Raw genomic sequence first — 57671 nt, 5'->3', positions numbered from 1 at the left:
ATCCGTTCTTCCCAGTCAGTCACGGGCTCATTTTGGCAGACTGCAGGACCGCTTGAGCACTGCCCTTACGGGGAACCCCATACGAGACCATGACCGGCCGAGGTCAAAGTGCGACACTCACCTATGAAATCGAAGAAAAAACTTCGCCTCTCGAAAGGGGAACGCTGTGCGGGACGACCAGAGCAAACGTGAAAATAGGATGAGCATCACGGCAGCTTTTCGACTTTTATAGTTCGGAAATCTGGTCCTTAGTCGCGTCTCCCTCGCCCATATTCGCGGTGAGTTCTCGCAAGGCCTCAATATGGCCTCGGTAGGCTGTGCGGCCCTTCACGGTCAGAGTGAGAGATGTCCTGACATGGGAATTAATCACAGTCTTCAGGACGTCGACGTAACCTGCTTCACTGAATGGCTTGACGTGCTTGCTGAGCACGGAATCGCTAACGCTCAACAAGTCTCTGATTACGGAGAAGTCGGCGCTCACAACTGCCGAGAGGGCGGCCGTGATGCGAAGCCGGTTAGGCGCGTGAATTACTTCATCGAATGCGGCTTGCATGCTTATTTTCCTGCCACTGTGCCGGGTAGGTTTCTTTCCCACCACCATGGAATCACCAACATGATGGCAGGAAGTGCGAGGGCTAGCGCCACGACGGCCCAGACGTTATCCGTATAGGTCCCGATGAGAAGCCCGCCGATCGGAAACATGAACATAACTGCGACGAGAACCAGGCGTCCGGCTATGTGCTGACCAGGCTGAGCGATCAGCCGGCGAGGTCCAGAGCGCTGAAACAGCCAGACAGAGGTGACAATGGCGAGGAACGCGCCGACGCTAACGACGAATATCCAGGGTTCAGGCAGGAGAACGGCGGCCGTGAGAGCGCCACTCGCAAAACCGCCGGTGGCAATGAACGGTCTAATCAAACGGATGCGCCGGCCCCGACCGTCGACGCGGCCGACGTCGTTATCCCTGACGGTGTCATCGGCACGGCCGAGCTAACCACAGCCCCGGGAGACAACACCATCTCGGGAACCGTTGTGATCACTAAGTAACGGCGTTCGATGTCCGAGGTAGCTTGGCCCCACTCGCTGCTGGCGACTCGTTCCTGGTGAGTGTCACAGGCCGCTGCATCCTCGAAGCGCTCCTCGACCTGCCACATCAGCGGATCGATCGTCGCGGTGACCGCGAACGAACGGCATCCCGGTTCAGCGCGGGTCAGGGCAAGGTGAAGTGGTAAGTGATCCCGGACAGTTTTCGCTTGGTCCTGGGTGTGGCAGGCAAGCTGCCCGCTCAGGCACACCGCGCTGTCGAGGAGCTTCTTTTTCATCTTGTAATTGGTCAGCGGCATGCCGTCACTCACCGGGTGCTGTTCTGCCTCGACGGTGGATCCGTGGCGCTCGAAGAAAGGGCGGGCTGTGATGCTGACGTCGGCGGTCAGTTCTGTCAGCTGCACCGAGCGCGCGTGGGTCTCCACGCGTCCGATCAGTTGTCGTGCAACATTCGTGGTGCCCCCACTGGGACTTGAACCCAGACTGTGACGATTTTAAGTCGTCTGCCTCTGCCAATTGGGCTATGGGGGCATGCCCGGTGACGGGCGGCTGTAGCGCGGGTACCGTCGGGCGATGATCTCGCCCGACAGTACCCAGCGAAAAACCTACTTCGAAGCGGATGCCCGAGCGGCCGCCTTCTGCCCGACGGTTGCTTGCTTTGCGGGAGCAGCAGCGTCTGCTGCAGCAGCCTTGACCGTGGGCTTGCGCGGCGCACGGGGCGCGCGCGGAGCCGTCGGCGCCTTGGCGGCCGGCGCTTCGGCCGGTGCCGGCGGCTTCGGACGCGAAGCGAACTCTTCGAACACGGCGCGCGGGTTCTGGGTGGCGCGAAGCGAGACGACATCGCGACCGAGGAACACGTTGTTGCTCCAGCCCCAGACGACGCGAAGCTTGCGCTCCCAGCTCGGCATGGCCAGGCCGTGGTAGCCGCGGTGGGCGAACCAGGCCGGCAGGCCGGTGATGGCAAGGTTGCCGCTCTGGAACACGCCCACACCGACGCCGAGACCGGCGACGGCACCCAGGTTTTTGTGCAGGTACTGCACGGGCTCTTCGCCGCGCAGCACAGCAACCAGGTTCTTGGCGAGCAGCTTGCCCTGGCGCACAGCGTGCTGGGCGTTGGGTACGCAGTTGCCGCCCACACCGCCACCACTCAGGTCAGGAACGCAGCTCACGTCACCGGCGCCCCAGGCGTCAGCGATGATGTCGTCTTCGGTTCCGACGCGCAGGTCGGCGCGAACCCGCAGTCGACCGCGCTCCTCGATCGGCAGGTCGGTGTGACGCACGATCGTGGGGTTGGCCATGACGCCGGCAGTCCAGACGATGAGGTCGGTTTCGAAGGTCTCCCCGGTGGAGAGTTCGATCTTGCCGTCGACCGCGCTGGTCAGCTGGGTGTCGAGGTGAATCTCCGCGCCGCGGCCGGCCAGGTTGTCGATGACCCACAGGCTCGTCTTGAGCGAAACTTCGGGCATGATGCGGGCCATGGCTTCGATGAGGTGAAAGTTGGTCTCTTCGAAGCTGATCTCCGGGTACAGGGTGAGCAGCGAGGTGGCGAAGGAACGCAGCTCGGCAAACACCTCGATCCCGGCGAAACCGCCACCGACAACAACGAACGTCAACAGGCGTTCACGCTCGGGGCCGGCTGGCAGAGCGGCAGCACGGTCGAAGTTGGTCAGCACACGGTCGCGAATGGCGACGGCCTCTTCGACGGTCTTGAGGCCGATGGCCTGGTCGGCGATGCCGGGGATGGGGAAGGTACGCGACACCGCGCCGGCGGTGACCACAATGATGTCGTAGGCAAATTCGTACGGCTCGCCGATTGGCGGCGTGATCGTGGCGGTTTTCTCCGCGTGGTTGACGTAAGAAACCTTGGCAGAGACGACGTTGGTCTTTTTGAGGTGACGACGGTGAGACACGACCGCGTGGCGGGGCTCGATAGATCCGGCAGCGACCTCCGGAAGGAAGGGCTGGTACGTCATGTACGGCAGCGGGTCAACAATGGTGACCTCGGCTTCGCCGGATCGCAGCCATTTCTCGAGCTTCCACGCCGTGTAAAATCCGGCGTAGCCGCCACCAACAATGAGAATTTTGGGCACGATGAGAAAGCCTCCTACATGATTATTATTGTGCGAAATCTTTGGGGTTGCGCCGAATTCGCTTGATATGCCGAGTGGCCCCAATGCCTAACAGCGTTACTAGGATACCAAACACCACGAGTACAGCGAGCGGCAGACTGATATAAGTCAATGTCAGTTGAGTCGGCAGCCAGGCCGTGAGCACATTTTGCACGGGCAGGGGCGGGTCCTCGTCTGCGGCTGCCGGAGCCTCAGCGACCGGAACTTCGGTGGGAACCACCTCGATTTCGGCACGACGATGCAGTGTGATCCACTCGGTCAGAAGTGCGCTCGGGGTGGCCCCGGTCGCCGGAGCGACATACCGGGTCACCGCGGCGGCAGCGTCGATCAGGCCATTGCCGTAGATCGGGCTCGGAACGGACTGCCCGTTGGCGTTCGCGGTCGCGATGACACGGTTCATGACGCCCGCCGCATCCAGATTTGGGTAGGCCGCCCGCACGAGGGCAACCAGCCCGGACACGATCGGCGCGGCCGCGCTGGTTCCGTCCCACTGGACGTAGCTGGAATCGGGCATGACGCCGACCAGCTTTTCACTCGGGGCGGCGATAGCGATGGTGATGCCCTGCGAGGACGCATCGAAGCTCGCCGTTTTGTTGCGGTCGACACCCGCCACGGTCAGAACGCCGGGGATCGTCGCGGGAGCACCGACCTCGGTGGTGCCGCTCCCCCGGTTTCCGGCCGCGGCCACCACGACGACATCGTTCTCAAAGGCGTAAAGAAAGGCCTCATCCCAGCTCTCCGGCCAATACAGCGTGTTCCGGGTGAGCGACATGTTGATGACGTCGGCGCCGTTGTCCACAGCCCAGCGGATGCCCTGCGCGATCTGGTCATCGTTGCTCACTGCGGAACGGGTACTGCCGAACCCCACCGACACCGCCAGAATGGATGCTTCCGGCGCCACTCCGATGAGGCCCGTGCCGTCACCGGTGCCGCGACCGGCCAGCAGCGAGGCCACCAGGGTGCCGTGCTCGCCATCATCGTCGTCACCGGCGACCGGGGTTTGGCCGTTTGCGGAGCCGAGACCGGAGACATCCGTTCCCCCGGTCACAACGCCGTTCAACTCGGGGACGCTGCCGTTGACCCCGGAGTCGATTACGGCCACGGTGACGCCCGCGCCCCGCGTGGTATTCCAGGCTTCGGTGAACCCGTAATCGTTCAGCCAGTACTGCAGGTCACGAATCTGGTCGGCATGGGCGGCGGGTGCGTCGAGCACGACGGAACCCGCGACAGTGCCGCCGAAGAGCGCTGCGGTGAGGGCGACCGCGACGCCCGCCCTGACTCGACGCCCGCTGGCCCGTTGCCCACTGGCCCGACGCCCGCCGTCTCGACGCCCACTGACCCGTTGCGCAGTCGGAGTCACTCCGTAACCGTCCCGCCTGTCGCGGCTACGGCGGCGTAGTCCAGGCAGACACAGACCGTCGGCGACCAGGCCGCACGCGCCAGCGCAAGGTCACCGATCGGATTTACGCCGGGTCCGGCGGCCAGGGAGTGTGCGGCGAGGGCGTGCAGGCATTTGACCCGACTCGGCATGCCACCGGAGGAGATCCCTGCAATCTCGGGCACGGTGCCGAGCTGCTCGCGGTCGAACAGAAAACTCTCGTGAGCGGCTTGGTATGCGGCGCGCATATCGTCATCTTCGGCGAGCAGATCGTTGTATTCGTTCATGACCTGGGTCGCTTCGAGCGAGGAGATCGCTGCCGTCGCGGCCGGGTGGCACAGGTAGTACAGGGTAGGAAACGGAGTACCGTCGGCCAGCCGGGGAGCGGTGGCGACCACGGTCGGCGCGCCGCAGACGCAGCGCGCAGCGATGCCGACGACGTTGCGGGCAGGGCGACCGAGCTGGGCCGAAACGAGATCGATGTCGGCTGGAGAGAACGGATCGAACGGCGGCCGGGTCACGGAGCCACCGGCTGTGGGGCATCCGTCGCTGGTGGCGCTGGTGCTGCGGCTTGCGGTGCGAGGCCGGCAGTCATGGTGGAGGCGAACAAGGAACCCAGCCAATCAGTTGTAGTGCTTTGAATATTGGTGCTGACCGGGCTCGCATCCGCTTCGAGCGGAGCGACGACCGGCAGGTCGTTGATGACGAGAAAACTGATGTCGCCGGGCAGCACGTACGACAACCGCTCGCGTGCCTGCGTCGTGACGTAGGTGCGGTCGTTCCAGCGCTCTCGCTGGCTCGTGAGCTGATCGACCTCAGCTTTCTGGTCGGCGACAGCGGCACTGAGCTGGCTGATCTGCTGCCGCTGCTCGGCGTAGGTGCGCAGGCTCGGCGCGAGCACCACGACGGCGAGGATCAGCACGACCATCATCACGAGCGAAAATCCGGAGAAGCGGATGCTGCGCAGCCAGCCACCGGCGGGGGTTTCGGCCTCTGAAACAACGGGTTGCCGTGGGGCTGGTCGTTTCTGATCCATGACAACTCCTTACGCTGGCGATGAACGTGCTGGTGAAAACGGTAGCAAGTGTGGCTGTGGGCCCCCGACCAGCCGAAGAACGTTGGTCGGGGGCCCGTAGGCGAAGTCGAGCGCTGTTACGCGGTGAAGCGGGGGAACGCGGAGCGGCCCGCGTAGACAGCGGCCTCGCCGAGTTCTTCTTCGATGCGCAGCAGCTGGTTGTACTTGGCGACGCGCTCGCTACGTGCGGGCGCGCCGGTCTTGATCTGGCCGGCATCCGTTGCGACGGCGAGGTCGGCGATGAAGGTGTCTTCGGTCTCGCCTGAGCGGTGCGAGATGATCGCCGTGTAGCCGGCGCGCTGAGCCAGTGCCACGGCGTCCATCGTCTCGGTCAGGGTACCGATCTGGTTGACCTTGACCAGGATGGAGTTTGCAGCCTTGAGCGTAAGGCCCTTGGCCAGACGCACGGGATTGGTCACGAACAGGTCGTCGCCAACGATCTGCACCTTGTCGCCAAGAGATGCGGTGAGGTGCACGTAGCCGTCCCAATCGTCTTCTTCGAGCGGGTCTTCAAGGGAGACCAGCGGGTAGTCGGTGACGAGCTCGGCGTAGTATGCGCTCATTTCTTCGGCCGAGAACTTCTTGCCCTCGAAGTTGTAGCTGCCGTCCGTGAAGAATTCGCTCGCGGCGACGTCGAGGGCGAGGGCGATGTCCTTGCCGGGAACGTAACCGGCGATTGTGATCGCCTCGACGATGAGGTCGAGCGCGGCCCGGTTGCTCGGCAGGTTGGGGGCGAAGCCGCCCTCGTCGCCGAGGCCGGTGGACAGGCCCTTGGACTGCAGCAGCGCCTTGAGGCAGTGGTAGACCTCAACGCCCCAGCGCAGCGCCTCGCTGAACGATTCGGCACCGAGGGGAACGATCATGAATTCCTGGATGTCGACATCGTTGTCGGCGTGCGAGCCGCCGTTGATGATGTTCATCAGGGGCACCGGCAGGGTGTGTGCGTTCGGGCCGCCGAGGTAGCGGAACAACGGCAGGCCGGCTGAGCTGGCGGCGGCCTTGGCCACGGCCAGGCTGACGCCCAGGATGGCGTTGGCGCCGAGGCGCTCTTTATTATCAGTGCCATCGGCTTCGATGAGCACAAGGTCGACGATGCGCTGGTCGGTCGCGTCGATGTCTTCGACCGCGGGGCCGAGGTCGTCGATCACTGCTTCGACGGCCTTGAGCACGCCCTTGCCCTGGTAGCGGGCTTTGTCGCCGTCGCGCAGCTCATAAGCCTCGAATACCCCGGTGGATGCACCGGACGGTACTGCGGCGCGGCTGACGGTTCCGTCACCGAGCAAAACTTCGACCTCGATGGTCGGGTTGCCGCGGGAGTCGAGAATTTCGCGTGCGTCTACTGCCTCAATTAGGGCCACAACTGTCTCCTGATTTGTCGGGGGGTGAACGCCTGGGTAGACGCCGGGGTACTCGTCGAATGAAAGTAGGGTGTGCCGGGTGATCCAGGCGGTTTCAGTCTAACCAAACGCATCCGCCGATCCGCTGAAGCGGCGTCAGGCGTCAGGCGTCAGGCACCGAGCGGCTTGAAGTCGAGGTCGACAGCGGCCTGCGTGTCAGCGCTCACGAACGCGAAGCGTCCGTAACCGGCTTCTCCGGCCCGGTCGAGCAGCGCCTTGAGGTTCTTGGTGCGTCGTTCCAGGCGCACCCGCAATCCCCCGGCGATGAGGTCACGCTTGAGGGCGACCAGACGGGCCGAATCGGCGTCTTTCTCGTAAACAAGTACGACGGCATGCTGAGCGGATGCGGCATCCGCTTGCAGCAGGTCGACGATGCGTTCAAAACCGATCGAGAATCCGCAGGCGGGTACGTCGGTGCCGAGGAATCGGCCGATCATGCCGTCGTAGCGGCCGCCGCCACCGAGGGAATATGCCAGGTCAGGGTGGGAAATCTCGAAGATGGTGCCGGTGTAATATCCCATGCCACGCACCAGGGTCGGGTCGAAGACCAGGTCGACGCCGGGCAGGGCTGCGCGCAGGTCCGTGAGGTCAGCGAACGCCGCAGTATCGAGCCACTTCGGGGCGCTGTCGCCGAGGGACCAGCCACCGGATCCGAGTTCGGTGAGCAGCGTGGCCAGGTCGGGGGCGTCGATGCCGAGGGTGCCCAGTTCGCTGGCGACGCCATCGACGCCGATCTTGTCGAGCTTGTCGATCACGATCAAAGCCCGTTCGGTCAGCTCCGCACCGACATTCCAATAGGCGAGCAGGGCGCTGAGGATGCGCCGGTCATTGATGCGAATGGAGCACCCCTCGAGGCCGAGCTGGTCGAGCGTCGCAGCCGTGGCGGTGATCAGTTCGATCTCGGCAAGTGGGCCGGCCTCGCCGATGATGTCGATATCGCACTGCATGAACTGGCGGTAGCGCCCCTTCTGCGGGCGCTCGGCCCGCCAGACCGGGGCGATCTGGATCGACCTGAACACGGCGGGCAGTGCGGCGCGGTGGGTGGCATAAAACCGGGCGAGCGGAACAGTGAGGTCGAAGCGCAGTCCGAGGTCAGCCAGGGACAGCAGGTCATCCTGCTCGGCCGCAGCCGCGACATCCGCTGTGCTGAGGCCTCGCTTCAGCACCGCGAAGGCGAGCTTCTCGTTGTCGCCGCCGAGCCCTGCGTGCAGCCGGTCGGAATCTTCCATGACCGGGGTTTCAATCTCGTCGAAGCCATGCGCCCGAAAACTGTCGCGGATGATGCCGAGAGAACGCTCGCGCACGGCCTTATCGGCGGGGAGAAAATCGCGCATGCCGCGCGGCGGGGTTACTGCAATAGCCATGGGGTAATTCTCTCAGGTGCTGTCGACGCGATTCACCGTCCACCCCCGAACGGGAGTGCACCCTAGACTCGGGGGAAACAAGCGGGGGGTGTGTCGATGTCGGTGACGACAGTTTTCGGGTCTGGCGGGCCTGGCGGGTCTGGCGGGCCTGGCGGGCCTGGCGGGCATGGCGGGATCGTGCCGAGCGGCATCGCGGTGACCGGGGTCAGTCGATCGTTTGGCAGCGTGCTCGCAGTGCTCGATGCCACATTGACCGTTCCGGCCGGGTCGGTCACCGCCCTGATCGGGCCGAACGGCTCGGGCAAAACAACACTGCTGCTCATGCTCGCCACGCTGCTCACCCCCGACACGGGCAGCATTCGCATCAACGGTCACGATCCGGTCACCGAACCGGAACGGGTGCGCGCCGTCATGGGCTGGATGCCCGACACCCTCGGCTCCTGGCCGAGCCTGAGCGCCCGGGCGGCCCTGCAGACCACCGGCCGCATGTACCGCATGAGCGGCGAACAAGCCGCCGTGCGCGCCGACGCGCTGATCGCGCTAACCGATCTCGGTGACTTCGCCGACCGGCCATCGCGGGTGCTGTCGCGCGGCCAGAAACAACGCCTGAGTCTGGCCCGGGCGCTCGTGCACTCCCCCGGAGTCCTGCTGCTCGACGAGCCGGCCTCCGGCCTCGACCCTGCAGCCCGTGCTTCGCTGCGCCAGCTGCTGCGCCGCCTGGCCGGCGAGGGCGCCGCGATTCTCGTGTCCAGCCACGTTCTCGCCGAGCTCGACGAGATGGCGGATGCCGCGGTGTACCTCGCCGACGGGCGCACGGCCAGCCCGGAACAGGTCGCCGCTGCGGGAGCGAGCGCCAGAGCCTGGCGCATCCGCTCCCTCGATGAGTCAGCGTTGGAACGTGCGCTCGCTACGCCCGGCGTGGTCGGCGCCCTCGTGCAGGTTCTCGGTGTGGACCAGCTCGGCACCCTCGTGCAGGTGGAAAATGAAGCTTCCGCAGCCGCCCTCCTGCACAACTTGGTGCTGAGCGGGGTGCCGGTGTGCGATTTCGGGCCGGCCGTCGGCAACCTCGAACACACTTTTCTCGACCTCACGCGGGACAGACCGGCGCGACATAGTTCTGTCGTCGTCAACCCGGAGGTCACGCCATGAGCGACCGTAACCGCCTGTTCCTGACCGGACTCTGGTTGATCGTCACGCTGGAACTGCGCCAGCGGGTGCGCGGCGTCTCCTGGTATGTGCTGCTGGGTGTCTTCATGCTGCTCGTGGGCATCGTCACGTTTCTGCTCTGGCTGGCTACCTCGGCTTGGCTATCGGGCGGCGGCGGGGTGTTCTCGACCATCATTTTCTTCGTGCTGCTGCTGGCAACATTGGTGTCGCCGGCGCTATCGGGCAACGCCATCAACGGCGACCGGGATATCGGTACCCTCGCCACGACGCAGGTCACGCTCATCAGCACCGGGCAGCTCGTTCTCGGTAAGTTTCTGGCCGCCTGGATCACCGCGCTCGCCTTTCTGGCGGCGGCGCTGCCGTTTCTCATCTTCGCGGTCGTTCTCGGCGAAGTTTCGCTCGGCACGATCAGTGTGTCGATGCTGGTGCTCGCCGCCGAGTTGGGCGTGATCGCGGCGGCCGGTGTGGGGTTGTCGGGCATCCTGAACCGGCCACTGTTTTCGATCGTGCTGACCTACCTCCTGGTCGCGGCCCTCAGCCTCGGCACGCTTATCGCGTTCGCCCTGCTCGGCACCGCCACGCAGCAGGAGGCGACGAGCGTGAACTACCAGGTCGTGCAGTCGACCTACGACGAGCAGACCGGCAAGCAGTCGGACATCGTCTGCTCCACCGCCCAGACCTCGACCTATACCGTGCCGCGCTTCGACTATTTCTGGTGGATCCTCGCGGCGAACCCGTACGTGGTGGTGGCGGATGCCTCGCCCGGCAGCTTCGACGCGGGCGGCCGCCCCACCGACCTGTTCGGTCAGATCGCCGTGGGCGTGCGGAGCGCGCAGGCCGCGCCAGAGCTGTATACCGAGTACAACGGATGCGACGAGGCCGCCAACGGGTACGCCGACCAGCAATCCGGCATCGGTCCAGCGCCGCAGGAGACCTACGACGGCGCGGTGCCCAGCTGGTTCATCGGCCTCTTCATTCACGTACTGCTTGGCGCGGGCGCCCTGGCCTGGGCTTGGCGCCGCACCCGAACCCCCGCGACGCACCTCCCGGCAGGCAGTCGCATCGCCTAGCCAGCGGGAGGCTAGGTCGGCAGTGCGATGATGCCGGCATCAAAGGCATCGCCGGCTTCGGCGGCCGGATGCTCGGCGCCGCGAATCTCAGACTGCAGGTCGCGCACCGCGGTTCGCAGCGCTCGTTCGGCGTCGAGGCCCTGGGCCCGGGCAGATGCGACGATGGCCAAGAGCAGCGGTCCGAGATCAGCCTCGGACTCGATCGGAAGCGGGAAACCGGCATCCGCTTCGAGCAGGCCGATCTTCTCGGCCCGGCCGAGCACCTTGTCGGCCAGGGCGAGCGCCGGCATGCCGGCCGGAATGCCGTCAAGCACACTCGTGCGCCCCGGCTTCTCCTCGGCCTTAAAACCGTCCCAGGCAGCCGACACCTCCTCGGCCGTTTCGAGGGTGAGGTCACCAAACACGTGCGGGTGCCGCCCGATCATTTTCTCGGTCAGGCGGGCAGCGACATCCTGAATATCGAAGTTCTCCTCCGGGGCATGGGCAGCCAGGTCGGCGTGGAACAGCACCTGGTAGAGCACATCACCCAGCTCTTCGAGCAGGTCGTCCCGGCTGCCGTCTTCGATCGCCTCGATCAGTTCGTGAGTCTCCTCGACCAGGTGGCGCACGAGCGAAGCGTGCGTCTGGTCGGCGTCCCACGGGCATCCGCCGGGCGCGCGCAGCCGCGCAACGGTCGCGATGAGGGTCTCGAGGGCCGTTGCAGCCGGTTGCGTTGAGGATGCCGGAACAGCGGATGCCGGATCCGCGACGGCGTCTGCCGCCCGCGGCGCTGGCGGGTTCGATTCCGGCAGCGCGGATCCGGCTCGGGCTGATGAAAACAACGGATCTGTCATGGTTGTGCACTCCTCGATCGGTTCCATCGTAAACGGCCCCTTGGGGGCGGTCAGCTGCCTCGTGTATTCTGGATGACGGTGAGCCGGGAAGTCTGGTCGGCAATGTACAAGCGCGCCGGAAATACCAGAGGACTTATTATGACCAAACCATTCCGCCAGCCCACGCCCAAATCGACCCCGCCCACCGCCACCATCCTGCGCCGCGGCAGCCATGGCGAAGTCGTGCGCATCTCCAGTATTCTGCGCAAAGAAACCGTCGGCGGTGCCATTTTGCTGGCTGCGACCGTGGCCGCCCTGATCATGGCCAACTCTGGCCTCTCAGACGCGTACTACGCATTGCGCGACTACAAAATCGGTTACGAGCCGTGGCACCTGGAACTGAGCCTCGGCGCGTGGGCGGCCGACGGCCTGCTGGCGATCTTCTTCTTTCTCGCTGGCCTCGAACTGAAGCGTGAATTCGTCGCGGGCGATCTGCGCAGTGTGAGCCGTGCCATCGTTCCCGTAGCCGCCGCCGTCGGTGGCGTGATCGTCCCGGCCCTCATCTACGTACTGATCAACCTCGAGTCAGGCGCCGATACGCTGCGCGGCTGGGCAATTCCCACCGCGACCGACATTGCGTTTGCCGTTGCCGTTCTCGCCGTTATTGGGTCGAAGCTTCCGCCGGCGCTGCGCATCTTTCTGCTGACTCTCGCCGTGGTCGACGATTTGCTCGCCATCACGATCATCGCCTTCTTTTACACGGACGACATCGCCGTTCTGCCACTCGTGCTGGCCCTGGTCCTGATCGCGTTGTTCTGGATGTTGACCCACAAATTCTCCTACTTCTTCGGCACCAGAGCCTGGGCCGCGTGGCTGATACTGCTGCCTCTCGGCTTCATTGTCTGGGCGCTCGTGCACGGTTCTGGCGTGCACGCGACCGTAGCCGGTGTACTTCTCGGCTTTGCCGTGCCGGTGCTGCGCAGCAAGCGCGGCGGCGGGCCTGATGCAGGCCCCGGCCTGGCCGAAACACTCGAACATAGAATCCGTCCGCTGTCCAGCGGAATCGCGATACCGGTGTTCGCCTTCTTCTCCGCCGGCGTCACCATCGGCGGCGCCGATGGCCTGTACCGGGCGCTCACCGACCCGGTTGCGGTCGGCATCGTTGTCGCTCTCGTCGTTGGCAAGCCGATCGGCGTGTTGCTCGCGACCTTCATCGTGACCAAGACCACGAAGGCGGCGCTCGACCCCGATCTGGCCTGGATCGACGTCATCGGCGTCGCCGTGCTGGCCGGCGTCGGTTTCACCGTGTCGCTGCTGATCAGCGAACTCGCCTTCGGTCAGGGAAGCCCGCACGACGACCACGCCAAGGTAGCCATTCTGGTCGGTTCGCTCCTCGCCGCACTCCTGGCCACGGTGATCCTGCGCTTGCGCAACCGCCACTATGGGCGCATCGCCGAGAAGGAGGCCATCGACAGCGACAACGACGGCATCCCGGATGTCTACCAGCCGGAACAGGCGTCGAAAGGCTAAGCGGAGCATCCACATGCATGCCCGCTAGGCGCAGCACCGTCGTTGCCCAGCGACGGTGCTGCATTCTTTAATGCCGCGGTGCTGCCCGACTGCTAGCCGGCCGGGAGCACGCTCGGCACGGCCGGCGGGAAGATCGCCGCCAGCAGCGTCTTGGTCCATTCGATCAAGGCATTGTCATCGAGCGGTTCACCGTTCGGGCGCGGCATCGGTACGCTGAGCGCACCGGTCGCGGACACGTACCGCGAGCCGGGATACATCCGCTGCAGGCGCACCTGAATCGAATCGGCCAGGTCGGCCGGCGCCACTCGCAGGTTTGAGCCCATAGCTACGACCTCGCTGAGGTTCGCGTGCTGGGCCTGCCAGCGCAGCCGCGACACAGCCACGAGGTTCTGCACCGGCACGGGCGGTTCGCCGTAGCGGTCGGTGAGCTCGTCGAGCACGAGGTCGATCTGGTCATCGGTCGCTGTCGGTGAGCTGGCGCTGGAGAGCTTCTGGTAGGCCTCGAGACGCAACCGTTCGCTGTCGACGAAGTCGTGCGGAATGTGCGCGTCGACCGGCAGCTCGAGGCGCAACTCGGTCTGTCCCTCGGCGACGTCGCCGCGGAAGGTGCTCACGGCCTCACCGATCATGCGCAGGTACAGGTCGAAGCCCACACCGGCGATATGCCCGGCCTGCTCGCCGCCGAGCAGGTTGCCGGCGCCGCGAATCTCGAGGTCCTTGAGGGCCACCTGCATGCCGGCGCCGAGTTCGTTGTTGGCGGCGATGGTGGAGAGCCGGTCGTGGGCGGTCTCCGACAGCGGCTTGTTCTCGTCATAGAGAAAGTAGGCGTAGGCCCGTTCGCGCCCTCGCCCTACCCGGCCGCGCAGCTGGTGCAGCTGACTCAGGCCGAATTTGTCGGCCCGGTCGATGATGATGGTGTTGGCGTTATTGATGTCGAGGCCGGTCTCGATGATCGTGGTGCAGACCAGAATGTCGAACTTGCGCTCCCAGAAATCACCGACCACCTGTTCCAGATGCGCCTCTGGCAACTGCCCGTGCGCGATCGCAATGCGCGCTTCTGGCACCAGTTCGGCGAGCTGGGTGGCGATGCGGTTGATGCTCGTGACCCGGTTGTGCACGAAAAAGATCTGGCCTTCGCGCAGCAGTTCTCGACGGATGGCTGCGGCCACCTGCCGCTGCGAGTACGGCCCGACAAAGGTCAGGATCGGGTGTCGGTCTTCGGGCGGGGTGGCGAGGGTCGACATTTCACGGATGCCGGTGACCGCCATCTCGAGGGACCGCGGGATGGGTGTCGCGCTCATCGCGAGGATGTCGACGTTGGTCTTGAGCTTCTTCAGGGCATCTTTGTGCTCGACGCCGAAACGCTGCTCCTCGTCGATGATGACGAGACCGAGGTCTTTGAAGATGATCGACGGTGACAATAGTCGATGGGTGCCGATGACGACGTCGACGGTGCCGTCGAGCATGCCCGCGATCGTCTCACGCGACTCTTTGTCGGTTTGGAATCGAGACAGGGCGCGCAGGTGAATCGGGAATCCGGCGAAGCGTTCCTTGAAGGTTTCCATGTGCTGGCTGACCAACAGGGTGGTCGGTACGAGCATGGCGACCTGCTTGCCGTCCTGCACGGCCTTGAAAGCGGCACGAATGGCTACCTCGGTCTTGCCGAAACCCACGTCACCGCTGAGCAGCCGGTCCATCGGAATGGGCCGCTCCATGTCGGCCTTGACCTCGTCGATGGTGGTGAGCTGGTCGGGGGTCTCCACGAAGGGAAACGCCTCTTCGAGTTCACGCTGCCAGGGGGTGTCCGGCCCGAAGGCGTGCCCCTTGCTGGCCATGCGGGCCGAATACAGTTTGACGAGCTCGACAGCAATGTCGCGTACCGCTCTGCGCGCCTTGGTCTTGGCGCTCGACCAGTCGCTGCCGCCCATCTTGCTCAGGGCCGGTGCCTCGCCGCCGACATAGCGGGTGACGAGGTCGAGCTGGTCGGTCGGCACGTACAACCGGTCGCCGGCGTGCCCACGCTTCGATGGAGCGTATTCCAGCACGAGGTATTCGCGGGTGGTCTTGACCGGATTGCGGCCGCCGCTGGACACCTCACGCTGCGTCAATTCGAGAAAACGGCCGATGCCGTGCGTCTGGTGCACCACGTGATCGCCGGCCACGAGCTGCAGCGGGTCGACGACGTTCTTGCGGCGGCTGGCGAGCTTCTTGATCTGCCGCTCGGAGTACCCGACGGTGCGCCCGTAGAACTCCGACTCGCTGATCAGCGCGAGTTTGCTCTGCGGCAGCTCAAAACCGTGATCGACGGATGCCTTCAGCAGGTACGCGATGCCTGGTTCCGGTTCCAGCGGCCATACCTCTACTACCCGAGCCGGCAACTCGCGTTCGGCGAGCACCTGGGCGGCCCGTTCGACCAGGCCGGCGCCCTGGGCCACAATGCCGACGACCCAACCGTCGTGCAGTCGGGAGGCGACGTGACCCACGGCTCCGTCGACGCTGCCGGCGAAGGTGGGAACGGCGTCTGCTTCGATGCGAATGGTGAGCAGCTCGTCCATCTCGAGGTGTTCGGGTAAAACCGGCGCATCGGTCGGGGCGGCCTGGAACGTGCTCAGGGTCCACCAGTTGTGACCGGAGGCCGGTGCGCCCGGCGCTGAGTACGTCACGCTGTCGCGCAGGCGCCCGAGGGTGAGAAAGTCGCCCGATTCCAGGTCGATCGGGGCGTCGGCGCCAGCCGTCGCGGCACTCCAGGCGGCGCCGAGAAACTCACGGTTGGTCTCGGCGAGGCTGATCGCTCGGCTCGCGACCCGTTCCGGTGAGATGACGGCAACGGCCGCGTTGGTCGGCAGGTAGTGGGTGACGGGCACCAGCCGGTCGACCAGCGCTGGCGCGAGGCTTTCCATGCCCTCGACCGGAATACCCTCGGCGATCTTGGAGAGCAGACCGGCCAGGCTTGGGAATTCATGCTGCATCTCGCGGGCGCGTTGCCGCACGGCGGGGCTGAGCAGCAGTTCCCGGCTGGGCGGCAGACTGACCGTGTCCACGACCTCGGCCAGGGATCGCTGGTCGGCGACGCTGAACAGGCGAATTTGCTCGACCTCGTCGCCGAAGAACTCGACTCGGTATGGGTGTGATGCGACTGGCGGAAAGACGTCGAGGATGCCACCGCGCACGGCGAACTCGCCGCGCCGGGTGACCATGTCGACGCGGGCGTAAGCGAGGTTGACCAGCTGCAGCACGATCGCGGCGAGGTCGTGGCCGCGCGCGCCAACGGTGAGCTCGATCGGTTCGTAGTCGGTGAGGTTGTCGGCGACCGGCTGCAATGCGGCCCGTACGGAGGCAACGACGATGAGCGGACGCCGCGTGGCCGGGTCTGCTTCCTGCCATTCGCGCATGCGGCGCAGGGCGTAAAGACGCTTGCCGACGATCTCGGCGCTCGGGCTCAGGCGTTCGTGCGGCAGGGTTTCCCAAGCCGGAAAGTCGATGATTTCGGCGCTGGTGGCGAAGCAGCCGAGGTTTTCGCGGATCGCCTCCGACTCGCGGCCGGTCGGCGTGATGACGAACAGTGCCTGGGCATCATCACGGCGGAGATCGAGCAAGGCGGCGAGCAGCGCGGCGCGCAGGCCCTCGGTCAGCGAGAAATCAGCGTCCCGGCTGGCGTAGGCGAGGGCGTTATCGAACGTGGAGGCGCGTGCAAGCGCTGCGATTAAGCCCTGAAGGATCACTGAATGAGTCTACGCACTGGCACCGACAGCGCCGAACTGGTCTTAGGAAGGCGAGTGGAACTTCTGCTGGGCCGCCACGACACCGTCGGAGGCAATCAGCTCGATCGCATCGGCGGCATCCGCTATCAGATTGGGCAGAACGGTGCGCTCGGCGGCAGCGAAGTCATGCAGCACGAAGTCCGCCGGATTCTGACGACCCGGTGGGCGCCCGATGCCCATGCGAATGCGAATGAAGTCGTTGGTTCCGGTGGCAGCGATAATGTCGCGCAGCCCGTTGTGGCCACCGTGACCGCCGCCGACCTTGATCTTGAGCGTGTCAAAGGGCAGGTCGAGGTCATCGTGCACGACGATGAGACGGGAGACGGGCAGCGAGTAGAAACGCAGCAGCGCGGCAACCGGGCTGCCGGAGACGTTCATGAACGTGGTGGGCTTGGCCAGCACCAGTTTGGGTTCACCGGGCGCGAGGCGCCCTTCGGCCACGAGGGCGGCCGTTTTGTGACGCTTGAAGTTTGACGAGAGGCGGTCGGCGAGCTGCGCCGTCACCATCTGACCGACGTTGTGCCGGTTGCCGGCGTAGTCGGGCCCGGGGTTGCCGAGCCCGACTACGAGCCACTGGTTCGTATCCAGGGGAGTCCTCCGTGTGCCGGGGTGAAAACCCAGACGGAACCAGTTGATGAGTGCTACTACTACGCGGCAGGCGTGGCGGCCGGCGTTCCGGCGGTGATGACCTCGGTCTCGGCGTCTTCTTCATCTTCGCCGCGCGGGGTGTGGATGTAGACGACGAGGGCCTCTTCGTCGGAGATCAGCGTGGCGCCGGAGGGCAGCGGAACGTCCTTGGCGTGAACCTGGGCGCCGTCTTCGAGGCCTTCGATCGACACGGTGACGTTCTCGGGGATGTCGGTTGCTTCGACCTCGAGCAACAGGGTCTTGGTATCGAAGTCGGCGACCGTGCCGGCGAAGGACTCGCCCGACATGTGCACCTGAACTTCAACCTGGACCTTTTCGCCCTTGCGCACGACGACGAGGTCAATGTGCTCGATGATGGCCTTCACCGGGTCCTTCTGCACGTCCTTGACCAGCACGAGCTGCTTGGCGCCGGCAATGTCGAGCTCCAGGAGCATGTTGGCGCGACGCAGCAACAGGGCGATGCGGTGGGCGGGCAGCGATACGTGCACCGGCTCGGTGCCGTGGCCGTAGATGACGGCAGGAATCTTGCCGAGCACGCGCAGCTTACGGGCCGCGCCCTTGCCAAAGCTTTCGCGCGGTTCAGCGACGACAGCGGTAACTTCTCTAGCCATGGTATTTCTCCTTGCGGGGCGTGAGCCCAGGTTGTGGTTCGCGGGTGGAAGCCCGAGAAAGAGGGGTACTGATTCAACTCGAACGCATGTCAGCGTGAGGAAAAGCCCAAGGCCTCGTCCGCCGCGTCGATCACGGATGCCGCCGGTCCAATTGTCTGGCCCGGCAGAGTCCCTCGCCGAAGTTCGTCTTCAAGCTTACACCGTTCTGGCCGGTGCTGCACCCCGGGCGTGTCGCGCACTGCGGCTGCGGCTGCGACTCGGCAGACGTTAGGGTCGGAGAATGTCCTCGAGCCTGCACAACCGCGTGATCGACGCGGTGGGCACCCATATCGTCGACGGCCACACGCCAGCCGGAACGGTCATGCTCTCAGAGCAGATCGAGCGCGCCCAGGGGGTCAGTCGATCGGTCGTGCGCGAGGCGATACGCGTGCTCGCTGCGATGGGCCTGGTCGAGTCGGTCAAGCGCGTCGGAATTCGGGTGCGTCCGCAGTCAGGATGGAACGCGTTCGACCCGGTACTCATCCGCTGGCGTTTGGCCGGAGCGGGCCGGGGCGCGCAGTTGCGCTCGCTCACCGAGCTGCGGGCATCCGTCGAGCCGATGGCCGCCGAGTTGGCCGCCCAACACTGCCCGCAGGCGATGTCGGGCGAGCTCATGACCGTGGCGGCGCAGATGCGCACGGTGGGACGTTCCGGTGACCTCGAACGATTTCTGGCTCTGGACATCCATTTTCACCGCCTCGTGCTGCACGGATCAGGAAACGAAATGTTCGCCAAGCTCGACGAGGTGATCGCCGCCGTACTCTCGGGGCGCACCGGTCTCGGCCTCATGCCTGCCCACCCGCACGAAACCGCGCTGCAGTGGCATGTCGACGTGGCAGACGCCATTCAGGGCGGCCACCCCGTGCGTGCCCGCGAGTCGATGGAACTGATCATGCGGCGCACCATCGCCGAAGTGGAAGAGTCCTGGGTGCACACTGCCCGCATTTTCTTCTAGGCGGGCACCGCGCGAACCGATCAGGCTACAGGAGGCTGGCCAGGAGGTAGATGGCCGCGGCGATCGTGAAGCCAACGATTCCGACGAGGGCTTGACCGACCGTCCAGGTCTTGAGCGTGGTTTTAGTGTCCATACCGAAGAAGCGGCTGACCAGCCAGAAGCCGGAATCGTTGACGTGCCCAGCGAAAACCGACCCGGCGGCGAGGGCCAGCACGATGGCGGCGAGTTCGACCGGGTTGAACGCGGGGTTGCCCATCACGACCGGCTGCAGAAGCGCCGCTGTGGTGGTCAGGGCCACCGTGGCAGACCCCTGCGCGATGCGCACAAGTGCGGCGATCACAAAACCGGCCACGATGACGGGCAGACCGATTGCGTCAAGCGATTCGGCCAAGGCGGTGCCGATGCCGCTGGCGCGGAGCACGCCGCCGAACATTCCGCCGGCGCCGGTGATGAGGATGACGGCTGAGACCGGGCCGAGCGCGCTGTCCACAACGGATTCTACGAGCGTGGCCGACTTGCGCTTTTTCCAGCCCAACAGGGCCATGGCAAGCACCACTGTGATGAGCAGGGCAACCGGAGTCTCGCCGATGGCACGCAGGACCTGCACCCAGGCATCGTCGAGGGAGACGAGCCCGGCGGTTGCCGCCATGTTCAGACCGGTGTTGAGAAAGATCAGTCCGATCGGCAGCAGGAGCAGCGTCATGATGATGCCGACGCGGGGCGCGGAGGCGAACTCGGTGAAGTCACCGGTGCTGCCGCGCAGTATGGCCGGCACCGGAATGTCGTACTGGCGACCGACGTACCCACCGAACAGGTGGCCGACGACGTACCAGGTGGGCAGAGCGACCAGAAGACCGAAGATCAAAACGAGTCCCACGTCAGCACCGAGCAGGCCGGTCGCCGCGACGGGCCCCGGGTGCGGTGGCACGAAGATGTGCATCACCGAGAAAGCCACGGCCGACGGAAACGCATAGCCGAGGAACGATCCGCCGAGGCGACGGGCGACGGCGAAGATGATCGGCAGCATGACGACCAGGCCGGCGTCGAAGAAGATCGGAAAACCGAGCATGAGCGACGCAACGGCGAGGGCGATCGGCGCGCGCCGTTCTCCAAACCTGGTGATCAGGGCATCCGTCAGTACCTGCGCTCCACCGCTGGTTTCCAGCATTCGGCCAAGCATGGCACCCAGGCCGACGAGCAGGGCGACCCCGGCCAGGGTGCCGCCGAAGCCTTCAAGCAGGGTGGGCATGAGACGGGCGGTCGGAATTCCGGTGGCGACCGCGGTCAGCAGACTCACGATGATCAGCGACAGGAACGCGTGCACCTTGAACTTCATGATGAGCACGAGGAGCACCGCGATCGCGCCGGCGGCAACGCCGAGCAAAGCGGGGGTGCCGAGCACCCAGTTCATTTCAAGATCGGTCATCAGTGAGCTATCCCTTTGTGTATCAAGCCGACGAGTTCGTCGGGGGTGTGGATGAGGTCGACGCGGAGTCCCGCTTCGTCGGCCGCGAGAGGTTCGAGCGTCGCAAATTGCGAGTCGAGCAGTCCGGGTGGCATGTATTCGTGGTTGCGGTGGGTGAGACGCTCGGCGATGAGCTCACGGCTGCCGTACAGCTCGGCGAAGACGAGCGTCGGCACGAAGACACGCAGAAGATCGCGGTAGCTGCGCTTGAGGGCGGAGCAGGCGACGACAACGGGTTCACCCTGGGCAACGGCGTTCGCTATCGTCTCGGCGATGCGGGTGAGCCACGGCAGGCGATCTTCATCGGTGAGCGGATGCCCGGACGCCATCTTGGTGCGCGCGCCCACGCTGTGTAGGTCGTCACCGTCGAGAAAACGCACGCCGCGGGCCTGCGCCAGGGCGAGGCCGACAGTGGACTTACCACACCCCTGAACACCCATTACGACGATGGGAATGTGCAAGTGATCAGGCATGGTGTTCCTCCGACGGCCGCTGCTTCATTACATCGGATCACGGCGCGACGAGCGCGCATTAAATCTGATTACAACGTTCAAGCTAACATTTATATCTGTTTCTTCGAAATCGTGCGTATCCCCCCTTGTGGGACCATTCAGGCCCATGCGCTAAACTCGAAGACGGTCTGTTCAACGCAGCCCCGAAGGAGAAAACGTGTCAGAGTCACGGCAAGCACAGGCAAATATCGGTGTCGTCGGTCTGGCGGTGATGGGTTCCAACCTGGCCCGCAACCTCGCCGGCCGCGAAGGAAACACGGTCGCGGTCTACAACCGCTCCCCCGAGCGCACCCGTTTACTCACGACAGAACACCCCGAGGCGAATTTTGTCGCCTCCGAGAACATCGCCGATTTCGTCGCCTCGCTGACCAAGCCGCGCACCGCCATCATCATGGTGCAGGCCGGACGTGGAACCGACGCCGTCATCTCTCAGCTCTCTGAGCTGTTCGAACCCGGCGACATCATCGTCGACGGCGGCAACGCCGACTTCACCGACACCATCCGTCGCGAAAAAGAGCAAAGCGCCAAAAGCATAAACTTCGTCGGCGCCGGTATCTCCGGTGGCGAAGAGGGCGCCCTCAACGGCCCGAGCATCATGCCCGGCGGCTCGGTCGAGGCGTACAAGACCCTCGGACCCATTCTTGAATCCATCGCCGCCGTCGTCGACGGCGTGCCGTGCGTCACCCACATCGGCACCGACGGTGCCGGCCACTTCGTCAAGATGATCCACAACGGCATCGAATACGCCGACATGCAGCTCATCGCCGAAGCCTACGACCTGCTGCGCAAGGTCGGCGGGCACTCCCCCGAAGCCATCGCCGATATCTTCACGGACTGGAACGACGGGGAGCTCAACAGCTACCTGATCGAAATCACCGCGGAGATTCTGCGCCAGGTCGACGCCAAAACCGGCCAGCCGTTCATCGACGTCGTGCTCGACGAGGCCGGCTCCAAAGGAACCGGGGTCTGGACCGTGCAGAATTCCCTCGACCTCGGCGTTCCGGTCGGCGGCATCGCCGAGGCGGTTTTCGCCCGCGCCGTCTCAAGCCATCCCGAGCAGCGCGGACCGGTGCGTGCCAGCATCACCGCCCGACCCGAGATCGCCGTCGTCGGCCACACCTTCCAGGAAGACGTGCGCCAGGCGCTCTACGCGTCGAAGATCGTCGCTTACGCGCAGGGTTTCGACGCGATCATCGCTGGGGCGACCAAGTACAACTGGAACATCGACAAGGGCGCCATCGCTACCATCTGGCGTGGCGGTTGCATCATTCGCGCCCAGTTCCTCAACCGCATCGTGACCGCCTACGATAACGACCCGTCGATCTCGAGCCTGCTTGTCGACCCGTACTTCGCCGAGGCCGTCGCCGCCGGCGAGGCAGCCTGGCGCCGCGTCGTCTCGACCGCGGCGCTCTCGGGCATCCCGGTTCCCGGCTTCGGTGCCAGCCTGAGCTACTTCGACTCGCTTGCAAGTGAGCGGCTGCCCGCCGCTTTGGTGCAGGGACAGCGCGACTTCTTCGGAGCGCACACCTATCACCGAGTCGACATGCCCGGCACCTTCCACACCCTGTGGTCCGGCGACCGCACCGAGATCGTCACTGAGGCTTCCACGCACTGACCATCCATGTTGCCGGCCGGCAGCATCCGCTCACCCTCGTCGGGCAGAGCGGATGCCGCCGGCCGGCTTGGGTTAATCAGTCACTTCACACGAGGGTCTGGAAGACTGACAGTACTTATGACTGATGATCACCCCGAGCTTTCCGGCTACGAGCCGAACGATAATTACCGCCCGCTGCGCGGCAAGCATTTCGCGTCCATTTTGAGGATCGTCGTCGTGCTCGGGTTGATCGCCCTGATCGTGCCGGGCATACTCACCACCATGCGGGTCGCCTCCGACACTGCCGCCAACGCCTGTGCGACCGCAGTCGCCCAGTATTATCCCTTTGCGGTCGACTTCGACGCTCGCTTCGACCTAACCGGTCCCGGCGGGTTCGGCTGGCAGTGCTACGCCGTCGACCAGAACGAGCGCGACACCTTCGTGACACCGCTCGGGATCATCCCCTCCGCTCCACGCCAAATCACTCCGGGCACCCCCTCGTAGCGATCTCCGTACTCGTCGGCGCCATCGACCCGTGGCTTTCGACGGGTCCGCACCGCGGGGTCGTGCAGTCCGGTCTTTCGACGGGTCCGCACCGCGGGGTCGTGCAGTCCGGTCTTTCGACGCGGTGAGATTAGAAGAGGCGATGGCCGTAGCCACCGCCTCCCTAATTCAGCCGCGGACGTGGCCGCGTGAGCTAGGCCCTATGCGGCACCGTCGAACATCGAGGTGACCGAACCTTCATCAAAGACCTCGTGGATAGCGCGAGCCAGCAATGGCGCGATCGGCAGCACGGTGAGGGTTGGGAAGCGCTTCTCCGGCGGGATCGGTAGCGTGTCGGTGACGACGACGGCGCTGATGGCCGGGTTCTGCAGCATGTCTACGGCCGGGTCGCTGAACACGGCGTGGGTGGCGGCGACGACGACGCCGATGGCGCCAGCCTCGCGCAGGGCCTCGGCGGCCAAGGCAATGGTGCGACCGGTATCGATCATGTCGTCAACAATGAGGCAGACGCGACCACTCACCTGGCCGACGATCTCGTGCACGGAGACCTGGTTGGGAACGAGCGGGTCTCGTCGCTTGTGGATGATGGCGAGCGGCACACCGAGCCGGTCACTCCAGATGTCGGCGACGCGCACACGGCCCATGTCGGGCGAAACCACGGTGAGGGTGGCCGGGTCGAGCTTCTCGCGAAAGTGCTCCAAGAGCACCGGCATGGCGAACAAGTGGTCGACGGGACCGTCGAAGAAGCCCTGGATCTGGGCGGCGTGCAAGTCGATCGACATGATGCGATCGGCGCCAGCGACCTTGAACAGGTCGGCGACCAGGCGGGCCGAGATCGGCTCGCGACCCCTACCTTTCTTGTCCTGCCGGGCGTAGGGGTAGAACGGTGCGACGACGGTGATGCGCTTGGCGGAAGCCCGCTTGAGCGCGTCGACCATGATGAGCTGTTCCATCAGCCACTCGTTGATCGGCGCGGTGTGGGACTGGATGACGAACGCATCCGAGCCGCGCACGCTCTCGTCGAACCGGGCATACAGTTCGCCATTGGCGAAGGTGCGTGCATCGGTGTGGAGCAGCTCTGAACCAAGCTCCGTGGCAATGTCGAGAGCGAGCTGCGGATGCGCTCGCCCCGAAACCAGTACGAGTCGTTTGTCGCCGCTGGACTTAATTTCCGACACTTATTCTCCAGTCTTTTCGCTGCTTGTGGGGCGCAGGCTCGCTGCCGCCGCTGTATCCGCGGCTGTGCCCGGACGGTTGACGTGAACCCAGCCGTCCATGTTGCGTTGCGGGGCCACGTTGATGGCCAGTGCGCCGGCCGGAACGCTCTTGCGAACGACAGTGCCAGCCCCCGTGTACGCCCCGTCCCCAATTGTAATCGGCGCGACGAACACGTTGTGCGACCCGGTGCGCACGTGCGACCCGATCTCCGAGTGGTGTTTAGCCACGCCGTCATAGTTGGCGAAGATTGTTCCGGCACCAATGTTCGACCCCACGCCAACCGTGGCATCGCCCACGTAGCTCAGATGGGGCACCTTGCTGCCGGCGCCGATCTGCGCGTTCTTGGTCTCGACGAAAGCCCCGATTTTACCGTCGGCGCCGAGTATGGTGTTCGGGCGCAGGTACGAGAATGGCCCGACAGACGCCCGCGCCTCGATCACCGCGAGGGTCGCGTCAGTGCGATTCACGCGGGCGCCTTCGCCGATCTCGCAGTCGCGCAGGGTGGTGTCGGGTCCGATGATGGCGCCAGTGGCCACCACTGTGGCCCCGATGATCTGGGTGCCGGGCAGCACCGTGACGTCGGTCGCGAGAACGGCCTTCAGGTCGATCCAGGTGGTGGCCGGGTCTTGCACGGTCACGCCGGCGAGCTGCCAGCCGCGCACGATCAGGGCGTTGAGTTTCTGGGCGGTGTCGCCCAGCTGGGCACGGTCGTTGATGCCGGCCACGATCCAGGCGTCGGCGACGGGAACGGCGCTCACTTCGGAGCCGGCCCGGCGCAGCAGTTCGATCACATCGGTGAGGTATTTCTCACCCTGCGCGTTCGCGGTGGTCAGCTGCGCCAACTGCACGCGCAGCGCGGCCAGGCCGAACACGTAGACACCCGCGTTGATCTCGGTGACGGCCAGTTCGGCATCCGTCGCATCTTTTTGCTCGACGATGCGGTCGAACGCACCCTCGACCGAGCGGATGATGCGCCCATAGCCGGTCGCATCGTCCGGGTAGGCGGACAACACGGTTCCCGCCGCTGCGCCCTTGCGGTGGGAGGCGATGAACGAAACGAGGGTTGCAGCGTTCAGCAGCGGCACGTCGCCGTTGATGACGAGCACGTCACCGTCGAAATCAGCCGGAAGCGCGGCGACGGCCTGTTCGACGGCGCGGCCGGTGCCGGGGATCTCATCCTGGTCGACGATCGTACTTTCCGGCAGGTCTTCGGCCACGACGGCGGCGAGCAGGTCACGTTCGTGCCGCACAACGGTCACGACATGCGCGGCGTCGAGGGCGCGCGCGGTGGCGAGCACGTGGCTGACGATGGGCACTCCGGCGAGCGGATGCAGCAGCTTCGGCAGGCTGGACTTCATGCGGGTCCCCTGGCCGGCGGCCAACACGATGATGGCGAGGCGGGCGTCTGTCACAGGTTTCCTAACGCATTCGGGAGAGAAAGTGAGGGCTCCGCCACCAGGATTCGAACCTGGACCGAACAACTCCAAAGGTTGCCGTGCTGCCGTTACACTATGGCGGACCATGCCAGCCGAAGCCAGCAACCAGTCAAGTCTGCCAGATTCTGGCGGTCCGCGGCGCCGCTGGCACCCCCTCGGGGCTTCTGCGCGAAGAAACCCCCGAAAAAGCGAGATAATGGAGCAATGCCTGGCCATGATGAAGTCGACCGAATCGTCGATTCGTGGTTGCGTGAACGGCCCGATCTTGATTTTGCGCCGCTGCAGGTCCTCAGCCGCGTCGCTCGATTGTCGAAGCATCTCGACCGGGCCCGCCGCACGGCCTTCTCCCGCTCCGAGCTCGCGTCATGGGAGTTCGATGTGCTCTCGGCGCTGCGCCGCGCGGGCACCCCTTACGAGCTCAGCCCGAAAGCCCTTCTGCAGCAGACACTTGTTTCCAGCGGCACCATGACGAACCGCATCGACCGTCTCGTCGACCGCGATCTGGTCAAGCGCCGCTCTGCGCCCAACGACGGCCGCGGCATCCTCGTGGGCATGACCCCGGCCGGTCTGACCCGCGTGGATGCCGCCATCACCCGGCTCGTCGACGCCGAAGCCGAGCTGCTCGACACCCTCTCGGTGACCGATCAGGACCGGCTGGCCGGCCTGCTTCGAAAGCTCAGCCTCGACTTCGACTAGTTACTGCCACCGCTACCGCTACCGGCGAAGAGCCTTACGCGCGAGGTAGTTGCCGAAGAACTGCACGAACTGCACGAGCACGATGATCAGCAGCACGGCCGCCCAGGTCACGATGGGGTTGAACTGACGGTAGCCGTAGAGCAGCGCGAAGTTACCGAGGCCCCCGCCACCGACATAACCGGCAACGGCCGACATATCCACCAGCGCGACAAAGATGAACGTGTAGCCGAGAATCAGCGGCCCGAGCGCCTCGGGCAGCAATACCGTGAAGATGATCCGAATCGGCCCTGCACCGACACTGCGCGCGGCATCGATCACGCCGGGCGTCACGGTGAGCAGGTTCTGTTCCACGATGCGAGCCATGGCAAAGGATGCTGCCAGAGCGATCGTGAAGATGATCGCGTTGTTGCCGATGCCGCTGCCGGTGACGGCCCGGGCCAGCGGTTGCGCCGCCGCCAGAAAAATGATGAACGGAATCGGGCGAATGAAATTGACCAGCAGATTGAGCACGAAGAACAACGGCTTGTTCTCCAGGATGCTGCCGGCTCGGGTCAGGTAGAGCCCGAGACCGACCAGTAGTCCGCCGAGGCCACCGAAGAACAGGGTCATCGCGACGATATACAGGGTCTCGTACGTCGCCGTCCACAGTTCGGGCAGCAGGTCGATGAGTGCATCCATGTCAGCGCACCTCCGTGACGGTCGTGAGCGTTCGAATGTGGGCAAGTACGGTGTCGATCACCCGATCGGCGGCTGTGAGGGCGAGGGTGAGATGCCCGAACGGTCTCCCCTGGATCTCGTTGATTCCCCCGTAGACGACCTCGAAAGCGATGCCTGCCCGAGCCAGTTCGCCGAAGACGGCACCCTGGTCGACGGCGCTGTCGCGAAAGGCGAGCGTGACGATGCGACCGGAATGCCGTGCGCGCAGCACGGCGAGCTCGGCCGCAGACGGCACCCCCTTGACCACGGTCGCGACGAATCGAGCGGATGCCGCGGCTTGCGGATTCGAGAACACGTCAAAGACCGGTCCGCGCTCGATGACGCGGCCCTGGTCCATCACGGCGACCTTGGTCGCGATGGTCTGGATGACGTCCATTTCGTGGGTGATCACGATGATGGTGACCCCGAATTCCGCATTCACCCGTTTCAGCAGCGCGAGGACCTCGTGCGTGGTTTCCGGATCGAGGGCGCTCGTGGCTTCGTCAGCGAGCAGGATGCTCGGCTGGGTCGCGAGGGCACGGGCGATGCCCACTCGCTGCTTCTGGCCGCCGGAGAGCTGGTCGGGAAACGACCCGGCCTTATCGGAGAGGCCCACGAAGTCGAGCAGTTCGGCCACCCGGGCGGCGCGCTGCTCTTTGGGATACCCGGCTACTTCGAGCGGGTAGGCCACGTTGCGGGCCACGGTGCGAGAGCCGAGCAGGTTGAACTGCTGAAAAATCATGCCGATGCCGAGGCGTACCTTGCGCAGGGCGCGCTCCGACAGCACGGCGATGTTCTGCCCGTTCACGATGATCTCGCCGCTCGTTGAATGTTCGAGAGCATTCACGAGTCGCACCAAAGTGCTCTTACCGGCACCGGAATATCCGATGATCCCGTAGATGTCTCCGGCCTCCACGTCGAGACTGACCGAGTCGATCGCCGTGACACTCGGTGCACCCTTGCTCGCGGGTGGGTACACCTTGCTGACATTCCTCAGGCTTACTAGAGCCATCCGTTGTTCCTCAAAAACCTTCTTGTTGCTGATATGTCGTAATTTCGCGCCGGGAACGCGAACGAACAGTCTCGGCTATTGACCGCAAATATCAGAAAAAACCGAAACTGCCCACGCAGTAAAGCTGAAGCTTACTTCTGAGCCTTAGTGTCCGCCTCGACCGTGACGCGCGACGCTTCAAGCTCGGAAACCGGGGTCGTCAACAGCACTGCCGTGTCGCCGGAAGCTTCGAGAACGCCATCCTGAACGGCCTTCGTCGTTTGGTAGATCTCGACGAGCTTCTGGTACGTCGCGTTGTCTTTGTCCTCGGCGCGCGCTGCAAAGACGTTCGCATAGGGCACGGACTTGGCGTCGGCCGGATCGTCCTGAGCGATGGCGTCCGAGAAACTGAGCCCGGCCTTTCCAACAAACTCGTTGTTGACGATCGCGGCGGCGACATCGGGCAACGAGGTCGTCGTGAGCGACGCGTCGAGAGCTGTAACTTTCACCCGTGAGGCGGCGGTGTCGATGTCGTCGAGTGACGACGAAATCGTGCCACCGTCGGTGAGCTCGATCAGACCGGCTGATTGGAGTACGACGAGGGCGCGGGCCATGTTGCTCTGGTCATTGGGCACGGCCACCGTGTCGCCCTTCTGAATCTCATCGACGCTGGTGTACTGCGTGGAATAGAGACCCAGCGGGTAGATTGCAGTGGCGCCGATTGCCGCGAGGTCCTGGCTGCTCGCCACGTTGTAGTTGGCGAGGTAGACGATGGTCTGAAATTGATTGAGGTCGATTTCGCCGGCGGTCAGGGCGGGGTTCGGCTGCTCGTAGGTGGCGAAGTTGACCAGGTCGACCGTGATCCCTGCGTCGGCTGCGGCTTCCTTGAAGACGCCCCAGTACGGTTCGCTCTCGTCGACGACACCGATCTTCACGACATCGTCATCACCAGCAGCGCCTGCGCACCCGGCCAGCAACGCCGCAAGCGGCAGAATCGCGAGTGCGGCCAGTACGGACTTTTTGAGGGAACGTGGCTTTTTCATGGAGGGTCTCTTTCGCTGTGTGAATTCCCCGAGAGCGCCGATGGCGATTATGGGCACAGCGATTATTCGGGCACAGATCAGCCCGAGTAGTGGGGGTGGGGGTCTGTGCCGCAGCTCTGCGAGGCACTCAATAACGATACGTGCCGAAGCTGCGACGCGTGGCCGACTCCGACACACTGCGTCACAGCTTCTGCGACGCTAGCCCTCGATCAGCTCAGTAAGTTCGACCCAGCGCGTTTCGAGCGTGGCGATGGTCTCTTCGAGTTCGGTCAGCTTCACGCCGAGCTCGCTGAGACCGGCAAAATCAGACTGGTCGTGGGCGGCGAGCTTCTCATGCTTCTGGGCGATGCGCTCCTGCAGCTTGACCACCTTGCGGTCGATCGATCCGAGCTCCTTCTGGGCGTTACGCAGTTCGGCGCCGCCGAGGGTGGGGATCTTCTTGTTCGCGCCGGCGGCATCCGCGGGGGTTCCGGAGGCCGGCCCGGAGACGGCCTTGCGGCGCACCTCGAGATATTGGTCGACGCCGCCGGGTAGGTGGCGAAAACCGCCGTCCATGACCGCGTACTGGTTGTCGGTGACGCGCTCGATGAGATACCGGTCGTGCGAGACGACCAGCAGGGTGCCGGGAAAGGAATCGAGCAGGTCTTCCATCGCGGCGAGCATGTCGGTGTCGAGGTCGTTGGTGGGCTCGTCGAGAATGAGCACGTTGGGTTCGTCGAGCACGATCAATAGCAGTTGCAGGCGACGCTTCTGACCACCCGAGAGGTCCTTGACCTGGGTGGTCAGCTGGGCGCTGAGAAAGCCCATACGTTCGAGCATCTGCCCCGGCGTGATCTCCTTGCCACCGGCCATGTAGCTGGTCTTCTGCCGGCCGATGACGTCGCTGACGCGGTCATTGCGAATCTCATCGAGTTCGAACAATTGCTGGGTGAGCACGGCGACCTTGATGGTCTTGCCGCGCTTCACGTGGCCGGTCGTAGGCTGCAGCGTGCCGGCGACCAGATTGAGCAGGGTGGACTTGCCGGCACCGTTGACGCCCATGATGCCGGTGCGCTCCCCTGGCGCGATGCGCCAGGTGATGTCATTGAGAACGGTCTTCTCACCGAACTTCACGCCGATGTCGATGAGGTCGACGACGTCCTTGCCGAGGCGCTGCATGGCCATGGACTGCATCGAGACGGTGTCGCGGGGCGGCGGCTCGTTTTCGATCAGCACGTTCGCGGCATCGATGCGGAACTTCGGCTTCGCGGTGCGGGCCGGGGCGCCGCGGCGCAGCCAGGCCAGTTCCTTCTTCATGAGGTTCTGGCGCTTGGATTCGACGACGGAACTCATGCGGTCACGTTCCACACGCTGCAGGATGTAGGCGGCGTAGCCACCCTCGAAGGGCTCGATGAGGCGGTCGTGCACCTCCCAGGTGATGTTGCAGACCTCGTCGAGGAACCACCGGTCGTGGGTGACGACCACGAGCCCGCCGCTCTGCGCGGCCCAACGGGTCTTGAGGTGGCCGGCGAGCCAGGAAATGCCCTCTACGTCGAGGTGGTTGGTGGGCTCGTCCAAAAAGATCACGTCGTAGTCGCCGATGAGTACGGCAGCCAAGGCCACCCGGCGGCGCTGACCACCGGAGAGGTCGTCGACGAGGGCGTCCCACGGAATGTCGCGCACCAGGCCGCCGATGACGTCGCGCACCTTGGCGTCGCCCGCCCAGACGTGTTCCTCGATGCCGCCGACGATGGTGTGCCCGACGGTCTGGCCCGAGGCTAGGTCATCGGACTGGTCCAGCATGCCGATCGTGACACCGCGACGCCGGGTGACCCGTCCCTCATCGGGTTCCATACGGCCGGCCAGCAGGCGCATGAGGGTTGACTTGCCGTCGCCGTTCTTGCCGACGACGCCGATGCGGTCGCCCTCGTTGAGGCCGGCAGTGACGCTGTCGAAGATGACGCGGGTGGGAAATTCGAGGTGCAGGGACTCAGCCCCGAGAAGATGTGCCATAGCCTCCAAGTTTACGGCACGGCCGCAGCCCCCGGATCAGCGAGCACAACTCCTGCAATTTGCCATAGTGCTTCGAAGCTCCCCCGGAATGACGCGGACGTTTCGCCCGTGTCCGGCAGATTGCAGGAGTTATGCCCGGAGAAGGCTAGTCGTTGATGAGGCGGGCGCCGTGCACCGGGCCGGTGGCGCGCACGACGCGCAGGCGGCTGGCCGAGAGCGCGACCTGCAATTCGAGCGCGCTGTCGGCATCCGCCACCAAAAAAGCCACGGTCGGCCCTGAACCCGAGAGGATACCGGCGAGGGCGCCGTTTTCTTCGCCAAGCTGTAGCACCTTGCCGAGGCCCGGGACGAGGTGCAGCGCGGGGGCCTGCAGATCGTTGTGCAGCACGTCGGCGAGCATATGCGGGTCGCCTGCTCGCAACGCCTGGAGAACGTTCGCGTCGACACTGGGCTGGTGCTCCGCCGGAAAGATGTCCTGGGCGTGGCGATCGCGGTGCCGGTCGAGCTCGTGGTACACCCCAGGAGTCGACATTCCAAAGTCGGCGAGGGCGAGTACCCACTGAAACTTGCCCTTGGCCAGTGCCGGACTGAGCTGGTCGCCCCGGCCGGTACCGATGGCGGTGCCGCCGGTGAACGAGAACGGTACGTCGGCGCCGAGCGTGGTGGCAATGGCGAGGAGTTCGTCTTTGCTGGCGTTGGTACCCCAGAGGGCGTCGCAGGCGAGCAGGGTAGCTGCGGCATCGGCCGAGCCGCCGCCCATTCCGCCGGCGATCGGAACGTTCTTTTCCACCTCGAGGTGCACGCCGCCGCGGTAGCCGGCCTTGCGGGCGAGGGCCCGAGCTGCCTTGATAACCAGGTTGGTGCCGCCGACGGCGAGGCCGGAAGTATCGATGCTGCCGCTGAACTCGACGGAGAAGTCGGAGGCCGGGCTGGCCCTGACCTCTTCGAACAGCGAAACGGCCTGGTAGGCGGTCGCGAGGTCGTGGTAACCGTCTTCCATTACGGCGCCGACTTTGAGGAAGACGTTGACTTTGCCGGGGGCCCGCGCGTGCACAACGGTGGTACCGGCGGACGTGATCATGCTTTTAACTTAGCCCAGCCGCTTAGCCGCCAGCGACGCGGCAGTACCAGCTACGCCGGTGCTGCCGCCTGAGCCCGCGCTATGTCGGCGGCCAGGCCAGACGCTGACGCGCCAGTGAAACGGATGTTCGCCGCGCGACTTTCCCGCAGAAAATACGGCAGCCGAAGATAGAACTGTCTTCTAGTTCTCGGGCCAGACCCGGGCGATAGCGAGAAAGTCATGAACGGTGAGCTGCTCTCCCCGCGTCGTCGGGTCGATACCCGCCGCGCTCATCACGGCGGCCGCCGCCGCCGAGTCCCCGAGAACGACCGACAGGGATTGCCGCAGCATCTTGCGTCGCTGCTGAAAAGCCGCGTCGACGAGCGCGAAGGTCTTGAGGCGCAGTTCTTCGGATTCCAGCGGTGCCGCGCGGCGTTCGAAGGCGATCAGGATCGAATCAACGTTCGGAACCGGCCAGAATACCTGACGGCTCACCTTGCCGGCGGTGCGGAAATCGCCGTACCAGGCGGCTTTGACGCTCGGGCTTCCATAGATCTTGTTGCCGGGCGGGGCGGCGAGACGTTCGCCGACCTCGGCCTGCACCATGACGACACCGGCTCGGATCGACGAGAAGTGTTCGAGCAGGTAGAGCAGCACCGGTACCGAGACGTTATAGGGCAGGTTGGCGACGAGCCGGGTGGGGTCGCCGGGCAGCTCGGTGATCTTTAGGGCGTCGGCGCGAATGACGGTGAGCTGGGCGTCCGGCTGCATGAGTTCGACGGTCAGTGGCAACTGCTCGGCCAGGCGGTCGTCGATTTCGACGGCGACGACGCTCGCACCGATCTCGAGCATGCCGAGCGTGAGCGAGCCGAGGCCGGGGCCGACCTCGACGACGGTGTCACCGGGTGCGACGGCGGCGACCTTCACGATGCGCCGCACAGTATTGCCGTCGATGACGAAGTTCTGGCCGAGCTTCTTGGTCGGATTGACGCCGAGCATCTCGGCGAGGTCGCGAATCTCGGCGGGTCCGAGAAGGGTCTTGACGGGTTTCGCCTCCTCAGCGGTTCCGTCGGTCATGCGAGACGTCCAGGGGGGGCCTGGTCTGGGCGCGGAACATCGTGGGCCGCGGTGACCGGCTCCGCATCCCAGCGACCGTAGACCAGCTCCGTGTTGGCGGTGATTTGAGCGGAGAGCAGGGAGACATCCGTTTCAAGGTGAGCGGCCATGCCGCGCAGCGTGTTGGGCAGCAGGTACGGCGCATTGGGGCGGCCGCGGTAGGGCAGCGGGGTGAGGAACGGGGCATCCGTTTCGACCAGCAGCAGGTTGCGCGGGGCGGCGGACAGGGCGGCTCGCAAGTTGTCGGCGTTTTTGAACGTGACATTACCGGCAAAGGACATGTACCAGCCTCGCGCGGCACAGATTCGGGCCATGTCGGCGTCGCCAGAGAAGCAGTGAAAGACGGTTCGTTCGGGAGCGCCGACCCGCAGCAGCGTTTCGATCACAGCCTCGTGGGCATCGCGGTCGTGAATCTGCAGCGCGAGGTTGTTCTTCTTGGCGATGCGAATATGCGCCTCAAAGGAGCGAAACTGGGCGGCGCGACCCGCTTCGGGAGTCCGAAAGAAGTCGAGCCCGGTCTCGCCGACGGCGACCACGCGCGGCTGTCCGGCGAGTTCGTCGATCGCGGCGATGGCGTCGTCGAGGGCGCCGGCTTCTTCAAGAGCAGGCGCCTCGTTGGGGTGGATCGCGACGGCGGCGAGCATGCGCGGTTCGTTCAGTGCAGCGGCGGCCGACCAGCGTGAGGTTTCGACGTCGCCGCCGACCTGGATGACACCGCGAACGCCAACGCTCGAGGCCCGGTCGAGTTGTTCCCGGTAGCTGAGCGGATACTCGCCGTCGGCGATCTCGAGATGGGTGTGGTTGTCGTAGACGGGTATCGTGAGCGGCTCCGGCAGCGGCGGGTAGCTCAGGTCGCGGCCCGCGGTGTTCTCGCGGCGACGAATAGCGCTGCCGTAGCCGTCGACGCCTCCGTCGAGCCCGACCAGCGAGTCGTTAGCCATCGGTTGGCTCCACGATCGATTCAATGCGCGGGAACAGTGGTTCGAGCGGGCTCACCACAGTGCCGCCTGCCCACTCCCAGGCCCGATCGACGCGCTGGTCTGCGAGGGCGCCGTCGCCGCCGAGAGCGGTCCACAGTTTGGCGGTGGCGATGGGAATGACTGGCGAGAGCAGCACGGTGAGGGTACCGAGGCCGCGTACGGCGGTGTGCAGCACTGTTTCCAGTCGGGCTCGCGTTTCGGAGCTCTTGGCGAGCGCCCACGGCTCCTGCAGGGTGATGTAGCCGTTGAGCTCATCGACGAGTTCCCACACGCTGGCCAGGGCGTCGTGGATGGCGAGGGTCTCGATGAAGGCACCAGCGGCATCCGTCACCCGCTTTTCGGTGGCCGCGATCGCGAGGTCGGCGGCCAAAAGCTCGCCGCCGACGGGCACGATGCCGTCGCAGTAGCGCACCACCATGGCGATCACGCGGGAGGCGAGGTTACCGAAGCCGTTGGCGAGCTCGGACTGGTACCGGGCCGAGAGGTCTTCCCAGCTGAACGAGCCGTCCTGGCCGAAGCTGATGGCGCGCATGAAGTAATAACGAAAGGCGTCGGAGCCGAACGTGTCGGTGATTTGGCTCGGGGCGATTCCGGTGAGCTTGGACTTGCTCATCTTTTCGCCGCCGACCAGTAGCCAGCCGTGGCCGAAGACCTGCTTGGGCACCTCGATGCCGGCGGCCATGAGCATGGCCGGCCAGATGACGGCATGAAAGCGCAGAATGTCCTTGCCGACGATGTGCGTGGCTGGCCAGCGGCGCGCGAACTCCTCATCGTTTTGACCGTAACCGGCCGCGGTGATGTAGTTCAGCAGAGCGTCGAACCAGACGTAGACGACGTGTGATTGGTCCCAGGGCACCTTGATGCCCCAGTCAAAGCTCGAGCGGGAGATCGACAGGTCGGAAAGGCCGCGCTTGACGAAGGACATGACCTCATTTCGCGCCGCCTCCGGCTGCACGAAATTGGGGTTCTCTTCGTACAAAGCAAGCAACCGGTCAGCGAAGGCGCTCATCTTGAAGAAGTAGTTCTTCTCGTGCAGCAGCTCGACCGGCTTCGAGTGGATCGCGCAGACCGGCTGGCCGACGTACTCACCGGTGCCGTCGACGAGGTCGGTGGCCTGCTTGTACTCTTCGCAACCGACGCAGTAGTACCCCTCATACTCGCCGGTGTAGATGTGACCCTCATCGTGCAGGTGCTGGAGAAACTTCTGCGCGTTCACCTCGTGGCGTTCGTCAGTCGTGCGGATGAAGTCGTCGTTGTTGATATTGACGGTCTCCAGCAGCGGCTTCCAGGCGGTTTCAACCAAACGGTCGGCCCATTCCTTGGGCGTGACGCCGTTGGCGATCGCCGTGCGCAGAATCTTCTGGCCGTGTTCGTCGGTGCCGGTGAGCAGCCAGGCGTCATCACCCGACTGCCGGTGCCAGCGCGCGAGAACGTCGGCCGCAACCTCCGTGTAGGCGTGCCCGATGTGCGGCACATCATTCACGTAGAAAATGGGCGTGGTGATGTAGAAAGAACCTGCGGACATGCGTTCATCTTATGCGGCGAGCGCTTATGGTCTGGCCCGGTTACGCCCGGGGGTGTCGGATCAGCCGAGCGGAAAGGCCGAACGGTCGGGTTTCGGCAGCGGCGCGCCCGTCCTGGCCTGCAGGGCGTGCTCGTAGAGTTCACGCTTGCCGAGCCCGCTGGCGGCCGACACGTCAGCCGCAGCGTCTTTCAAACGGATGCCGCCGGCCACCAGCTGCAGCACCTCCGCTACCCCCATGGCTAGGTCCAAAACCCGCACTTCGGCGCCCGCAACGACGATACAGATTTCGCCGCGCACCCCCGCAGCCGCCCACTCGGCCAGTTCGCTCGCCGAGCCCCGTTTGACCTCTTCGAAGAACTTGGTCAATTCCCGGCACACCACGACTCGGCGGTCAGCGCCGAGCGTTGCGGCCAGATCGGTCAGTGAGTCGGCGAGCCGGTTGGGCGATTCAAAGAACACCATGGTGCGACGTTCAGCAGCGAGCTCGCGCAGCAGTTTGACCCGCTCGCCGTGCTTGCGCGGCAGAAACCCCTCGAAGGTGAACCGGTCCGTCGGAAGCCCCGAGACGGCAAGGGCGGTCAGTACAGCCGAGGGTCCCGGCAGGGCCGTGACCTGCACGCCAGCCGCGGCCGCGGCATCCACTAAGTGAAAACCCGGGTCAGAAACGGTGGGCATGCCGGCGTCGCTGAGCACCAGAATGTCGACATCGCGGGCCAGTTCGACGAGTTCGGCTGCCTTGCCGCGTTCGTTGTGGTCGTGCAAGGCAATGAGTCTTGGCCGATTTTCGATTCCGAGGGCCTTGAGCAGGTGAACGGTGACGCGAGTGTCCTCGGCCGCCACGATGGTGATCGTACTCAGGGTCTCGATGAGGCGCCGGGAAGCGTCACCGAGGTTTCCGATCGGGGTGGCAGCAAGGATGATCATGCTGCAATTCTCGCAGCACCAGCCGAACATTCGTTCTTCGCTCCCTCTGTACGATGGTGACGTGCTCGCTACTAGTCGATGGGTTCACTGGGGCAGCCACCTCGCCGTAGTACTGCTGGCCGCTGCGTTGCGTTTGTGGAACCTCGGCCTGCCACACGCGCTCGTGTTCGACGAAACCTTCTATGTGAAGGACGCCTGGAGCCTGTTCAACAACGGCTACGAATCGACGTGGCCGATTGACGCCAACCCGCTGTTTGAAGCCGGGCAGATTGACATCTACACGTCGGATCCCTCTTTCGTAGTGCATCCGCCGCTCGGCAAGTGGCTGATCGCGCTCGGCATGAATCTGCTCGGCCCGGGCAATCCCTGGGGCTGGCGACTGGCGACGGTCGTGGTTGGGGTACTCGCGGTTGTGCTCATCATGCTCGTGGCGCAGAAACTGTTCCAGTCGCGATTACTCGCATTGGTCGCCGGTTTTCTACTCGCCATCGACGGGCATGCCATCGTCATGAGCCGCGTGGCGTTACTCGATAATTTCGTGATGTTCTTCGCCCTGCTCGGTTTCGGCGCCGTGTTGATGGACCGAGAGTGGCACGCGACGCGTCTCGCGACCCGGCTCGCGGGTCGAAACAACCCCGGCTGGGGTCCCGCACTGTGGTGGCGGCCGTGGTTGCTCTCTGCCGGCCTCGCTTTTGGACTGACCAGTTCGGTGAAGTGGTCAGGCCTGTATTTTCTCGCCGCGTTCGGCATCTATCTCGTCGTCGTCGACGCCCTGGCCCGGCGTCGCAACGGCGTCTCATTCTGGCTCAGTGCTGCCATCCTCAAACAGGCCCCCGCCACGTTTCTGACTCTCGTTCCCATCGCCGGCGCCACGTTCTTAATCTCCTGGACCGGCTGGTTTGTCACCCGGGGTGGTTACTACCGCGATTGGGCTGACGGGGTGGGCGCCGCCTGGACCGGACCACTGGCGTGGGTGCCGCACACGCTCCAAAGCTTCTGGCACTACCAGGCCGCTGCCTACACCTATCACGTGGGGCTGGCCACACCGCATCCGTATCAGGCGAACCCACTCACCTGGCTGTTCATGATTCGGCCCACCAGCATGTATTACCGAGGCGTGGACTCGGGAGAATTCGGCTGTCAGTTTCAGACCTGCTCTGAGGCCATCACCTCCGTCGGCAACCCGCTGATCTGGTGGGCCGCCACGGCGGCCGTGTTCTACCTCGTTTACCGACTCGCCCGGTATCGCGAGTGGCGGGTCGGCTTCATCCTGATGGGCATGATCGCCGGTTATCTGCCGTGGCTGATGTATTTGAACCGCACTGTCTTCCAGTTCTACACGATCGCCTTCGAGCCATACCTGCTGCTTGGCCTCACCTTCGTCATCGGGCTGCTCCTCAAGCGAATTCCCGACCAGGCGCGGCTACGACGCAGGCATTCAGCACATACGCAGGTGCCGGAATATGACCCCCAACCGCAGGCGGGCGCCGTCACCGCGGTGGCCGTGGGGCTGGGCGTTGCGCTGCTGGTTACGGCATTTTTCTTCCCGGTTTGGACCGGAATGCAGACTTCCTTCGCGTTTTGGCAACTCCACATTTGGATACCAGGTTGGCGATAGATCGGTCAGATACATTCCATTTTTGGCATATAATGACTGAGAAAAACGTGTGAATTGTGAGCGAACGGGGAGTTCGCGACCGTAGACTGGCCGCTATCTGCTCCACGAGTAATTGCTCACTTCCCGGCTGAGAAGTCCCGAACGCTGAGAATTCTAAGCTCAGGAAGGCCTCATGTCGGAAGCACTAGCCGCACCCTCGGTCCGCATCATCAGGACCCGGCCGGGTGGAGACACGAAAAACCCCACCACAGAGTATTCAGCGCTCCTGCACACCGTGCGCAATCTCGGCCTTCTCGGCCGCCGCACCGGTTTCTACTGGCTGGTTTTCTCTATTCTCGTGGCCGCCACCCTCGGCGCTGCCGTCGGATTCGTGTTGCTGGGAGACACCTGGTACCAGTTGATAATCGCCGCCGCGCTGGGCCTCATCTTCACCCAGTTTGCCTTTCTCGCCCACGAAGCCTCACACCGCGCAGTGTTCACCTCCGGCAAAGCCAACGACCGAGCAGGCCGGGTTCTCGCCAACCTCTTCGTCGGCATCAGCTACGCCTGGTGGATGACCAAGCACAGCCGTCACCACGCCCAGCCGAACGTCATTGGCAAAGACCCCGACATCGAACCAGACTTCATCGTCTTCCGTGAAGAAGACGCCAAGAAAGTCAGCCGGCTCGGCGCCATCATCACTCGCAAGCAGGGCTACTTCTTCTTCCCGCTGTTGATGTTCGAAGGCATCAACCTGCACGTCCAGGGCTTCAAGACCGTCTTCGGCAAGAACAAGGTCAGCGAGCGCTGGGTTGAGATCACGATGCTCGTGACGCGCATCATCGCCTACTTCGCCGTCATCTTCTACTTCCTACCGCTCGGCATGGCGTTCGCCTTCGTCGGGGTGCAGATGGCGGTATTCGGCGTCTACATGGGGGCGTCTTTCGCTCCGAACCACAAGGGCATGCCGCAGCTACCGGCCGAAAGCAAGGTCGACTTTCTGCGCCGCCAGGTGCTGACCAGCCGTAACATTCGCGGAGGCACCTTCATCGACCACTACATGGGCGGTCTCAATTACCAGATCGAGCACCACCTGTTTCCGAACATGGCCCGTCCCCACCTGCGTAAGGCCCAGGAGATCGCCAAGGAGTACTGTCTCTCCCACGACGTGAAATACACCGAGACAGGCGTCTTCGAGAGCTACGGCATCGTCATCGCCTACCTCAACAGGGTCGGTCTCGCCGCTCGAGACCCGTTCGATTGCCCGATCGTTCAGCGCTTCCGCACGCACTAGGCCGCCGCAATCATCGTCGGGCCGTCTCTCTTCGGAGAGGCGGCCTTTTTTATTTTGTGGGTATTCGGGTATTGGTATCCATGCCGGGGTGAAGTTGTTACTATGAAGGTCCTGCGACTCGGGTCGTCGGTACCGATAGGTGTCAGTCAGTGCCGAAACCGTCGGCATCTCTAAGGGGATTTTTGTGGCAGGTCGCACCGAGCTTGGTCTGATCGGATTGACGGGTATCGTTCTGGCCGTCGGGCTGGTTGTCGTTCTCTCGCCATCAGCGAGCGCCGACACCTCCTCCGACACGATCAGCTCGGCGATTCTCGGCGGAGCACTCTCGGCCGTCGTCTCTGCACCATCCCAGATGACCCCCGTCGTTCTGGATGGGCGCTCGGGCCACACCTCGGTCGGCAGCCCCGCCCAATGGACCATCACGAACGGTCGCGGCTCCAGCGCAGCGTGGAGCCTGTCGGTGAGTGCCACTGACTTCACGAGCGCGCCGGGCACGCTCGACACCATCGAGCGCACCGTTGCCGTGGAGAACCTGACCATCACGCCCGGAATCGTCACCGCCCTCTCCAGTGAGGGTGCCGATGCTGCTCCCACGACCGAGCCCGTCGCTGTCTCCGGCCGGCCGCAGGCCCTGGTCTGGACCAGCACCCTCGGCAAAGGCACGTTTACCCTGACGCCCGAGTTCAGCCTGAGCGTTCCGCCCAACGCTTACCGATCGAATTTTTCGGGCGTGATCGACGGATCCGTGGTGAATCCCTTCGTCTCGATTCTGACCTTCACGATCGCCTGACGCGGTCCTGCGCCAATCTTGAGGCAATACTGACTCACTCGCTCGCCACTAGCGCCAGTCCCCGTGTGAGGATGGCGGTATCACCTCTTTCAGGGGTCAAGCCCGAAACCAAAAAAGGTCCACCCCATGCCACCCCGCTCCACCACAGAACGTCGCCCAACGAACGCCGCTCCGGCCGCATCTTCGTCGAACCTGTGGCCGGCGCGCACCCGGCTGCTGCTCCGCCTCGCGCTCCTCGTGACCGTCGCAGTGCTGGCCCCGGTTCTGACAACCCTCGTCGTTGCTGCGCCGGCGGTCGCTATCGACGACGGAACCCTCGGCATCCGCCCAGAACTAGAATCAGACTTCTTTCACATCAATCTCGCACCCGGTGCCGCAATCGAGGCCAACGCGATCGTCAGCAACCACACGGATGCCCCAGTCACGCTTCTGAACTACGCGGTCGACGGGCAGAGCACTGAGCAAGGCGCCTTCGCCCTTGCCGCGCAGGCCGACGCGCAGACGGCGGTGGGCAGTTGGGTCACCCTCGGTGCCGATTCGATTACCATCCCGGCGGACTCCGACCTCACCGTGCCGTTTCGGCTAAGCGTTCCCCTGACCGCCACGCCCGGTGACTATGCCGGCGGGATCATCATCCAGAGCCCGCCCATCCAGGGTGATACGACTACGTCCGACGGCGATGCGGCACTGCGACTGGATGTGATCCAGCGTCAAGGCGTGCGGATTTACCTCACCGTGGCCGGTACCGCGACGACCCAGCTCAACCACGGCGCCCTGAGCTGGGAGCGCTCCGGCGACGCGGTAACGTTCACCCTCCCCATCCAGAACACCGGCAACACCATCCTTTATCCCACCGCCGGACTGAGCCTGAACAGCGTGATCGGCGCCACGACCGAGCTGCAATTCGGGGCGCCAGAGAGCATCCTCCCCGGTTCCACCCTCAACCTCGAGGCGACGCTGCCCCAGGCTGCGTTCATCCAACTCGGCAGTGCCGACGCCCAGCTGGTTTCCGACGCCGGTACCCAGCAGATCAGCGCCTCCTTCAACTACGTGCCGTGGTGGATCATCGGCATCATTCTGCTGCTCGTGCTGGCGATCGCGTTCGCCGTCTGGCGCGTGACCCTGTTCGTAGGACGCGCGCGTCGCGCGCTCGCCCAGGTTGCAAGGGCCGTGCCCGCCGCTTCGAACGACCTGGGAGACCACGCAGGGAAAAACGCTGCCGATCCCGCAGATTCAGACACCGACGCACCCCTGCGTCGACCACGGCGATGACCGCCGCCCCTTCACTCCGTCGACGCTCACTACGCGCCGGAGGTCGCCGAACACACCTCATCGCCCTCCCAGCGCTCACGATTCTGCTGCTGCTCTCCGGCTTGCTCGAGTCACAGCCTCCGGCGCAGGCCACCACAGCATCGGTTGACCTCAAAACGGCCGGCAGCTACTCCGTGCTCGCCACCGACGCCATTGCGAGCACCGGCAACACCGCACTGAGCGGCAATGCCGGAACCAGCCCTGGTACAGCGATCACCGGGTTTCCGCCCGGAATCTTAGCCGGCAACATCCACGCGGGCGACGGCCACGCGATGGCAGCCCAGGTCGACCTCGCCCAGGCCTACTCTGATGCTGCGGGCCGCGGGCCAACCGGCACCCTCTCCGGAGATCTCGCCGGCCGCACTCTCACCGCTGGCGTCTATAAATCCAACGCCGCCCTCACCGTGAGTACTACCCTCACCCTCGACGCCCAGAATGACCCCACCGCAGTGTTCATCTTTCAAATCGACGCGGCGTTCGACACTGCGGCGGCCAGCAGCATCGTGCTCGCCAACGGCGCCCAGGCTTCGAACGTGTTTTGGCAGGTTGTCGGCGCGGTAACACTCGGCACGGCCTCCTCGTTCAGCGGAAACGTACTCGGATTCGGCGCTATATCCATCGGGGCTGGCACGACCTTCATCGGCCGAGCATTGACCACAAGCGGTGCCATCACGATGGCCAGAAACATCTTCATGACCGAACCACCGCTCAACCTGCGCACTGCCGGCAGTTATTCGGTACTGGCCGGGATATCCGTTCTGAATTCCGGAGGAACGACCCTCAGCGGTAACCTCGGAGTGAGCCCGGGCACGGGCGTGACCGGCTTCCCGCCCGGCCTGGTCACCGGTAGCACTCAACGAGGAACGGCCGAGAGCGCCCAAGCCCAGCTCGATCTGCAGTCCGCCATCGACGAGGCCAGCGCCCGCCAGCCCACCACCGCGCTGAGCGGCAATCTGGGTGGTCAAACCTACAAAGCCGGCGTCTACGCCGCACCTGGCGCTCTGACTCTCAGCTCGTCGGTGACCCTGAACGGGCAGGGCAACCCGAACGCCGTCTTCATCTTCCAGCTCGACAGCACCCTCACCACGAGCGCTGGTAGCAGCGTACGCCTGATCAATGGCGCGCAGCCGTCCCGGGTGTTCTGGCAGGTCGATGGCGTGGTGCAGATCGGTTCATCGTCGTCGATCTCCGGCATTATTCTCGGCCAGGACGCCATCAACGTGGGCACCAATTCGAGTTTTACCGGCCGAGCCCTCACCCGCAACGGGTCCGTCACGCTTGGCAGCAACACATTCACGACGGATCCGGAGGTCGATCTCGGACGCGCTAGCACCTACGCGATCCTCGCGACCACCTCGGTCGCCAACACCGGAGACTCGTCGTTCGAGGGGGACATCGGCGTAAGCCCGGGAACGTCGGTCACCGGGTTTCCGCCCGACGTAGTCACCGGCACCATCCACGGCGGCGATGCTGCCGCGGCCGCTGCACAGGTCGACCTCGCTGCAGCGTACAAGGATGCCGCGGCGAGGCCAGCGAGCGGCACCATTATCGGCGATCTGGCTGGCCGCACACTCACCTCCGGGGTCTATAAGGCTGCTGCCGCCCTCGCCATCAGTACCACGCTCACCCTCGATGGACAGGGCAACCCGAATGCCATCTTCATCATCCAAGTGAATGCCGCCTTCAACACGGGTGCCGGCAGCAGCGTCGTACTGACCAACGGGGCACAAGCGTCGCGGGTCTATTGGCAGGTGGCCGGGGCTGTGTCGCTGGGGGCGGCATCCGCGTTTACCGGAACGATCATCGGCATGGCGGCGATCTCGATCGGACCCGGCGTCAGCTACCTCGGACGCGCGCTAACCGCCAACGGCGCCGTCAGCGTGGGCACGGCGAGTTTCACCAGTCCCGCCCCAACCGTCGGTGACCTCACCGCGACCACCGCGGGCGCGACGCTTTCAGCGGTGACCCTTCTCGGCACCCAACCGTCGGTGACCTCACCGCGACCACCGCGGGCGCGACGCTTTCAGCGGTGACCCTTCTCGGCACCCAACCGCAGCTCGCCACGGGTGTCTCGAGCCTGTGGACCATCATCGATGCGCGCGGCACCGGAGCTGCGTGGACCCTCTCGGTGAGCGCCACCACGCCGACCAGCGCCGCCGGCACGGTCGAAACCCAAGACCGAGTCCTTCCCGTGAACAACCTGAGCATAGCCCCTGGCACCATCAGTACCGGCCCCAATACCGATGCCGCGACCGATATCACGGCACCGACGCTTGCGCTGTCGACCAGCCCGCAGACCCTGGTTGCTACAACCGGCCCACACCGGGGTACCTACCTGCTGACGCCGACGTACAGCCTGATTATTCCCTCCAACGCGTACCGGTCGAACTACTCGGGCGCCATCGAAAACTCTCCAATGAACCCCTACGTGACGGTTCTCACTTTCACCATTTCGTAGCGCCTCGCGGCCTGTGCTAAGCCCCATCCTGGGCATTGCGCCAACCTTGAGCTAACGCTGATTCAACCCTGCGCGACGAACCACCAATTTGCGCGGCCCCCGTGTGAGGATTGATTCATCGCCACCGGAACTCGTTTACAACGGATAACGAGTTCGGTTCACCGCCTGCGATATCCGTTTCTCCCACACTTTCGTGGACACGCTATTTGGCGTGCTCGCGCCACCAGTAGCAACCCAGAGGACACACCATGCGCACTCTCACCAAGACCGCCGGAATCATCGTCGCCACCGGCATCCTGTTCGGTGTGGCTCTCTCCCCGGCCCAGGCCGACACTGACACCGTAAACGCGACCATCAGCGGCGGCAGCCTTACCGCCGACCCGACCGCGCCCGACGCGATGAGCGCTGTCGTTCTCGACGGAGTCAACGCGCAGGCATCCACCGGAACCGCGCCCCTGTGGACCATCACCAACGCTCGCGGCACGAACAGCGCCTGGTCTTTGTCGGCCAGCGCTACCGACTTCGTCAGCGCAGCAGGTACCGTCGACACGACCGCCCGCACCCTGCCGGCCTCCAACCTTGTCATCACGCCGGGCACCATCACCGCCGGCACCGGTTCCGACGCGGCGCCGACAGTCGGGGCCGTCACCATCAGCAATGTCGCCCAGTCTCTGGTCTACACCACGACCCTCGGCAAGGGCACCTTCACCCTTGCCCCGACCTTCGACCTGAGCGTCCCGGCCAACACCTTCCGCTCCAACTTCTCGGGCGCGGTCGGCGTCACCGCCGTCAACCCCTACGTGTCGACCATCACGTTCACCATCGCCTAGCGACCGTTCTCGCCGGGTCCCCGGCTGGACCTCTCGGGTAGCGCCTCGCACTTTATGATGCGGGGCGTTTGGGGTTGAGCGCCGTGGTGAATCCCGGTCTCGTTCCCTGCCCACCACGTCCGGGTACCGTACGATGAAGACCGTGACAGCGTACGTCTCAGCCCTGGACCTGTTTTCCATTGGAATCGGCCCTTCCAGTTCCCACACGGTGGGCCCGATGCGTGCTGCGCGCCTATTCGCCGAAGACCTCGTGGCGACCGGGCGCCTCAATGCGGTGGGGCGCATCCGCTGCTCACTGTTTGGGTCTCTGGGGTCAACCGGTCTCGGCCACGGTACGCCCGATGCCGTGCTCGCCGGATTGACCGGCCTGCGCCCGGAAACCTGCGACCCCAATCAGGTGCGCGCCGCCTGGTCTGGTATCCAAGACGGTGCCAACCTGACCCTGCTCGGTGGGCGCAGCATTCCTATCCATTCCGACGACGTGCACTTTGAGCCTCGCACACGCCTACCTGGGCACCCGAACGCGCTCACGCTGTCCGCCTATGCGACCGACAGCAGGGCAGATTCCCTTCCTCTCCTCGAGGAAACCTTCTATTCGATCGGTGGCGGGTTCATCCGCCGGGGCACCGAACGCTCGAGCGCCCAGACCCGCGTCACCCAGCCGCTCCCCTACGATTCCAGCGCACAGCTGCTCGCCCTGTGCGAAGCCCATAACTTGTCGATCTGCGAGGTCGCCCGCTGTAACGAGGAAGCGATTCACGGCGCCGCAGTGCTCGACGAGGGACTCGACGCCATCTGGAAGGCCATGCACACCTGCGTGGAGGCCGGACTCAGCACCACCGGCGTGCTGCCGGGCGGCCTCAACGTCAAACGCCGGGCATCCGCGGTACGTATCCGCTTGGAAGAATATGACGGGTTGGCCCTGTGCGACCATGACACGTCAACAGAATGGCTGCACGCCTTCGCGCTCGCCGTCAATGAGGAGAACGCGGCAGGCGGGAGAGTCGTCACCGCGCCGACGAACGGGGCGGCCGGCATCATTCCCGCCGTCGGCCATTACTACCTGCGTTTCGTTCCGGGGGCGGATGCTGCCGGTATTCGTCAGTACCTGCTCACAGCCGTCGCCATCGGCTCCCTGGTGAAGGCCAACGCCTCGATCTCAGGGGCGGAGGGCGGTTGCCAGGCTGAGGTCGGAGCCGCGTGCGCAATGGCTTCTGGCGCACTCTGCGCCGTGCTCGGCGGAACGCCGCGTCAGGTCGAGAATGCGGCAGAGATCGCCATGGAACATCACCTCGGGCTCACCTGCGACCCGGTCGGCGGGCTCGTGCAGGTTCCCTGCATCGAGCGCAACGCGATCGCCTCGTCGACGGCGGTGTCGGCGGCACGGCTGGCGCTGCACGGCGACGGAACACACCTGGTTTCACTCGACACCGTAATCGAGACAATGCGGCAGACCGGACTCGACATGATGACGAAGTATAAGGAAACCAGCGAGGGCGGGCTCGCGGTCAACGTCATCGAATGTTGAGCGCAACACCCCGAACGGGGGTAACCGACTCGGTCGAGCCACCACGCGTTCAGCCTAAGCTGACTGAGTGCGCGCATAGACGCGGTCACAGCGTGTCTTAGAAAGCAGGGTTGAACCATTCGCAGCTCACTCGTACGTCGCCCGTGGGGCATCATCGTTACCGCTGTCCTACTCGTGGCGGTGGCTGGCTGTGCCGGTGAACCTGCTCCGGCCGTGACTGTGACGATCATCCCGACCGTGCCCCCCAAGCCCACCCCAAGCCCCACCCCAAGCCCCACGCCGACACCAACGCCGGTTCCCACCGAAGAGCCGGCACTTATTCCCAACCCAACGGTTCCCGACCTCGTTCCCAACGCGGAGCCCGTGCCCCTGCCGCAGGGACCCGCCGCCGACCAGGGCAGCACACCGGGTGCCCGCGGCACAACGACCGCTGACGGCGCGGGGGCCCTGCTCACCTATACGGTCGTCGAGGGCGACGCGTTCTTCGACATCGCCCAACGATTCAACGTTCCGGTTCAACTTATGCTCACCATGAACCCCTCTGTTCCCGGGCTCGGCGAGAACATCTATATCAAGCAGATCATCAACCTGGACTGGACCACCACCCGGTAGTCGTTATGTCGCCCGATGACGCCGGATGTCGCCGGATGACTCGCCCGGGCACCGGTTCTGCCCCGTGTCGGCGGCCGGCGCTAGCCTTGTGTCATGAATTCTCCCGTTTCCTCGTCGCCCGTCGTCTCCACGCAATGGCTGGCCGATCATCTCGGTTCTGACCACCTCGTCATTCTCGACGCCACCGTGCTCGCGCTCGCACCTTCAGATTCCGGGCCGCGCTACCTCAGCGGGCGTGACGACTACCTCACCAAGGGGCACATTCCCGGAGCGGTGTTCGCTGACCTGTTCGATGTCTTCTCGGACCCAGCGGGCGAATTCGATTTCTCCCGGCCGAGCGCCGCTCTGTTTGAGGCGGCCGCGGCATCCGTCGGAATCGACAACACCACGACCGTCGTCGTTTACGATGCCGTGGTGGGACAGTGGGCTGCCCGCATCTGGTGGCTGTTTCGCGCCTTCGGCTACGACGATGTCGCCGTGCTCGACGGCGGTCTCACCAAGTGGCACGCCGAGACCCGCCCGTTCGCCACCGGCGGAACGCGACCACGGGTCGTCAGCGGCTTCACGGCCACCCCGCGTCCCGAGCTGTGGGTCGACAAGAGCTTCGTCGAGTCGATCGTCGCCGGCAAAGCGGATGCCGCCCTGGTCTGCGCCGTTCCGCCGGCGGAATTCGCCGGCACGGCCGGGTCACGCCCGCGTGTCGGACACATACCCGGCAGCGTCAACCTACCGGCCGGCAGGCTCGTCGACCCCGCCACGAATACGTTCCTGCGCGGCGACCAGCTCCAGGCAGCGGTCGCCCCATCCGTGGCGGCGTCGGCATCTGCGGCGTCGGGCCACCTGGTGACTTACTGCGGTGGCGGAATCGCCGCAGCCGCGAGCGCCCTCGCTCTCATCCGTGCCGGCAACGAGCACGTCTCCATCTACGACGGTTCCCTCAATGAGTGGGCCGCAGATGCATCCGCTCCGCTCCGCGCGCCCGGCGTGTAGCGCCGCGATCTCTGGGGGCGGTAAGCGCTACAACCGGTTGACACCGGTCACGCGCACGACAGCCGCGCCGAGTTCATCGGAGTCGGCGAGGTTCACGCGCGCGCTGATCCCCCAGTCATGGTCACCGGCCGGGTCGTCGATGATCTGGCGCACGGTCCATTCCTCGGCCCCCTCCTCGATGATGAGCAGGTCAGAACTGCGGGCGTTACCGCCGGTGAGTATCTCGTCATGCTCCGCGAAGTAGCCATCCATCGCTTCAGCCCAGACATCATCCGAGTAGCCGTGCTCCCGGTCGAGCTCGCCGAGCTCGTCGTAGTGTTCCAAGGCGGCGAGCTGCACCCGGCGGAACAGTTCGTTGCGCACCAGGATACGAAAAGCTCGCACGTTGGTGGTGAGTCGACGCGGCGGCGGAGGCAGAATCGTGTGCGCTTCTGCCTCGTGCGCAGCAAGATCGGGGTGCAGCAGTTCTTCCCACTCGTCGAGCAGGCTCGAGTCCACCTGACGAACGAGCTCACCGAGCCATTCGATCAGGTCGAGCAGGTCTTCGTTCTTTGCCTCGTCGGGAATGGTCTGCCGGGCGGCCCGATACGCGTCCGACAGGTAGCGCAACACGACGCCCTCGCTGCGGGCGAGCTTGTAGAACGCGATGAACTCGCCAAATGACATGGCCCTCTCATACATATCGCGCACGACGGACTTGGGCTTGAGTTCAAAGTCGGCGATCCACGGCTGGGAAGCCTTATAGGTGTCGAAGGTGTAATTCAGCAATTCTTCGAGCGGCTTGGGGTGCGTGATCTCCTCGAGCAGCGCCATCCGCTCGTCGTATTCGATGCCCTCACGCTTCATCGCGTTCACGGCCTCGCCGCGGGCGGCGAATTGCTGCCCCATGAGCACCGGCCGCGGGTCGTCGAGGGTTGACTCCAGAATCGAAATCATGTCGAGCGAGTAGGTGGGCGCTTCTGGGTCGAGCAGTTCGAACGCGGCCAGCGCAAACGGCGACAGCGGCTGGTTGAGCGCAAAGTTCGCCTGCAGGTCGACGGTCAAACGGATGCTGCCGCTCGCGCCCTGCTCCACGATTCCGGCTTCGCGCAGGGTCTTGTAGATACCCAGGGCGCGCCGGGCCAAAACCAGTTGACGCTTCCAGGGCTCGTGGTTGTCAAAGACGAGGGAATGCACATGGGCGAAGGCATCGCCGCCGCGGCCGATCACATTGATGAGCATCGCGGCGGTCATCTGCATGCTCGACGAGAGGGTTTCGGGTTCAGCGTCGACCAGCCGGCGGAAGCTCGGTTCGCCCCAGGACACAAAACCGTCCGGCGCCTTCTTGCGCACGATTTTGCGCTTCTTCTTCGGGTCATCGCCGGCTTTCTCGATGGCCTTGAGATTGTCACTCTCGTGCTCGGGCGCCTGAATGACCACCGTTCCTGCGGTGTCATAGCCGGCCCGCCCAGCCCGGCCCGCGATCTGGTGAAACTCGCGCACGTTCACCTGGCGCATTTTCACACCATCATATTTGGTGAGGGCGGTGAACAGCACGGTGCGAATGGGCACATTGATGCCGACACCGAGGGTGTCTGTGCCGCAGATCACCCGCAGGTAGCCGCGCTGCGCGAGCTGCTCCACCAGGCGGCGGTATTTCGGCAGCATGCCGGCATGGTGCACACCGATTCCCATGCGGATCAGCCGGGACAGGGTCTTGCCGAAACTGGTGGTGAACCGAAACTCGCCGATCAGCTCGGCAATGACGTCACGCTGCTCCCGGGAGGCCACCTTTGCGCTCGCGAGAGCTTGAGCACGTTCCAGTGCAGCCGCCTGAGAGAAGTGCACGATGTAGACCGGCGCTTTGTCGGTGTGCAGCAGCTCTTCAACCGTTTCGTGCACCGGGGTCTGCTCGTAGTAATAGCTGAGCGGAACCGGGCGCTCCACCCCGGTGACGACCGCGGTGGGCCGCCCGGTTCGCCGGGTCAGGTCATCGCTGATGAATTTCACGTCGCCGAGTGTGGCCGACATGAGGATGAACTGTACCCGTGGCAACAGCAGCAGGGGAACCTGCCAAGCCCAGCCGCGCTCCGGGTCCCCGTAGAAATGGAATTCATCCATAACGACGAGGTCGACCTCGGTGTCTTCGCCGTTCCTCAGCGCGAGATTGGCGAGAATCTCGGCGGTGCAGCAGATGATTGGGGCGTCGGCGTTGACGCTCGAGTCCCCGGTCATCATGCCGACGTTCTCAGCCCCGAAAGTTTCGACCAGTGAGAAGAACTTCTCACTCACGAGGGCCTTGATCGGCGCGGTGTAGAAGCTGCGTTTACCGGCGGAGAGTGCCGCGAAATGAGCTCCGACGGCCACGAGCGATTTGCCGGTTCCCGTCGGTGTGCTCAGGATGAGGTTGGCCCCCGAGACGATCTCGATGACCGCTTCCTCCTGCGCCGGGTACAGGGTGAGGCCCTGTTCGGTCGCCCAGGTTTCAAACACCTCGAAGAGAACGTCGGGGTCGGTTTCGTTTTCGAGGCGCGCAAGCAGAGACATAGTCCCTCAAGACTGCACTACTTCGCACCGTGTCTTCGACTCTGCCCCTTCTCGTCTGTCCACTGTCACAGTTCGCCGCACGCCGGCTCGGCCATCGCGCATAACTCCTGCAATTCGCGAGCCGCCTGAACACCCGGCGCGAAAAGTCGGGCAGGTCCGGAGCCTCGCCCCCAAATTGCAGGAGTTATGCGCAGTTGATGGCCAGTCTGGTGCCCATTTGGATGGCCGGTGCAATTTGTCGAATTGGCCACCCAGCCGAACCGCAAGAATATTGCGGATGTCTGACGAAACCCGCCGAGGCCCCTGGCCGGGTGGCAATCACAGTCGCCGGTTCTAGGCTGGTCACATGGTTTATGTCACTCCGGACACCACTGCGGTTGCTCCGCTACACCGTGCTCAGGCATTCTGGCGCCCGGCGGCCGCCGGTCTGGCCGCCGCCCTCGCCGGTCTCGGCGTGGCCGAATTGACCGCGGCCTGGATCGCCCCCGGCGCCAGCCCGGTGCTGACGGTCGGTGTCCTCGTCATCGACATCGTTCCAGCCGGCGTCAAGGACCTCGTCATCGGCTTGTTCGGCACGGCCGACAAGATCGTGCTGATCGTGACCATCGTGCTCGTGCTTCTCCTGGTCGCCGCCCTGGCCGGCATTCTCGAGAGTCGGCGCCCGCCATTCGGCCGCCTGCTGGTGGTGCTCATCGGCGCGATCGCCCTGTTCGCGGCGCTCTCCCGTTCGAGCGCCTCGACCCTCGACGCGGTCCCAGCCGTCGTGGCTATGGGTGTCTCGGCCATCGCCCTGACCTTTCTCACGACCCGGCTGCCCGTCGATCACCGCACCGGGCACGCCGCCACGGCATCGGCGCCGGCACGGGTGCCGGAACAGGCGCCGGCACAGGTGCCGGAACAGGCGCCGGCACGCCTCGACGGCAGCGGTCCAGACCGTCGCCGCTTCCTTGTCTACACCGCAATCACCGCGGGCATCGGCCTGCTGGCTCTGGCCGGCGCACAGTTCAGTGCCGCAGCCACCCGGGCAGCGGATGCTGCGCGCGCGCTATTCCCGCTGCCCACGCCATCCGTTCGCGCCGCCGCGATTCCGGCCGGGGCAAGTCTCGACGTGGCAGGGATCACCCCACTGATCACCCCGAACGCCGACTTCTACCGCATCGACACCGCCTTGAGCGTGCCGCGCATCGACCCGACCACCTGGCGGCTGAAGGTCACCGGCATGGTCGAGAACGAGGTCGAGATCGATTTCGCCGAGCTGCTCGCCCTGCCGCTGGAAGAGAGCACGACCACCTTGGCCTGCGTGTCGAACTACGTCGGCGGCGACCTGATCGGCAACGCGACCTGGCTCGGCTACCCCATTCGCGCGCTGCTGGCGCGGGCCAAGCCCACGGAGCGTGCCGATATGGTGCTCTCGACCAGCCAGGATGGCTTCACCGCCGGCACCCCGATCGAGGCGCTTACCGACGGCCGCAACGCCATTCTCGCCGTCGGCATGAACGGCGAACCGCTCCCCCTCGAACATGGGTATCCGGTGCGCATGGTCGTGCCCGGCTTGTACGGCTATGTCTCGGCGACGAAATGGGTGGTCGAACTCAAACTCACCCGGTTCGACCAGGAGCAGGGCTACTGGACCCCGCGCGGTTGGTCAGCAGAAGGACCGGTCAAGCTCTCCTCCCGCATCGACGTGCCCCGCCAGGGCACCTCGGTATCCGCCGGGTCGATCGTCGTTGCCGGTGTGGCCTGGTCGCAGCAGGTGGGGATCAGCGCTGTCGCCGTGCAGATCGACGACGGGCCCTGGCAGGCCGCCGCCCTCGCCGACGCGATCTCGGTCGATACCTGGCGTCAATGGGCCTACACCTGGGACCGCGCGGTCGCCGGCGACCACACCATCAGGGTGCGGGCAACGGATGCAGCGGGCCTCGTGCAGACGTCGGCCACCGCCGACGTCGCGCCGGACGGCGCCACCGGACTGCACGAAATCTCGGTATCCGTCTCGGCCTGATCTGCTCGGCGTGACCTGCTCGGCGCGGGCTGCTCGGCGTGACCTGCTGGGCGTGACCTGCTCGGCGTGACCTGCTCGGCGTGACCTGCTCGGCGCGGGCTGGAACATATGCCCCGTCGCCGACCCAGTGATGATCGCGGCGGGAGAACACCGGTGAGCGGATGCTGGCCGCTTTCGTATCCCCGCCGATGCCGCCGAAAGCAGATGGTGCCATGCTGTCGCACCGAGAGCGAGGCAGGACGCGATACCGGGGGTTACGCCTCGGCGGGGAGGTTCGGGCGTGTCCAGAACCTCCCCGTCAGACGTGTGCGGGAGTACCGCCACTGAGCGAGAGTCGTACCTCTCGGTCAGCGACGATACTCCCGCGCCAGGGATCGGTGTTCCTTAGCCGTTGGCCCCGCTGGTGTTGATGACACCGTTCACACCGGCCGGGAAGAACCCGCCCGACTTCACGGGCGCCGCATTGAGGTACGTGATGTTGAGCACCTGCGCTGCGCTGCGGCTGTAGACCAGGCCGTTGGCGTCGGTCGGTACCAGGTTGGCCTTCGACGCGTTACCAATACCCTGGTCAAGGTCGGTCGGGCCGTCGACGGCATCGCGCAGATCGGAGATCTTCTGCGCGGTCGTGTACACCGAGGGAAGCGCGATACCGAGTGCGTACAGCGTGCTGCGGATGACGCCGGCGTGATAGGCCTCGACCGCGAGCAGCCCGGCGGCCGCTTCGAGGAATGTCTTGTTTGTGATCAGCGGCGCGGCGCCCTTGTACGCGGTGACTCCGACATCCTCGAAAATGAACGCCCCGAAGAGAAAGTTCGCTTCATTGGCGTACACGTCGAACTTCTGACCGGGCTTGACCAGACCGGCCGCCTGGGCAGCAGCCGTGAAGCTCGCGTCGAGGTTGATCTTGGGGCGAGACACCTTTGCGCTGCCCAGGGCGGACCGTAGGAAGGCCACGTGGGCCTTCTCGTCGGCGGCGATTTCATCGGCGTACTTCTTGATGATTGCGGTCTTGAAGTGCACCATACGACCGCCGGTCACACCGCCGCGCGTTCCGGTTCCCGTCGTCATGCTGTCGGGCAGCCCTTGGCCGGTTGTTGCCCGCAGGTAGAACTCGGCCTCGAGGTATTCGAGGTTGAGGGCGAAATTCAAAATGGCCGCATCGCTCGGCGCCTCTGCCGGGCCGGTGGATTCGGCAGCCAGTGCCGGGCTGCCGGTAGCGAGCACCGCTGCTCCTACACCGAAGCCGGCCACACCCGCCGCTCGCAGAAAGTTTCGGCGATCCGACGAATTCTCCGCGCTGCGATTGATGGCATTAGTGATAAACCCCTGATCAAACATTCCAGTTCTCCTGACGGTAAGTGAACGTTCCGGGTGTGCCTCAGTAACACCGGTAACGTACCCTCGCAAATCACTTCCATGTAAGGGTGGACAAAAGTCGTAAGCAAACGATAAGAATCATTTGCACTTTTGTGCATGTGCAGTTTTCGGAGCTTTTCAGGCGCGCCATCGAGCGCGCAGTCCCGGTGAAATCACCGAGTCGGAGCGATCAGAGATTAGAGCAGCAGGCCGTCTGCGCCGATTCGCGGCACTCGGCGGGCGACCCGGCGGTCGTGAAGCAGTGCAATTCCGTAAGCGGTGAAGTACAGCACGACCATCGGCACGGCGAGCAGGAACATGGACACGACGTCGGCTGCCGGCGTCGCAATGGCCGTGAACAGGATGATCACCAGAATGGCCAGACGCCAGGATTTGATAATGGAGCTGGCGCTGATCACCCCGGCAAAGTTCAGCAGCACAATAAATACCGGCAGCACGAATGCGATCCCGATTGCGATCATCAGTTTGAGCACAAAGTCAAAGTAGTTTCCTGCATTGATCAGTGCGGCGTCCTGCTGCGGCGCGAAACTCGTCATGAGTTCAACCACGTGCGGCAGCACATACCAGCCCGACGCGCACCCGATCAGAAATAGCGGCACGGCGGAAAAAAAGAACCCGAAAGTGTATTGCTTCTCTTTGCGCGTAAGGCCGGGCATCAGAAAAGCAAAGACCTGATACAGCCACATCGGGCTCGATACGATCAGTCCGACGTAGAAAGAGATGCGCAGTTTGAGGTCGAAGGCACTCGTGATATCCGGGTAATTGATCTGGGCGTTGCGGTTCTGGGCGCGCACAATCGCGTAGATCGGCTCCCGCAGACCATCCCAGACGAAGCCCGAAAGAAACCAGCCGGCGATAGCACCGACGAGGATGCCCGCAGCGGCGAGAAAGAGTCGCTTGCGCAGCTCGAGCAGGTGCTGCCCAAGCGACATCTTTTTCTTGGCGGGCGCGGTGCGCACGCCCTCCACCACCACGATTGCCTAGGCTTTCGAGTTCGGCGTGCTGCTCGGGTCGGCGCGAGTACCATCGGCGCGAGCACTGTCGGCGCGAGTACCATCGGCGCGAGTACCATCGGCGCGAGTACCATCGGCGCGAGTACCATCGGCGCGAGCACTGTCGGCGCGAGCACTGTCGGCCGAACTATCGGGCGTGCCGTCGTCGGTGCGTTCCGGGGTGATCTCACTCTTGAAAATCTTCATGGACTGACCGAGACTGCGGGCGAGCCCCGGCAGTTTCGGTGCTCCGAACAACAGCAGGATCACGACGAGAATTATTAGGAAATGCCATCCGGTCAGGTTGCTGAGCATGCGAATTCTCCCTCTAGTGAGTCGGTCGACCAGCAGTGTAACGGTCTCAGCGGAGATAAAACCGGGTAAACCTCATTTATTCTTCCCGTATCGGGTATTTCCGCACTCCTGCACACAGAAGCCACGCTGTCAGGACGTCGCCCGGGACGTTGCGAAGCGTTCGAGAACCTCGCCGATACGCATTTTGCACCCGCCGCATCCGGTGCCGGCTCGGGTCGCTGCTCCGATACAGGCGACACTCGTGTTGCCGACCTCGGCTGATTCGGCAATGGCACCCACGGTGACGCCGTTGCACCAGCACACCGTCGCGCCCGGGTTGAAGGCGCCGCCGACCGAGGGCTCGTAGTCCGGCCCGTCGTAGCGCAGCAGCACTGAGCGGTCAGCCGGTAGTTCGCTGCCGCGCTCGAACAGTAGTGTCAGTTCGGCGGCGGTGCGCGGCATACCGACGCAGATGAAGCCCTCGAGAATCCCCTCACGGGTGACCATCTTCACATAGCGGCCGTGCTCGGGATCAGCCCACTGCGACACGTACAACGACGCTGCGTCACACGCGGCGGCATGACCATCGACCCCACGATCCCACGGGTCGGCTGCGGTGTTGCCGACCGACACAACCTCAATGCCCTCGGCTTTGAGCATCACCACGGCCGACGCCGCACCGATCAGGGCGTGGACCTCCCCCGTGCCCAGCACCTCGTTGCTGAACCGCCGGGCGAGCCAGTCGGCCTGGCGCCAACCCGGCCCGATCAGACCGCTCGGGCCGCCGGTCGGCAGCGTTGTCGACTCACCGGCACGGCGGGCAGGTGCAACGTGGGCGCAGTCGCCGATCGCGTAGACGCGCGGATCGCCCCAGCTCTGCAGGTTCGAATCGACCAGGATTCCGGTCGAAACCGGCAGCCCGGCCAGCTGTGCCAGCTCGGTTCGAGCGCCGACTCCGCACGAAAGCAGCAGCAGGTCGCCGTGGATCTGCTTGCCGTCAGCGCAGATAAGAGCGTCGAACCGGTCTACGCCGTCGTCATCCTGGTGAAAGAGCAGGCTCTCAGCGCGGGAATGGTTGACCATGGTCACGCCCGCCCGTCGGGCGCTCTGCGCCAGTACGCTGCCGCCACCGCGGTCGAGGTTACGGTTCATGGGAATTTCCCCGTGGTAGACGACGCAGGCTTGCGCCCCGGCCGAAGCCGCGGCGAGCGCGATCTCCATGCCGAGCACGCCAGCGCCGAGCACGACGATGCGCTTGCCTGCGGTCACGGCCGCGAGTACCCGCTGGGCATCATCGAGGTCACGCAGCACGGTAACCCCGCGTGGAAGTGTGGCGCCGCCGGTATCGAGGGCAGCGGCATCCGCTGCCGGCATCTGCCGGTCACGATGCACCCGGATGATCCCATCCAGGGTGGGAATGTTGGCGCGGGCGCCGGTGGCGAGCACGAGCCGGTCATAGGTCAGCAGGGTGCCGTCGCTGAGCGATACAGCAGAGCGGCTGCGCAAAATCGCGGTGACGCTCACACCGAGGTGCAGGTGGACACCGGCCTCGCGGGCGGCGAAGGTGTCGGTGATCTCGAGGCTGTCACGGTCGGCGTTGCCGACCGCGTGTTCGGCGATCAGCACTCGGTTGTAGGCGTCGGTGTTTTCGGCTCCGACCACGGTCAACGTGGCAGCGCCCCGGCGCACGAGCGGCAGGAGTTCTTCGACGAAGCGGGCCCCGACCGGACCGTAACCGACGAGCACGATGCGCTCAGGGTTGGGCGTTTGTGAGGTGCTTCGTTCAGACATTAGCGCCTGCTTTCACGAGTGCACGCACCCGAACGGTTGTCTTCTTGAACTCGGGCATGCCGCTCACCGGATCGGTCTCGTCGTCGGTCAGCAGGTTGGCGCGCTGGTCGCCACTAAAGTGAAACGGCAGAAAGACCGTATCAAAGCGCATGTCGGTGCTCACCTGTGCGCGGCAGCGCACCGTACCGCGGTCGTTGCTGACCTCGACCCAGGCCTCGTCACTGATTCCCAGCTGCTCGGCGGTGGCCGGGTGGAGCTGCAGTCGGGCCTCCGGCTGGGCGTCGGAAAGCTCCCGCACCCGCCGGGTCTGGGTGCCGCTCTGGTAATGCTCGAGCAGCCGGCCGGTGATGAGCGTCAGGGTGCCACCGACCTGGGCCGGCGCGCCGAGGCGGCGCGCCTCGACAACTACGAGGCGGGCCAGGCCGTCGGGGTGGGCGAAGCGGTCCAGAAACAGTCGCGGCGTACCAGTCGACCCGACCGGGTAGGGCCAGAACACCGGTTCCTCGGTATCGAGCAGGGCATAGCTGAGGCCGGAGTAGTCGGCGAG

The 57671-nt window shown here is 64.7% G+C and carries 50 protein-coding genes and 2 tRNA genes (1 of these 52 running past the window's edge); 18 read left to right on the top strand and 34 right to left on the bottom strand.

Annotated features, from left to right (window positions below):
* Positions 1-226: 226 nt before the first annotated feature.
* From E3T27_RS03795 to hisS, 10 genes are all read right to left on the bottom strand, one after another.
* The gene (locus tag E3T27_RS03795) at positions 227-553 is read right to left on the bottom strand and encodes a transcriptional regulator (RefSeq protein ID WP_134571635.1); all 327 of its coding nucleotides are present in this window, start codon (positions 551-553) and stop codon (positions 227-229) included.
* 2 nt (positions 554-555) lie between these two features.
* Positions 556-918: a hypothetical protein gene (locus E3T27_RS03790; protein ID WP_134571634.1), complete on the bottom strand. Its 363-nt coding sequence runs from the start codon at positions 916-918 to the stop codon at positions 556-558.
* Entirely contained in the window at positions 915-1526 is a 612-nt protein-coding gene (locus E3T27_RS16765; protein WP_478213404.1) for a GNAT family N-acetyltransferase, read from the bottom strand. Before E3T27_RS16765 ends, E3T27_RS03790 begins: the two co-directional genes overlap by 4 nt.
* Positions 1499-1575 (bottom strand) — tRNA-Leu (locus tag E3T27_RS03780). Before E3T27_RS03780 ends, E3T27_RS16765 begins: the two co-directional genes overlap by 28 nt.
* Before the next feature lie 74 nt (positions 1576-1649).
* Positions 1650-3134 (bottom strand): NAD(P)/FAD-dependent oxidoreductase, encoded by a 1485-nt coding sequence (locus tag E3T27_RS03775; protein WP_104196715.1) that lies wholly within the window; start codon positions 3132-3134, stop codon positions 1650-1652.
* A gap of 25 nt (positions 3135-3159) precedes the next feature.
* On the bottom strand, positions 3160-4533 hold the full coding sequence (locus E3T27_RS03770) for a S8 family serine peptidase (RefSeq protein WP_134571633.1): 1374 nt from the start codon (positions 4531-4533) through the stop codon (positions 3160-3162).
* On the bottom strand, positions 4530-5072 hold the full coding sequence (locus E3T27_RS03765; RefSeq protein ID WP_134571632.1) for a DUF501 domain-containing protein: 543 nt from the start codon (positions 5070-5072) through the stop codon (positions 4530-4532). The genes E3T27_RS03770 and E3T27_RS03765 overlap by 4 nt, the downstream gene beginning before the upstream one ends.
* On the bottom strand, positions 5069-5587 hold the full coding sequence (locus E3T27_RS03760; protein WP_104196712.1) for an FtsB family cell division protein: 519 nt from the start codon (positions 5585-5587) through the stop codon (positions 5069-5071). Before E3T27_RS03760 ends, E3T27_RS03765 begins: the two co-directional genes overlap by 4 nt.
* A 116-nt stretch (positions 5588-5703) precedes the next feature.
* Complete coding sequence (gene eno, locus E3T27_RS03755) at positions 5704-6984, bottom strand: phosphopyruvate hydratase (protein WP_104196711.1); 1281 nt, start codon at positions 6982-6984, stop codon at positions 5704-5706.
* 149 nt (positions 6985-7133) lie between these two features.
* Positions 7134-8387, bottom strand: coding sequence for a histidine--tRNA ligase (gene hisS, locus E3T27_RS03750; protein WP_134571631.1), 1254 nt, complete (start codon positions 8385-8387; stop codon positions 7134-7136).
* Between the two features lie 96 nt (positions 8388-8483).
* On the opposite strand from hisS, the gene E3T27_RS03745 reads away from it, so the two are divergent.
* Both E3T27_RS03745 and E3T27_RS03740 read left to right on the top strand, forming a co-directional pair.
* Positions 8484-9536, top strand: a complete 1053-nt coding sequence (locus tag E3T27_RS03745) for an ABC transporter ATP-binding protein (RefSeq protein WP_241992102.1) — start codon at positions 8484-8486, stop codon at positions 9534-9536.
* Positions 9533-10624: an ABC transporter permease gene (locus tag E3T27_RS03740; RefSeq protein ID WP_174722177.1), complete on the top strand. Its 1092-nt coding sequence runs from the start codon at positions 9533-9535 to the stop codon at positions 10622-10624. The genes E3T27_RS03745 and E3T27_RS03740 overlap by 4 nt, the downstream gene beginning before the upstream one ends.
* A gap of 11 nt (positions 10625-10635) precedes the next feature.
* On the opposite strand, the gene E3T27_RS03735 is transcribed toward E3T27_RS03740, so the two are convergent.
* Positions 10636-11457 carry a nucleoside triphosphate pyrophosphohydrolase gene (locus tag E3T27_RS03735; RefSeq protein ID WP_134571630.1) on the bottom strand — a complete coding sequence of 274 codons (822 nt, stop codon included), beginning with the start codon at positions 11455-11457 and terminating at the stop codon, positions 10636-10638.
* A gap of 138 nt (positions 11458-11595) precedes the next feature.
* On the opposite strand from E3T27_RS03735, the gene nhaA reads away from it, so the two are divergent.
* Entirely contained in the window at positions 11596-12966 is a 1371-nt protein-coding gene (gene nhaA, locus E3T27_RS03730) for a Na+/H+ antiporter NhaA (protein WP_134571629.1), read from the top strand.
* A 92-nt stretch (positions 12967-13058) separates the two neighbouring features.
* On the opposite strand, the gene mfd is transcribed toward nhaA, so the two are convergent.
* From mfd to E3T27_RS03715, 3 genes are read right to left on the bottom strand one after another with little or no spacing between them, the layout of a single operon-like run.
* On the bottom strand, positions 13059-16688 hold the full coding sequence (gene mfd / locus E3T27_RS03725) for a transcription-repair coupling factor (RefSeq protein WP_134571628.1): 3630 nt from the start codon (positions 16686-16688) through the stop codon (positions 13059-13061).
* Between the two features lie 42 nt (positions 16689-16730).
* The gene (pth, locus tag E3T27_RS03720; RefSeq protein WP_104196707.1) at positions 16731-17315 is read right to left on the bottom strand and encodes an aminoacyl-tRNA hydrolase; all 585 of its coding nucleotides are present in this window, start codon (positions 17313-17315) and stop codon (positions 16731-16733) included.
* A 59-nt stretch (positions 17316-17374) separates the two neighbouring features.
* Positions 17375-17986, bottom strand: coding sequence for a 50S ribosomal protein L25/general stress protein Ctc (locus E3T27_RS03715; RefSeq protein WP_104196706.1), 612 nt, complete (start codon positions 17984-17986; stop codon positions 17375-17377).
* A gap of 280 nt (positions 17987-18266) precedes the next feature.
* Here E3T27_RS03715 and E3T27_RS03710 point away from each other — a divergent pair, with 280 nt between their 5' ends.
* The gene (locus tag E3T27_RS03710; protein ID WP_104196705.1) at positions 18267-18980 is read left to right on the top strand and encodes a FadR/GntR family transcriptional regulator; all 714 of its coding nucleotides are present in this window, start codon (positions 18267-18269) and stop codon (positions 18978-18980) included.
* A gap of 25 nt (positions 18981-19005) precedes the next feature.
* On the opposite strand, the gene E3T27_RS03705 is transcribed toward E3T27_RS03710, so the two are convergent.
* Positions 19006-20406 carry a GntP family permease gene (locus E3T27_RS03705; protein ID WP_174722176.1) on the bottom strand — a complete coding sequence of 467 codons (1401 nt, stop codon included), beginning with the start codon at positions 20404-20406 and terminating at the stop codon, positions 19006-19008.
* Entirely contained in the window at positions 20406-20918 is a 513-nt protein-coding gene (locus E3T27_RS03700) for a gluconokinase (RefSeq protein WP_241992101.1), read from the bottom strand. The genes E3T27_RS03705 and E3T27_RS03700 overlap by 1 nt, the downstream gene beginning before the upstream one ends.
* 196 nt (positions 20919-21114) lie before the next feature.
* Between E3T27_RS03700 and gndA the strand changes: the two genes are divergently transcribed.
* Both gndA and E3T27_RS03690 read left to right on the top strand, forming a co-directional pair.
* Positions 21115-22572, top strand: a complete 1458-nt coding sequence (gene gndA, locus E3T27_RS03695; RefSeq protein ID WP_134549053.1) for an NADP-dependent phosphogluconate dehydrogenase — start codon at positions 21115-21117, stop codon at positions 22570-22572.
* Positions 22573-22689: 117 nt separating this feature from the next.
* The gene (locus E3T27_RS03690) at positions 22690-23055 is read left to right on the top strand and encodes a hypothetical protein (RefSeq protein ID WP_104196702.1); all 366 of its coding nucleotides are present in this window, start codon (positions 22690-22692) and stop codon (positions 23053-23055) included.
* A gap of 200 nt (positions 23056-23255) precedes the next feature.
* Here E3T27_RS03690 and E3T27_RS03685 read toward each other — a convergent pair whose 3' ends face one another.
* From E3T27_RS03685 to E3T27_RS03675, 3 genes are all read right to left on the bottom strand, one after another.
* The gene (locus E3T27_RS03685; protein ID WP_104126992.1) at positions 23256-24233 is read right to left on the bottom strand and encodes a ribose-phosphate diphosphokinase; all 978 of its coding nucleotides are present in this window, start codon (positions 24231-24233) and stop codon (positions 23256-23258) included.
* Entirely contained in the window at positions 24234-25685 is a 1452-nt protein-coding gene (glmU, locus tag E3T27_RS03680) for a bifunctional UDP-N-acetylglucosamine diphosphorylase/glucosamine-1-phosphate N-acetyltransferase GlmU (protein ID WP_134571627.1), read from the bottom strand.
* A 35-nt stretch (positions 25686-25720) separates the two neighbouring features.
* Positions 25721-25792 (bottom strand) — tRNA-Gln (locus E3T27_RS03675).
* A gap of 121 nt (positions 25793-25913) precedes the next feature.
* On the opposite strand from E3T27_RS03675, the gene E3T27_RS03670 reads away from it, so the two are divergent.
* Positions 25914-26405, top strand: coding sequence for a MarR family winged helix-turn-helix transcriptional regulator (locus tag E3T27_RS03670; protein WP_104126994.1), 492 nt, complete (start codon positions 25914-25916; stop codon positions 26403-26405).
* A gap of 18 nt (positions 26406-26423) precedes the next feature.
* On the opposite strand, the gene E3T27_RS03665 is transcribed toward E3T27_RS03670, so the two are convergent.
* From E3T27_RS03665 to rsmI, 9 genes are all read right to left on the bottom strand, one after another.
* A complete protein-coding gene (locus E3T27_RS03665) occupies positions 26424-27083 on the bottom strand; it encodes a methionine ABC transporter permease (RefSeq protein WP_104199384.1) in 660 nt (219 codons plus the stop codon).
* Position 27084: 1 nt separating this feature from the next.
* Entirely contained in the window at positions 27085-28113 is a 1029-nt protein-coding gene (locus tag E3T27_RS03660) for a methionine ABC transporter ATP-binding protein (protein ID WP_134571626.1), read from the bottom strand.
* Positions 28114-28244: 131 nt separating this feature from the next.
* Entirely contained in the window at positions 28245-29135 is an 891-nt protein-coding gene (locus E3T27_RS03655) for a MetQ/NlpA family ABC transporter substrate-binding protein (protein WP_134571625.1), read from the bottom strand.
* A gap of 198 nt (positions 29136-29333) precedes the next feature.
* Positions 29334-31127 carry an ABC-F family ATP-binding cassette domain-containing protein gene (locus E3T27_RS03650; RefSeq protein ID WP_134571624.1) on the bottom strand — a complete coding sequence of 598 codons (1794 nt, stop codon included), beginning with the start codon at positions 31125-31127 and terminating at the stop codon, positions 29334-29336.
* Between the two features lie 145 nt (positions 31128-31272).
* Positions 31273-32208, bottom strand: a complete 936-nt coding sequence (locus E3T27_RS03645) for a 4-(cytidine 5'-diphospho)-2-C-methyl-D-erythritol kinase (protein ID WP_174722175.1) — start codon at positions 32206-32208, stop codon at positions 31273-31275.
* 180 nt (positions 32209-32388) lie between these two features.
* Complete coding sequence (gene rsmA, locus E3T27_RS03640) at positions 32389-33264, bottom strand: 16S rRNA (adenine(1518)-N(6)/adenine(1519)-N(6))-dimethyltransferase RsmA (RefSeq protein WP_134549047.1); 876 nt, start codon at positions 33262-33264, stop codon at positions 32389-32391.
* Entirely contained in the window at positions 33261-34244 is a 984-nt protein-coding gene (locus E3T27_RS03635) for a TatD family hydrolase (RefSeq protein WP_104196694.1), read from the bottom strand. Before E3T27_RS03635 ends, rsmA begins: the two co-directional genes overlap by 4 nt.
* Positions 34237-35808: a methionine--tRNA ligase gene (gene metG / locus E3T27_RS03630; RefSeq protein ID WP_134571623.1), complete on the bottom strand. Its 1572-nt coding sequence runs from the start codon at positions 35806-35808 to the stop codon at positions 34237-34239. Before metG ends, E3T27_RS03635 begins: the two co-directional genes overlap by 8 nt.
* 60 nt (positions 35809-35868) lie before the next feature.
* Complete coding sequence (gene rsmI, locus E3T27_RS03625; RefSeq protein ID WP_134571622.1) at positions 35869-36732, bottom strand: 16S rRNA (cytidine(1402)-2'-O)-methyltransferase; 864 nt, start codon at positions 36730-36732, stop codon at positions 35869-35871.
* On the opposite strand from rsmI, the gene E3T27_RS03620 reads away from it, so the two are divergent.
* The 10 genes from E3T27_RS03620 to E3T27_RS03575 all read left to right on the top strand — a co-directional run bounded on the left by E3T27_RS03620 (position 36731) and on the right by E3T27_RS03575 (position 48142).
* Positions 36731-38350: a dolichyl-phosphate-mannose--protein mannosyltransferase gene (locus E3T27_RS03620; RefSeq protein ID WP_241992100.1), complete on the top strand. Its 1620-nt coding sequence runs from the start codon at positions 36731-36733 to the stop codon at positions 38348-38350. The genes rsmI and E3T27_RS03620 overlap by 2 nt on opposite strands.
* A gap of 172 nt (positions 38351-38522) precedes the next feature.
* Positions 38523-39623, top strand: coding sequence for a fatty acid desaturase family protein (locus E3T27_RS03615; RefSeq protein ID WP_134571620.1), 1101 nt, complete (start codon positions 38523-38525; stop codon positions 39621-39623).
* Positions 39624-39807: 184 nt separating this feature from the next.
* Positions 39808-40413, top strand: coding sequence for a hypothetical protein (locus tag E3T27_RS03610; protein ID WP_134571619.1), 606 nt, complete (start codon positions 39808-39810; stop codon positions 40411-40413).
* A gap of 126 nt (positions 40414-40539) precedes the next feature.
* The gene (locus E3T27_RS03605) at positions 40540-41685 is read left to right on the top strand and encodes a WxL protein peptidoglycan domain-containing protein (protein ID WP_134571618.1); all 1146 of its coding nucleotides are present in this window, start codon (positions 40540-40542) and stop codon (positions 41683-41685) included.
* The gene (locus tag E3T27_RS03600; protein WP_134571617.1) at positions 41682-43757 is read left to right on the top strand and encodes an ice-binding family protein; all 2076 of its coding nucleotides are present in this window, start codon (positions 41682-41684) and stop codon (positions 43755-43757) included. Before E3T27_RS03605 ends, E3T27_RS03600 begins: the two co-directional genes overlap by 4 nt.
* Positions 43754-44182 (top strand): hypothetical protein, encoded by a 429-nt coding sequence (locus E3T27_RS03595; RefSeq protein ID WP_134571616.1) that lies wholly within the window; start codon positions 43754-43756, stop codon positions 44180-44182. The genes E3T27_RS03600 and E3T27_RS03595 overlap by 4 nt, the downstream gene beginning before the upstream one ends.
* A gap of 248 nt (positions 44183-44430) precedes the next feature.
* Complete coding sequence (locus E3T27_RS03590) at positions 44431-45012, top strand: WxL domain-containing protein (protein ID WP_134571615.1); 582 nt, start codon at positions 44431-44433, stop codon at positions 45010-45012.
* 142 nt (positions 45013-45154) lie between these two features.
* A complete protein-coding gene (locus E3T27_RS03585) occupies positions 45155-46540 on the top strand; it encodes an L-serine ammonia-lyase (protein WP_104196752.1) in 1386 nt (461 codons plus the stop codon).
* A gap of 213 nt (positions 46541-46753) precedes the next feature.
* Positions 46754-47152, top strand: a complete 399-nt coding sequence (locus E3T27_RS03580) for a LysM peptidoglycan-binding domain-containing protein (protein ID WP_134571614.1) — start codon at positions 46754-46756, stop codon at positions 47150-47152.
* 93 nt (positions 47153-47245) lie between these two features.
* Positions 47246-48142 carry a sulfurtransferase gene (locus E3T27_RS03575; protein WP_134571613.1) on the top strand — a complete coding sequence of 299 codons (897 nt, stop codon included), beginning with the start codon at positions 47246-47248 and terminating at the stop codon, positions 48140-48142.
* A 27-nt stretch (positions 48143-48169) separates the two neighbouring features.
* Here the strand turns inward: E3T27_RS03575 and E3T27_RS03570 are convergent, their stop codons facing one another.
* Complete coding sequence (locus E3T27_RS03570; protein WP_134571612.1) at positions 48170-50668, bottom strand: DEAD/DEAH box helicase; 2499 nt, start codon at positions 50666-50668, stop codon at positions 48170-48172.
* Positions 50669-51014: 346 nt separating this feature from the next.
* On the opposite strand from E3T27_RS03570, the gene E3T27_RS03565 reads away from it, so the two are divergent.
* Entirely contained in the window at positions 51015-52670 is a 1656-nt protein-coding gene (locus tag E3T27_RS03565; protein WP_134571611.1) for a molybdopterin-dependent oxidoreductase, read from the top strand.
* A 384-nt stretch (positions 52671-53054) separates the two neighbouring features.
* On the opposite strand, the gene E3T27_RS03560 is transcribed toward E3T27_RS03565, so the two are convergent.
* The 5 genes from E3T27_RS03560 to E3T27_RS03540 all read right to left on the bottom strand — a co-directional run.
* The gene (locus E3T27_RS03560) at positions 53055-54008 is read right to left on the bottom strand and encodes a ferritin-like domain-containing protein (protein WP_104196683.1); all 954 of its coding nucleotides are present in this window, start codon (positions 54006-54008) and stop codon (positions 53055-53057) included.
* A gap of 215 nt (positions 54009-54223) precedes the next feature.
* On the bottom strand, positions 54224-54979 hold the full coding sequence (gene tatC / locus E3T27_RS03555) for a twin-arginine translocase subunit TatC (RefSeq protein ID WP_104196750.1): 756 nt from the start codon (positions 54977-54979) through the stop codon (positions 54224-54226).
* A gap of 48 nt (positions 54980-55027) precedes the next feature.
* Positions 55028-55354 carry a twin-arginine translocase TatA/TatE family subunit gene (gene tatA, locus E3T27_RS03550; RefSeq protein ID WP_134571610.1) on the bottom strand — a complete coding sequence of 109 codons (327 nt, stop codon included), beginning with the start codon at positions 55352-55354 and terminating at the stop codon, positions 55028-55030.
* Positions 55355-55483: 129 nt separating this feature from the next.
* A complete protein-coding gene (locus tag E3T27_RS03545; RefSeq protein ID WP_104196681.1) occupies positions 55484-57124 on the bottom strand; it encodes an FAD-dependent oxidoreductase in 1641 nt (546 codons plus the stop codon).
* Positions 57117-57671, bottom strand: partial view of a molybdopterin oxidoreductase family protein gene (locus tag E3T27_RS03540; protein ID WP_241992099.1) — the final stretch only. 1566 nt of this gene lie beyond the right edge of the window; only the last 555 of its 2121 coding nucleotides appear in the window; the start codon falls outside the window, past its right edge; it ends in the stop codon at positions 57117-57119. The genes E3T27_RS03545 and E3T27_RS03540 overlap by 8 nt, the downstream gene beginning before the upstream one ends.

Origin of the sequence: Cryobacterium lyxosi, from assembly GCF_004403345.1 — a bacterium.
Taxonomy (GTDB): domain Bacteria; phylum Actinomycetota; class Actinomycetes; order Actinomycetales; family Microbacteriaceae; genus Cryobacterium; species Cryobacterium lyxosi.
Note: the sequence above shows the minus strand (reverse complement) of the source record. Positions and strands in the feature narration are given on the sequence as shown.

What these genes read in the sequence shown, in the direction of transcription:
- E3T27_RS03795 (WP_134571635.1), bottom strand. Translation starts at nt 553, where the DNA reads ATGCAAGCCGCATTCGATGAAGTAATTCACGCGCCTAACCGGCTTCGC.
- E3T27_RS03760 (WP_104196712.1), bottom strand. Translation starts at nt 5,587, where the DNA reads ATGGATCAGAAACGACCAGCCCCACGGCAACCCGTTGTTTCAGAGGCC.
- hisS (WP_134571631.1), bottom strand. Translation starts at nt 8,387, where the DNA reads ATGGCTATTGCAGTAACCCCGCCGCGCGGCATGCGCGATTTTCTCCCC.
- E3T27_RS03745 (WP_241992102.1), top strand. Translation starts at nt 8,484, where the DNA reads ATGTCGGTGACGACAGTTTTCGGGTCTGGCGGGCCTGGCGGGTCTGGC.
- E3T27_RS03740 (WP_174722177.1), top strand. Translation starts at nt 9,533, where the DNA reads ATGAGCGACCGTAACCGCCTGTTCCTGACCGGACTCTGGTTGATCGTC.
- E3T27_RS03735 (WP_134571630.1), bottom strand. Translation starts at nt 11,457, where the DNA reads ATGACAGATCCGTTGTTTTCATCAGCCCGAGCCGGATCCGCGCTGCCG.
- nhaA (WP_134571629.1), top strand. Translation starts at nt 11,596, where the DNA reads ATGACCAAACCATTCCGCCAGCCCACGCCCAAATCGACCCCGCCCACC.
- E3T27_RS03715 (WP_104196706.1), bottom strand. Translation starts at nt 17,986, where the DNA reads ATGGCTAGAGAAGTTACCGCTGTCGTCGCTGAACCGCGCGAAAGCTTT.
- E3T27_RS03710 (WP_104196705.1), top strand. Translation starts at nt 18,267, where the DNA reads ATGTCCTCGAGCCTGCACAACCGCGTGATCGACGCGGTGGGCACCCAT.
- E3T27_RS03705 (WP_174722176.1), bottom strand. Translation starts at nt 20,406, where the DNA reads ATGACCGATCTTGAAATGAACTGGGTGCTCGGCACCCCCGCTTTGCTC.
- E3T27_RS03700 (WP_241992101.1), bottom strand. Translation starts at nt 20,918, where the DNA reads ATGCCTGATCACTTGCACATTCCCATCGTCGTAATGGGTGTTCAGGGG.
- E3T27_RS03690 (WP_104196702.1), top strand. Translation starts at nt 22,690, where the DNA reads ATGACTGATGATCACCCCGAGCTTTCCGGCTACGAGCCGAACGATAAT.
- E3T27_RS03670 (WP_104126994.1), top strand. Translation starts at nt 25,914, where the DNA reads ATGCCTGGCCATGATGAAGTCGACCGAATCGTCGATTCGTGGTTGCGT.
- E3T27_RS03665 (WP_104199384.1), bottom strand. Translation starts at nt 27,083, where the DNA reads ATGGATGCACTCATCGACCTGCTGCCCGAACTGTGGACGGCGACGTAC.
- E3T27_RS03660 (WP_134571626.1), bottom strand. Translation starts at nt 28,113, where the DNA reads ATGGCTCTAGTAAGCCTGAGGAATGTCAGCAAGGTGTACCCACCCGCG.
- E3T27_RS03655 (WP_134571625.1), bottom strand. Translation starts at nt 29,135, where the DNA reads ATGAAAAAGCCACGTTCCCTCAAAAAGTCCGTACTGGCCGCACTCGCG.
- E3T27_RS03650 (WP_134571624.1), bottom strand. Translation starts at nt 31,127, where the DNA reads ATGGCACATCTTCTCGGGGCTGAGTCCCTGCACCTCGAATTTCCCACC.
- E3T27_RS03645 (WP_174722175.1), bottom strand. Translation starts at nt 32,208, where the DNA reads ATGATCACGTCCGCCGGTACCACCGTTGTGCACGCGCGGGCCCCCGGC.
- rsmA (WP_134549047.1), bottom strand. Translation starts at nt 33,264, where the DNA reads ATGACCGACGGAACCGCTGAGGAGGCGAAACCCGTCAAGACCCTTCTC.
- E3T27_RS03635 (WP_104196694.1), bottom strand. Translation starts at nt 34,244, where the DNA reads ATGGCTAACGACTCGCTGGTCGGGCTCGACGGAGGCGTCGACGGCTAC.
- metG (WP_134571623.1), bottom strand. Translation starts at nt 35,808, where the DNA reads ATGTCCGCAGGTTCTTTCTACATCACCACGCCCATTTTCTACGTGAAT.
- E3T27_RS03620 (WP_241992100.1), top strand. Translation starts at nt 36,731, where the DNA reads ATGCTGCAATTCTCGCAGCACCAGCCGAACATTCGTTCTTCGCTCCCT.
- rsmI (WP_134571622.1), bottom strand. Translation starts at nt 36,732, where the DNA reads ATGATCATCCTTGCTGCCACCCCGATCGGAAACCTCGGTGACGCTTCC.
- E3T27_RS03615 (WP_134571620.1), top strand. Translation starts at nt 38,523, where the DNA reads ATGTCGGAAGCACTAGCCGCACCCTCGGTCCGCATCATCAGGACCCGG.
- E3T27_RS03605 (WP_134571618.1), top strand. Translation starts at nt 40,540, where the DNA reads ATGCCACCCCGCTCCACCACAGAACGTCGCCCAACGAACGCCGCTCCG.
- E3T27_RS03600 (WP_134571617.1), top strand. Translation starts at nt 41,682, where the DNA reads ATGACCGCCGCCCCTTCACTCCGTCGACGCTCACTACGCGCCGGAGGT.
- E3T27_RS03590 (WP_134571615.1), top strand. Translation starts at nt 44,431, where the DNA reads ATGCGCACTCTCACCAAGACCGCCGGAATCATCGTCGCCACCGGCATC.
- E3T27_RS03575 (WP_134571613.1), top strand. Translation starts at nt 47,246, where the DNA reads ATGAATTCTCCCGTTTCCTCGTCGCCCGTCGTCTCCACGCAATGGCTG.
- E3T27_RS03570 (WP_134571612.1), bottom strand. Translation starts at nt 50,668, where the DNA reads ATGTCTCTGCTTGCGCGCCTCGAAAACGAAACCGACCCCGACGTTCTC.
- E3T27_RS03565 (WP_134571611.1), top strand. Translation starts at nt 51,015, where the DNA reads ATGGTTTATGTCACTCCGGACACCACTGCGGTTGCTCCGCTACACCGT.
- E3T27_RS03560 (WP_104196683.1), bottom strand. Translation starts at nt 54,008, where the DNA reads ATGTTTGATCAGGGGTTTATCACTAATGCCATCAATCGCAGCGCGGAG.
- tatC (WP_104196750.1), bottom strand. Translation starts at nt 54,979, where the DNA reads ATGTCGCTTGGGCAGCACCTGCTCGAGCTGCGCAAGCGACTCTTTCTC.
- tatA (WP_134571610.1), bottom strand. Translation starts at nt 55,354, where the DNA reads ATGCTCAGCAACCTGACCGGATGGCATTTCCTAATAATTCTCGTCGTG.
- E3T27_RS03545 (WP_104196681.1), bottom strand. Translation starts at nt 57,124, where the DNA reads ATGTCTGAACGAAGCACCTCACAAACGCCCAACCCTGAGCGCATCGTG.